Below are 55,805 nucleotides of genomic sequence, written 5' to 3'. Positions count from 1 at the left end.
CTGAAGTTGCAGGCGTAGAGCTGACCCGCGTCGCATGCAGCGACAAACACCATCCGCTTTTGCACAAGGCTGCGGCAGGGTGTCGCGGCCGGGGTTTCGCTTGAGACGCAGGAGCAGCCAGTTCATTGGCCCGTTGCTTAGGTTTGCTCAGCCTGTGCTTCTATGGGCTTTTTTAGAATAAGCCTATGGCGAACGTAATCCTGCTCGAAGACGAACCTATCCTGCTCGAGGAGCTGACAGAGTTCCTCGTCGACCAGGGCCATTCGGTCACAGCAACCTCGTCACTCGAGGCATTCACCGCGGCCTTTCGGCCGTCGATCCACCAGGTCGCCGTACTTGATCGTGGCCTGCCAGACGGCGATGGCATGGACCTTGTTCTGCGCATGCGCCGCGATGGCCTGGAGCTAGGCGTCATTGTGTTGACAGCACGTGGCGGGACCCTGGACAAGGTCCACGGACTGCATAGCGGTGCCGACTACTACATACCCAAGACATCCGATCTGGCGGAACTTGCGGCCACGATTGAGGCCCTGGCACGACGCATGCACTTCGATGAACCGCCGCGCTGGATTCTGCAAAGTGCGCCTCGTCAGCTGACGCCTCCGGGGGCCTATCCCATACAGCTTTCGGCCCAGGACTTCACGGTGTTGAAGACCTTGGCTCAGGGCGGCGAGGTGGTGCACCGCGAGGCCATCGTCAAAGCACTTGGCGCGAATTGGCTGGACTACGATCAACGCCGACTCGATACCCAAATGACCCGGTTACGGCGCAAAGTACAGGAAGCCTGCGGCCAGGAACTGCCCGTCAGCACCATCCGAAGTGTGGGGTTCAGCTTTCGGGCCCCGGTGGATGTGCGGCTCTAGAACCCTGGATGGTTCTTGCGCCCTGCCGACGCTGGCGGCTCATAAGTCTGGTTGATCGAACCATTCCACTGAAGCTTGGGCAGGTCGATCACAAACAAAGTGCCTAGCTTTGGCTCGCTTTTAACGGTGATGGTGCCGCCATGCAATTCGATGACGCGCTTGACCAGATAAAGACCCAAGCCCGCCCCCGGCGCGCCTTGCGCAGCCCGGCCCCGGAAAAACTTCTGAAAGAGCTTGGGCAGCTCGTCAGCGGGGATGCCGCAACCGTGGTCCTCCACCTCGATATGCAGCGCCCCTTTGGCCGTGCCGCTGACGCGCAGATCGATTCTGGCCTGTGGCGGCGAGTGCCGAATCCCATTGGCCAGGAGATTTCTCAACACGATGCGCATGAGCTTGTGGTCACAGACAAACGGCGTAGGCAAATCCTTGATCTGGATGTTGATCTTGTCTATGTCCCAGTCTGCGGCCACTTCCTCTATCACTTCGTAGAAATCGGCCGAGCGAAGCGTGAGGGCTTGATGGGCGGTGTCAAGGCGCTCCAGGGAAAGGTATTCATCCAACAACTGGCTCAATCGAAGCGTCGCGCTGCGGATATTTTGCGCGCGCCGCTGGACCTTGCTCATGGGTGCAAACGGGTTGGATGCGAGCTGTTGCGCCGAGGTGCTGATGATGGCCAGGGGCGTTCGAAACTCATGCGACACCATGCTCACAAAGTCGCGCTGCTCTTCGCGGGCGCGCTGCTCGACACGCAAGGCCTCGCGCAAGGAGCTGTAGGTGTAGATGAAGAACAAACTCATGGCCGTCATATGCAAGGCGACGCCAATAAAAATGGCGTAATCGGTCAGCACGGTTGAGGGCAGCAGTCCGATATTGCGCGCAAAACGAACCGAGATTCCGACATCCACAAACAGGAAAACCAGCAGGTACTGCCAGCCCTTGGCTTGTTTGCGTACAAGCCAGATGTATGTGCCAAGCGCCAGCGAGATCAGGATCCAGGCCAGCGCCCCGATCTGATTGAGCTGCAAGCCCAGCGTGTAACGCCCGGAGAGAACCAGCAGGGCCGTGGCTGCGCAAATGGTGTAGGCCACAGCTTGATAAATCTTGCAAAGCAAAGGCAGCTGCGGCTCCAGCTCCAGCCAGACCACCGTCATTCTGACCATGACCGCGGGAGCCAGACACACATAGGCGCCCATCAGCGCAAACGAGGTCGGAGCCCCCCAGTCGAACAGGTTCTGTGGGTATCCTGTGTTCAGCAAGTTGGCAAAAAAGATCACCATTGAATAAAGGATGTACCAACCAAAACACGGCTCCTTGCCAACCACCCAGAAAAAGAACTGCAACAGCAGTGCACAAAAAAGGCGCCAAAGTAAGCCCCAAAACCAAAGGATTCGGAGATCGCGAAGTCGGCGAAATTGCGCGGACTCCACAGGCTGATCGCGCCGCTCAAGGTATGCCCGCCTTGGATGCGCAACAGCACCTGGTAAGTGCCTGGCTCGAGTGACATCGTGAACACCGGAGCCCGGGTCTTGATTGGCCAAACGTCATGCGGGTAGTTGCGCCCGGCCCTCTGTTCGAGCCAAGTTCCGTCTGGGCTTCTCAGGTAGAACCGAATGTCGTTGACCTGGACGTTGTCGACCAGCAGGCGCCAATCGCTGCCTGCCGCGTTGACGGGCTGGTTCAGGCTCAGGCGTAACCAGATGACTGACTTGGTATACCCCGTCGTCAGGCTATCTCCCGGCATGGCTTGCATCACCGCATCGGCGACCTCCTGGAAAGTCTTCTCTCCTGTGGGATCCAGCAATAGCTGCATCTTGTCGGTGAGTGGAACGCGGCCTGCGACGTCACTCAAGTGAACCATCGCTGGAGGCTCTTGGCTTGCACCCAATGGAGCGGCCAAAACACCCATGCCCAGGGCCAAGACCAAGCTGGCCAAAAGCAGTCTTAAAAAGTGTTGCAGCATTTGCTCAAGAGGCCATCAGCAGGCTGCTTCTTGCCGTTTCCATCACCATCTCCAGCGGTTCGGGTTTGCCAACGCCATAACCCTGCACAAAGTCCACATCCATGTCGCAGAGGCGCTCCAGGATGGCGTCGTTCTCGACAAACTCGGCAATCGTCTTGATACCCATGACATGACCAATCTTGTTGATGGCTTCGACCATTGCGCAATCTATGGGGTCTTCCAGCATGTCCTTGACGAAGGAACCATCGATCTTCAGATAGTCTATGGGCAGTTGTTTGAGATAACCGAACGAGGCCATACCTGAGCCAAAGTCATCGAGTGCAAAGCTGTAGCCCAGGCCGCGCAGTTCGTCGATGAGCTTGGACGCCTTGGCCAGGTTGGAAATAGCGGCCGTTTCGGTGATCTCGAAGCAAATCATGGCCGGTGTTATCCCATAACGCGCTTGCTCGGTCTTGATGAATTCCAGAAAGCGGTCGTCGCAGACACTGATACCCGACAGGTTGATGGCACACAGGGCGACAGTGCCGGCTGCGTGTCGCGCCAATGTCTCAAAGGTGCTGCGCACCACCCAGTGATCGATCGCCGACATCAGATTGAAGCGCTCGGCGGCCGGCAGGAAGGCCATGGGCGGAACCAGCCGGCCGTCGCGCTCAACCATGCGCAGCAAAACCTCCAGATGCAGGCGATCACCGTCGGCGGCGCGCGCCGGCGCAATACGCTGCGCGAACAGGCGCAGGCGCCCTTCGTCTATCGCCTCCTGGATGCGCGTGACCCATTGCATCATGCCGTGGCGCAGCGCTAGTTCCCTGTCCGAAGGATGGTAGACCTGCACCCGGTTGCGACCGTTCTCCTTGGCCACATAACAGGCGCTGTCTGCGGCACTGAGAACCGACTCAAGGTCTGCATCATCGGCATCTAGGTTCACCAGGCCTATGCTCACACCAATCGGGAAGGATCGATCTCCACTGACAAATCGGCATTCCACCACGGCCTGGCGTAGCTGTTCCGCGATCCGCAGCGCATGCTCCAGGGGGCAATGCTCAAGCAAGAGTCCGAACTCATCACCGCCCAATCGCGCCAAGGCGTCCCCGGCGCGAAGGCGGGTCTTCAACAAGCTGGCAACCTGACGCAACAAATCATCGCCGGCGGCGTGGCCGCAGGTGTCGTTGACGATCTTGAACTGGTCAAGATCCAGGTACAGCAGCACATGTTCCTGCTGTGCATCCCGTGCGCTTTCTAGCGCAAGGCTCAGGCGACGCTCGAACTCGCGCCGGTTGATCAGCCCAGTCACGGAATCGTGCGTGGCCTGGTAGGACAATTTCGCGGCGATGGCGCGTTCACGGCTGACATCGCGCAAGACCAGGACCATGCCCAGAACCGCGCCGTTGCGCCCGCAGATCGGGGCCGCCGAAGCGTCGAGTGCCACCTCTCCGCCGTCCTGGCGGACCAGCACGGCCCCCGCACCGAGACGGGCGCTCTTCCCCTCGCGCAGGGCGGTCTCTATGGGATGGGGCAAGGCGAGCCGGGAGTTCTCGTCGATAAAGCGGCAGACCTCGGCAATTGCGCTGCTGCATGCCGCACCTGTGCTGAGTCCGAGCAGCGTTTCGGCGGCCGGGTTGAGGTAATCGACAAAGCCATTCGCATCGGTGGTAACGACGGCGTCGCCTATCGATTGGAGCGTCACCTGCGCGCGCTCCTTCTGTTCGAACAGCTGATCCTGGGACGCCTTGCGCTCCGTGATGTCGGACAGCGCCCCGGCGAGGCGTGTGAGCTGGCCCTCGGCGTTGTGAACGGCACTGCCGTTGGCCCGCACCCAACGATGGCCGTGGGAGGATGAAAGCACGCGGAACTCAACATCCAGGCTGTAGTCCGTGCTGCGCAGGGCGCGCATGGTCTGAGCCAGCAGTTCGCGGTCTTCCTGCGGCAGCAGCGCCAGGAAATTCGACACGCTGGTTTCCGCCGGCCAGTCCTTGTGGCCCAAGGCCGCCATGAAATGCGGCGATACGTGGATCACGTCGTTGATCCGGTCCAGGTCCCATATGCCATGATCACTGGCGGCAATCGCCAGCTTCAGGCGCTGCTCGCTGAATTCGAGCGAAGCCGCCATGCTGTGCTTGCTGAGCACCAGCCGGCGCGTCTGTATCATGCCGGCCGTGGTCAAGATGGCCGCGGTCAACAAGGTCGCCAGCAGCAGCAAACCCTTGGCCTGGCGTGACGCTTCGCCCAGCGCGAAGGAGAATTGCTCTTCATAGGGCGTCAGCTGCGCGTCAATGGCATACAGCTTTTCCAGCAAGGCCAGCGCCCGGCCTCGGTCACCGGATTGCACGGGTTCACGCAGTTGCTGCGCAAGGCCGACAAAATCCTGCACCAGCACATCGGCATCGGTCCAGATGCCGATGGCGCGCTCCACTGGTCCGTAGTGCCTGAAGTTGCGAAACAAGCGCGCCATCCCAGGGACATCGCGCGGGTCATTGCCACCCCGCACCAAACCCGAGGTCACGACCAGCGGGTCCGGCTTGGGGCTCTCCAGCGCCAGGCGGGCATCGCGGTGCCCCAGCGGCACGGCCACGGCCCGCTCGTAGAGCAGATAGTCCTCTTCTGCACCGCTACGGGCATAGCGTTCAAGGGATTGAAGCGCCTGCTTCTGGCCCTTGGACCAGAGGCTTTCCGCGCCAACGAAGGCGCGGGCGGCCGACAACACGTCCATGCTGGCAATGTTCAGCACCAGCAGCAAACCCACGACGCCAAGGAATGGCCACGAGATGGCCATCGTTCCTTTAGTCACCGGTGAAGCTGCGAACTTGACTGCCATAGGGGCTCACTTCTCTAGACCGTACGGATCGCGCATGCAGTTTACCCACCGCTTGGGCATGCGCAAGCACTCTTCATCGGAACGACTGGACCACATCCGCCCCCGCTTTTACGCGGCAAGTAGCCGATGGCGGCTACGCCCGATCGCAGAAACGAATGGATTGCAGGCCTCGTCGATGGACTGGATACAGCCGGGCTGGAGCCAGTGATGCCATCGCGCTCAAAAGCTCTCCCAACCCTCACCCGCAGCGGCCGTCGCGGTGGTCAGTTTCGGGGCGGCTGAAGCCAGCGGCTTGGCCACGGCAGGCCGCTTGGCGAGCGGCAGTGATCCGGCTGCGGCTTGAGATGGCCGCGTGACGGGCGCTTGGCGCGTGTCCAGGGCGACCGTCAGCGAGCGCTGCTCGATCTTGAAGACGGCGACGGAACGCACCAGATCCTGGGCCTGGCCGCTGAGGCTGGTGGCCGCAGCCGCCATCTCTTCCACCAGGGCCGCATTTTGCTGTGTGCCCCTGTCAATCTCTGCGACAGCAGCGCCCACCTGGCCAACGCTGGAACTCTGCTCCGTGCTGGCGGCGCTGATCTCCCCCATGATGTCGGTCACACGCAGGATGCTGCTGACGATTTCGTTCATCGTCCGCCCCGCTTGGTCGACCAGGGTGGTGCCCTGCTCGACGCGCTCGACGCTGTCCGTGATGAGGGCTTTGATTTCCTTGGCGGCTTGGGCGCTGCGCTGAGCCAGGTTGCGCACCTCACTGGCGACCACCGCAAAGCCGCGGCCTTGTTCGCCCGCGCGGGCCGCTTCTACCGCGGCGTTGAGCGCGAGAATATTGGTTTGAAAGGCAATGCTGTCTATCGTGCCTATGATGTCGGCGATCTTCTTCGAGCTTTCGCTGATGCCACGCATCGTGCCCACCACCTGTGACACCACATGGCCACCCTGCTCCGCCACAGTCGAGGCACTTTTTGCGAGTTGGTTGGCCTGCCTGGCGTTGTCCGCGTTTTGTGTGACGGTGGAGCCCAACTGCTCCATTGAAGCTGCGGTTTGTTGCAGCGCACTCGCCTGCTCTTCTGTGCGCTGGCTCAAATCCGAGTTTCCGGTGGCGATCTGCGTAGAACCGGTTGCAATGCTGTCGCTGCTTTGGCGCACCTGGCTGACCACGTTGCGCAGGCTCTGGCTCATGCGGCTGAGCGCGACCAGCAACTGCGACACCTCGTCGCGCCCCTTGCTGTGGATCTGAAGCGTCAGATCACCGTCGGCCACGGACTCGGCGACCCGCACGGCCTGTGTGATAGGGCCGGCAATCGAACGTGTGAGCAACACTCCGGCGGAGCCCGCAGCAACAACTGCGATCAGGCACGCAATAAACAGCAGGTTGCGTTGCGTGGCGTAGCTCTCTTGGGCGTCTGAGGTGAGACCTCTTGCGCGTGTCACCGTGAAACTGGCGTACTCGGTAGTCGCCTTGATCAGCGCCGCCAGCAGTGGGCGGCACTCATCATTCATCTTGGAGATGGCAACATCTTTCTGTCCGTTAAGCGCGAGATTCACAATGGCCAGTGCCACCGGCCCGTAGGATTGCTCGATCTTGTCTATATCCGCCACCAGGCTGCGCGCCTTGTCACTGGCATCGGGGGCGGTCACCATCTCTTTGAGCTTGGAGAGATGGGCCACCACATCCTGGTGTGCCTGGGTGACCAGCGTTTTTTCATTCTCTAGATCGGCTGACTTGGAAACCAGAACCAGGTTGCGCGCGGCGATGGCGCGCCGGTCCACGGCGGTACGCACCTCTTCGGCCATCTTTGCGCGGGCTTCAATGCCATTGATGTAATGGACGAATCTATCGTTGGCGTCGTTGAGAGACCTCAGTGACAGACCTGCGACGGCGAGAACCATGATCGCAAGACCGCTGAAGGCGATGGAAAGCTTGGCACGAATTGTCAGATTGCTGAGCATATGAGATTGAAATCGCTATGAAATCGTCGTACTACTGCAGTTGGCTCTAATGGGCTTCGTTACCCAATACATGCGAGTTTTTCAGTTATCACATGTAATAAAGAGTAACTATAGAGGGACAAAATCCATTGAAACTGAGCAAGTCTGAGCAGTTCCGTGCGAACCCGCGAGCCTTCTTACAAGCGGCTCTCAGGCGCTCGGGTTTGCCATCTCGCTCAGGCTGCGAACACATACCAATCTCGGCGTATGGCGCTTCAGCCCTTCATGGGTCGGCTTGCCGCCGCCTCCGGCGACAGCAACATCGAACCCCACAACCCTTGCCTCGGGCACAAAAAAAGCGCCTTACGGCGCTTTTTTTTCATGTGCTGGGCCAAGTCTTAGAGCAAGCCCGCATCCATCATCAACTGCGTGGTCTTGCCGGTGTTGAGCTTGGCAATCTCCACACGTGGCGCCTGCAGGTCGGCCAAGGGCACCAGGTTGCGGTTGGACGCAGCCCCCACACCCACGGCATATTCAAACGAGCGGCCGTTGCGCAAGATGTCCTGGCCACCAGGGCCGGTCAGCCACTTGATGAAGGTCTGGGCCTGCGCCTGGCGCTTGCTCGACGCCATAACGCCACCGCCCGAGACACTCACAAATGCACCCGGATCCTGGTTGCGGAAGTAATGCAGGCCCAACTTGTCGCTGCTGGTGGTTTTCTGCTGCGCGGCGTCGCCATAGTAGTAATAGTGGTAGATCAGCGCGCCTTCGACCACACCGTCGTTGGCGGCCTTCATGGCCGCACCGTTGCTGCGGAACACCACCACGTTTTCCTTCAGCCCCTTGAGCCACTCTGCCGTGGCAGCCTCGCCCTTGAGTTGCAGGATCGCGCTCACGATGGCCTGGAAATCGGCGCCCGCAGGCGCAGCACCCCAGCGGCCCTTCCACTCGGGCTTGGCCAGGTCCATGATGGACTTAGGCAGCGCGTCACGCGAGAGCTTGGTCTTGCGGTAGACGAACAAAGTGCTGCGCGCCGCGATGCCCGTCCAATGGCCGTTGGCCGGACGGAATTCGGCTGGCACCTGGGTCAGCGTGGCCTGATCCAGCGGCGCCAACAAACCGGCGTTGTCTACCAGCACCATGCCGGGCGAGTTCTCGGTCAGGAAAATGTCGGCTGGCGAACGGCCTCCCTCTTGCACGATCTGGTTGGCGATCTCCGAGTCACCGCCGTCACGCACCGTCACCTTGATGCCGGTTTCACGGGTGAACGCGTCCACCCAGGCAGCCGTCAGAGTGGCGTGTTGCGCGTTATAGATCAACAAGCCGCTGTCGCCACTTTGTGCACGCGCACCTAGCGAAGCCAGACCCAAACCAGCCCCCAGACCCAAAACCACCGATCGACGCGAAGCGCCTGCGCGTACCTGCATAACTATTGACCTCATATCTAAGAAACCATCCCGCCGCAGCCTGCCGACGGAGCAAAATTTGCAAGCATCTCGCCCACCTACTAGAACGCAAACAAGAATGCTTGTCATTTGAATTATAGAAACCCCAAATGGCCGCGTCACGCCGAGGGCGATCAAGCGCGCCAGCCGCCTTGTGCGCGCTCGGGTCATGGGTCACAACAAGGGCCGCAGTTCACGTGCGGCCTCCTGCAGCAGCGGCAGCAACTCGCGCCGCATCACCTCCTGCTGCAGCCGCTGCGGCGATGTCACCACGTTTAATGCCGCCATGGTGCGGCCCTGCAGATTGCGCAGTGGCACGGCCAGCGCATGCACGCCGATTTCGTGCTCTTCGCTGGTAACGCAGAAATCGTCGGCCCGCGCCTGCGCCACCACGGCACGAATCGCCTTGGCTTCGGTGAGGGTGTGGGCGGTCAGCCGGTGGAAGCCCCGGCCTTTCATCCAGGCGGCAAATTCCGTGCGGTTGAGCGAAGCCAGCAACACCCGTCCGGTAGAAGTGGCAAACGCCGGCAAACGCGCGCCCAGATGCAGACCATAGGCCAGGATGCGCGCGCGGCGCCCTTCTCCGACCATACCCCCCTGTCCGTCCAATAGGTTGATGGCTTCGGCGCGGTCATTGCCACTGCGCGCCACGATCACCACCTCGTCGCTGTCGCGCACCACCACCGAAAACGATTCCTGGGTTTGCGCCGCCAGCCGGTTCAGCGTCGGCTGCGACAAACGCGGCAAGCGCGCCGAACCCAGGTAACTGCCAGAAAAACGCAAGACCTTGGGCGCCAGCCAGAAGTAACTGCCATCGGTTTCCAGGTAACCCAGGTGCGCCAGGGTCAACAGGTGCCGGCGCGCCGCAGCGCGGGTCAGCCCGGCACGCTGGGCGGCCAAGGTAGCGTTGAGCCGTTGGCGCTCGGTATCAAAACTCTCCAGCACGGCCATGCCTTTGGCCATGCCTTCAATCAGATCTGCTTTCGCAATGGCCATCACGTCAGTTACTCCGTCGCGCAAGAAATAAACCAATGCGCGATCATCGCACAACAAATCCGATCATCGCGCAAACAGTGCAGTCACCGGCTGGCTTAGGCTTGGCTGGCGTTCTAAGCTTTAGACAGATTTCAAACATCGCCATTCCAGGAGACATTCACATGCGCACCCAAGTTGCCATCATTGGCGCCGGCCCGTCCGGTCTGTTGCTCGCCCAGTTGCTGTACAAGGCCGGCATAGACGCCGTGGTGGTCGAACGCCAGAGCCCCGACTACGTGCTCGGCCGCATCCGTGCCGGGGTGCTGGAACAAATCACCATGGACTTGCTGGACCAGGCCGGCGTGGGCCAGCGCATGCATGCCGAAGGCCTGCCGCACCATGGCATAGAGTTGCTGTTCAAGGGCGCACGCCATCGCATCGACTTGCAAGGTTTGAGCGGCGGCAAGCAGGTAATGGTTTATGGCCAGACCGAAGTCACACGCGACCTGATGCAGGCACGCGCCGCAGAAGGCCTGACCACCATCTACGAAGCGCGCGACGTGACGCTGCACGACTTCGACAGCACCAACCCCAAGGTGCGCTACACCAAGGACGGCCAGACCCACGAGATCAGTTGCGACTTCATTGCCGGTTGCGACGGCTACCACGGTGTCAGCCGCGCCAGCGTGCCGCAGGACAAGCTGCACACCTATGAAAAGGTCTACCCCTTCGGCTGGCTCGGCGTGCTGGCCGATGTGCCACCGGTGTCGCACGAACTGATCTACGCCAACACGCCGCGCGGCTTTGCCTTGTGCAGCATGCGCAGCGCCACGCGCAGCCGCTACTACGTGCAGGTGCCGATGGAAGAAAAGGTCGAGAACTGGAGCGACGACGCCTTCTGGAACGAGCTGCGCAGCCGCCTCGACCCCGAAGCCGCCGCCAACCTGGTCACCGGCCCGTCACTCGAGAAAAGCATAGCCCCGCTGCGTAGTTTTGTCGCCGAACCCATGCGCTTCGGCCGCTTGTTCCTGGCCGGCGACGCCGCCCACATCGTGCCACCCACCGGCGCCAAGGGCCTGAACCTGGCGGCCAGCGATGTCGGCTATCTGTCGAGCGCACTCGCGGAGTTCTACCGTGAAAAATCCGATGTTGGCATAGACAGCTATTCCGAACGCTGCCTGCGCCGCGTCTGGAAGGCCGAGCGTTTTTCGTGGTGGTTCACCTCGCTGATGCACCGCTTCCCCGACACCGGCGAATTTGGCCAGAAGATACAGGAAGCCGAACTCGACTACCTGGTGAACTCCACCGCCGCGTCCACCTCGCTGGCTGAAAACTACGTAGGTCTGCCGCTGGTCTAGGCAACGCCGAACAAGTCCCTCTGGGCGCCCGCATCCCTCCCATCCCAGGGCGCGGCCATCCAAGGGAACTTATTCAGCGTCGCCTGAAGACGTTCTTTGTCAGGTATGCAGCGTGCTATCGTGCTACAACATTTACTTGGAGCACACATGAAGTTCATGCATCTGTTCGCGGCCGCGGCCCTGCTCTGCGGCGCCTCCACGGCCTTTGCCCAAGCCCAACTCGATGCGCCGTGCCAGGCCAAGTTTGACGCCATCAGCAGCGAGATCGAAGCCGCCCGGGCCGGTGGCCACAAGCAGAAAGTGCGCGGCCTGGAGCGTGCCCAGAAAGAGCTCAGCAGCGGCTGCACCGAAGCCAAACTGCAGGCCGCCCACGACGGCAAAGTACGCAGCCAGGAGAAGAAAGTGGCCGAACGCGAGCGCGACCTCGAAAAAGCCAAGAGCCAGAGCAGCGCCAGCAAAGTGGCCAGCCGCCAAAAGAAGCTGGACGAAGAAAAGGCCGAGCTGCAACGCCTGAAAGACGCGCCGCTTTGAGGTGCTGCCGGGCCCGCGGCTGCTAGTCGAGAAAGCAGGCGCTGGAATGCACAGGCGGCATCAAACAGACATCTGAGCGGCCAACCAGCGGTAGCGGTTGCGCGCCAGCCAACGGTACAAGCTGTCGCGCAGCGGCGCTGGGGCACCAGCCAAGCCACCCAGACCAAGCGCCAGGGCCAGCCCACGGCATGCAGCAGCCGCAGAATCGCGGCCAAATGTTGCCAACGGCGTGCGGCGCTCCCGTGATCAGCGCCCACCCCATCATCCACCAGCCGCAGCTACCCCAGCGCGCCCTGCATGGCAGCAAAACGGATCACGCCCTTTTGATCGTGCCGTAACAGAAATTGCACCCAGCCATTGCACAACAAACACTGGGCATCAAACACCGCAATCACTTGGCTTGCCCCAGGTTCAGATGCCCCCGATAACGGGCCACCACGCCGACCCAGGGCAGTGCAGCCTGCTCCTCAAAATGCAGTTGGCCATGAGATCCCGACTCGCGTGTAATCAAGCTGGGGCGCAGCCATGCCGGGCATGGAATACCGCAGAAGTGCATGCGCTGCAGCCGTAGCGCCAAGTGGTCTTGCGCCCGTTGCAGCAGCGATGTCAGGCACGCAGCGCCGAGATACTCCACTACACGGCCAGGCTGCAAGCGCATCTGCGAGCTCATGCTCCGGCCGGGAAAATGGCGCGTCCAGGTTTCTACATCTGGCCGCGCATCCAGCTCGAACCGGATGGCACCACGGCTGGCCACCTGCGGCGTCCCCGTGCACCACGCCAAAAACTTGGCGATCCAAGACGCAGGCGCAGCGGTCTCCACCCAGCCATGCAAGGTGTGCTGCCCGTTCAAACGGTGAAAGCGCTGCACGGCGGCGGGTAATTGCTCAAACGCCGGCCCCATGGCCTGTTGAACCAGTGAGCGCTGTTGATTCTTTGGCATGCCCCGAGTTTAAGCAGCACCTCGCGCTTGCGAGCGGCCCAATATTTGCTTGGTGAGTTCCTTTTACGGCTTTGTACGGGTCGACCCGGTCACTCCCATAGGAATCCCATGAACACCTTACGCCCCACGCGTCGCGGCGCGCTGCAACTTCTCAGTGCTGGTGCAGCCTTGGCCGCTTTGCCCGCATTTGCCCAGTGGCCCGACAAGCCCGTCAAGATCATCGTCACCTTCCCGCCCGGCGGCTCCAGCGACGTTTTGGCGCGCCTGATGGCCGAGCAGTTGAGCCTCAAGCTCGGCCAGCCGGTGGTGGTGGACAACAAGCCCGGCGGTGGCGGCACCATAGGCGGTGCGCAGGTGGCGGCAGCCGTGGCGGACGGCTACACCTTTATGCTGTCCAACACAACGCCGATTGCGCTGGGGCCGTTCACCCTCGACAAACTGCCCTACGACCCGGTAGCCGCTTTCACCCACGTGGCCTACCTGGGAGCTGCACCGCTGGTGATCATGGCGAGCAAAGCGTCGGGCATCAAAAGTTATGCCGAGTTTGAAGCGCAGGCACGCAAGGACGGCAGCATCAACTTTGGATCGGGCGGCCCAGGCTCCATTGGCCACATCCATGGTGAGCTGCTGAAAAAGCAAACAGGCATCAACATGGTGCATGTGCCCTACCGTGGTGGCGCGCCCATGACCACCGACCTGATCGCCAACACCATTCCGCTAGGCATTGATGTGATCACGTCGTATGTGCCCTTCTTCAAAACCGGCCAACTGGTGCCACTGGCCGTCACCAGCACCCAGCGTTCTCCTTTGATGCCCGATGTGCCCAGCATCGTCGAGCTGGGCCAGCCCAAGCTGGTGCTGGAAAACTTCTTTGGCATGTCGGGCCCGGCCAAACTGCCGGCCGACGTGGTGGCACGCATACACACGGCCTGCAACGAGGTCCTGCAGATGGGCGAGATCCAGAAGAAACTGACCGACCTGGGCATCGTTGCCAAACCCGAAAGCGTGGCCATGTTCAACGGCTTCGTCAAAGACCAGGTGGCCGTGCTCGGTCCTACCGTCAAGGGCGCTGGCATCAAGCTGTGATGCCCGTACCGTGATGCCCTAGAGTCCGCACCATGTTTACCTCATCTGCCAATCTGTTCCGCCTGCGCTTCATCCTGAACACCTTTTACTCGGGCCCGCAGGCCTGGTTCTTTCTGGCGGACGACAGGGGTTATTTCCGCGACGAAGGCCTGGCCATAGATTTCACCGAAGGCGACACCCTGGCCAACGCCGTGCCCAAGCTGGCCGACGGTTTGTTCGACGCCGGTTACGGCGACATGAACGCCTTGGTGGAATGGGCCACGGCGCGGCCCGACGATGCGCCGATTGCGGTCTATGCCATGCACAACCGCTCGCCCTACACCATTGCCGTGCCGGCAACCGGCCCGGTGCGCAGCCCCAGGGATTTGCTTGGCCGCACCCTGGTCACACACCCCAACGATGCCGCCTGGCGCATGTTCCCGGAGTTCTGCATGGCCTGCGGCATAGAACCGGCGGCGGTGAAAGTCGAAGTATCCGACCTGCCGCACCGCGAGCTGGTGGCGCTGATGCTGCAGGGCCAGTGGGACGGCCTGTTTGGCTTTGTGAACACCATCAATGCGCAGGCCATAGAAGCCGGCATAGCCCCGACCAGCGCCTTGCGCCATTTTGAATGGCGCCACCACGTGCCTTCGCTCTACGGCGCTGCACTGATGGTCACCCCTACCTTGCGGCGCAACCACCCCGGCATGGTGGCCGGCCTGGTGCGCGCGGTGAACCGCGGTGTGGCCGACACCGTGGCCGATATCGATGCGGCCATCGATGCCGTGGCCCAGCGCAACCCGGCGATTGACCGCGTCGCCAACCGCGCCCGCCTGGCCGGCACCCTGGCGCTGGAGATGGCACACACCGAAGGTGCCACACTGGGCATTGGCGCGGCCGACCCGGCACGCCTGGCGCAAACCATTACCTTGATGCACAAGGCCAAACGGCTGGCCCGTGCCCCCGCACCCGAGCGCCTGTTCGACGCCAGTTTTCTGCCGCCAACAGCGCAACGTGTGCGATCACTGGCGGCCCAGCATGAGCTTCAGCAGCCTGGAAATTGATAAGCAAACGTTTGATTTGCGAGGCTTTCGGCACGTAAGTTGCTGCGTTGCGCGGGGCCACATGCTTCAGCATGTGGCCTGGCCCGATTCCTTTATCAACATCATCCAATGAAAAAATCCCTAGCGCTCTCAGCCGTACTCGCCCTGTTGGTTCTGGCCGCCTGCGGCAAAAAGGAAGAAGCACCGGCGGCTCCAGCCCCGGTTGCAGCCCCGGTCGCAGCCCCCGCGCCTGCTGCGGCTCCTGCGGCCGAAACGGCCAGCACCGCCGCTCCGGCCGCAGCGGCCAACAACACCGCGCCACCCCCGGCAGCCGACGCGGTTGCAGCCGCATTGGCGGCGGCCGCAGCAGCCAACGCTGCGGCGGCCAGCGCCGCGAAGTAACAGCCAGTTCACCGCATGGGCTCGGCGTAAACCACAAGAGAAAAACGCCTCTCATGCTTGCAGAATATGCGCAAACAGCTACCAAACTAATAGCGCATGAGTCCTTCTGCAAGCACCCCATCAGCCCGCCCACAAAAGCCCTTGAAACCACTCAAGGGCCTGCGCATTCTGAGCCTGGCGCTCAACCTGCCGGGCCCCGCCGCCCTGTTGCGTTGCCGCGCCCTGGGTGCGAGCTGCGTGAAGATCGAGCCACCCGGACCGGATACGCCGGGCCAAACAAAAGCCAGCGGCGACCCCATGGCCCACTACAACCCGGTGGTTTATGCCGCGCTGCACGAAGGCATTCGTGTGCAAACAGCCAACCTCAAAACACCCGCCGGGCAAAAGGCGTTGCACCGCGCGCTGGCCAAAACCGATGTGCTGTTGACCTCGTTTCGCCCCTCGGCCCTGCCCAAGCTCGGGCTCGACTGGCGAGCATTGCACAAGCAGTATCCGGCGCTGTCGCAAGTCTGCATCGTCGGTGCGCTGGGCACGCGTGCCGAAGAGCCCGGCCATGACCTGACCTACCAGGCCGAGCACGGCCTGCTGCCCGGACTGGACCTGCCCGCTTCACTGTTTGCCGACATGGGCGGCGCGCTGCAAGCCACAGAAGCCGTCTTGCAACTGGCGCTGCTGCGTCACACGGGTGCTCCCGGCGCCTATCTGGAAGTCGCGCTGGCCGATGCGGCCGCCTATCTGGCGCTGCCGCGCCTATGGGGTCTTACCGCGCCCGGCGCCCTGCTCGGCGGCCAACACGCGGGCTACCGCATCTACCCCTGCAAGGACGGCCGTGTGGCCGTGGCCGCGCTGGAGCCACACTTTGCGGCCGCCTTGTGCAGTGTCGCCGGATTGGCGGCGACAAGCGACATGCAGGCCCGCGCCACACACCGGGCCATCACGGCATTTCTGGCGGGCAAGAGCCGAAAACAGCTGGAGCACATCGCCATTCACAACGATGTGCCGCTGCACACGCTGCCGAAGTAAACACTAAGCGAAGTCGGGCAGCGCTTCGGCGCAAGTCACGCGGTTGCGACCCGATTGTTTGGCCTGGTACAGCGCCCCATCGGCACGCGCCACCAGGCTGACCACATCGTCGTCTTCGCGCGCCACGGCCACACCGGCGGAAATGGTCACGGTCATGATGACCTCTTGTGTGGCGCGGTTGCGGATCTTCATGGCCTTGGTGCGTTCGCGCACACGCTCGGCCAGTTGCAGGCTTTCTTCAAGCGAGGTACGCGGCAGCAGAATCGCAAACTCTTCTCCGCCGTAACGCGCCACGGCATGTGACTTGTGTGTCACCGAGGTGCGCAGAATCTCGCCCAGCAACTCGATCACCTTGTCGCCCATGACGTGGCCATGGGTGTCGTTGACTTTCTTGAAGTGGTCGATGTCTAACATCACCAGGCAGTTCGGTGGCGCCTCTTCCACGGCGGGCCGCAGCAGGTCCTGCACCCTGGACTCGAAACCCTTGCGGTTCAAGGTGCCGGTGAGGGTGTCGACCAAGGACTCATCACGCACCCGCGTCAACTCCCCCTGCAGCCGCTCGATTTCGCGCTGGCTCGAGGCCACACGCTGCTGCAGCGCTTCGGCGGAGCTTTTCATCTCGGCCGTACCCTGCAGTGCCTCGGACAACCAAGGCCCCAATGCCGGCGCATCACTGTCCTGCAGGGCCTGCGTCAGATTGAACAGTTGTGCGCCAAATGCGCCCGCCTGCGCACCGGTATTGGAGGCCGACTCGGCCATGCCATGCATGGTGCGTTTGAAGTCGTTGCCAATACGCTCCATGGTGGCCACGTCTATGCTGGCAATGTGTTCGCGGTACAGCCGCTCTATGGTCGCGTCGCCAAACCGTGGCTCTTCCAGCAAGCGCCGTGCAATGGCTTCGTTGAGCCGTAGATTCAGGCCCGCCGCATATTCATACCAGACCGTAAAACTCAGAGGATTGAGCGCCGCATCATGGTGGCCCATGTGGCCAATGGCGGCGCGCAGCAGTTCGGCGCTGCGTTCTCTGGATTCTTTGTAGTGCATTGTTCTAGTCCATCAAATTGACGACAAACCTGCGGCCCGGAAGATCGGGCGAGCGCGAGTCTATCGTTGCAGTGAACGAATGCCTACCACTTCGAGGTGACAACTACCTGCAGGCCACAGGGATGTGGCATTGAAGCCACGAAACCCAGGTGCACACACATAAGCTCATGCGAAATCCACACCACGCGGCACCTCAAACATGGTGCGTTTGGTGTTGGTGAAATGCGGCCGCGCCACGTCGCTCCACGCGGTGGCGCGCACCGCCAGCCAGGGTGCCGAGCCCAAGGCCTCGGCATACGTGAGGTCGTAACAGGCCAGCGACAGCGGGCCGTGGCCATGGTTCAGAAAGCGTGTGGCGCGTACACAGCCGGGCACGGCGGCCAGGCCTGGCATGTGTTCGGTGTCGTACCAGCGGCTGATCTCTGGCATCCAGCCGGCCTCCGGGTCCATCTCCACCACGTAATGGAAGCGGGCCTCGGCACCATGCGAGATGCCGGGTGTGTCGAACACCTGCTCGAGCCGCGAAAGACCCACCTCCAACGCCCAGGGGCAATGTGTCTTGAAGGCGGCAACCGAGGGCTCTGCAGACTCCAGGTAGACATAGATTTCGTGCAGCGTGGACGACCAGGCGAGGCGGCGCAACGGCAGTTGGCCTGCGGCGCAGAACGCCCGTACACCGGCTTCCACCGCCGCCACGCCCACGGACGCGGGCAGACGCGCCTGCAGCAGCTGCAATTCAGTAAGGCTTGCCATGCTCAATGCCCAATCTGCAGCGCCACCAACAGGCGCGACACCATGTTGTAGGCGGCCACGGTGGCCGTCAGGTCGAGCAAGGCCTGGTCGTCAAAGTGCGCCCGCACACGCGCAAACAAGGCCTCGGCCACATGGATGTCGCGTGTCATGGCATCGGTGTATTCGAGTACCAGGCGCTGCAGATCGGTCATACCGGGGTGTGCGCTCAGCGACGGTGCCCGCATGGCCTCTATGGTGGCCGGCAACACACCCGCGGCCAGCGCATGTGGTACGTGGGCATCGAACTCATACGGCGCTCGGTTGAGCACCGCCACACGCAGTATCACCAGTTCGCGCAGGCTGGCGGGCAGGCTGTTGTGGTTGCGTATGGCCGAAAGCATTTGCTCCCAGCCATGCGCCACGGGCGGGCTGTTCAGCAGCACCTGGTACAGCGGCGAGATGCGGCCGCGCGCCGCCAGGATTTGCGCCTCTTGGGCGGCCAGTTCCGGGCGTGTGCCCGGGGTGATGGGGTTTAAACGCATGGCTGAAGATGTCTCCAAAAGCCTTAGAACAGCTTCAATCGGGTTTGATGTTTTTGCTGCGCACCACCGCCGCCCATTTGGCGCTGTCGGTCGCCAGCAGTTTCGCCAGGTCGGCCGGTGTCGATGGCGCAGGCTCGGCACCCGAGGCCAAAAGTTTGCTCTTCACCGCCTCGTTGTCCAGCGCGCGGCGCACGGCCTGGTTCATGCTCTCCACCGCTGCGGGCGGCGTGCCCTTGGCGGCAAACAAGGCGTACCAGTTGTCCGAATCCACACCCGGCACGCCCATCTCGGCAAAGGTTTTCACGTCGGGCAGCAGCGGATGCCGCTTGGTGGCGGCAAGGCCAATCGGCTTGAGTTTGCCGCCTTTGATGAAGCCTATGAGCCCCGGAATATCGCCAAAGAAGCCGTTCACATGGCCGGCCATCACGTCGTTGATGGCCGGCGCCGCACCCTTGTACGGCACGTGCATCAGCGGCACCTTGGCCGCGTCCGACAACTGCTCCATCGCCAGGTGCGGCACGCTGCCGGTGCCGGACGAAGCCAAGGTCATTGGCTGCGCACTCTTGCGCGCGGCGGCCACAAATTCGGCTCCGGTGTTGTAGGGCGCGCTCGCCGGCACCACCAGCACCTCAACATTGCGCACGGCCAACGACACCGGCGTGAGATCCCGCACCGGATCGTAGGGCAGCTTGTCGTACAGCGCGGGGTTGATGGCCACCGCGCCCACGCTGGTGAGCCACAGCGTGTGGGCATCGGGTGCGGCACGCGACACATACTCAGCCGCAATTGCGCCGTTGGCCCCAGCCTTGTTTTCGATGATCACCTGCTGGCCACCGAGTTCCTTGCCCAACTGGTCGGCCATGGCGCGGGCCACAAAGTCCACCGGGCCACCGGGTGGGAAGGCGACCACGATGCGGGTGATCTTGTCTTGTGCAAATGCACCTGGCGCGGCCAGCAGCGTGACCGCAGCGAGGGCGGCCAAGCGCAGCGTCCAGCGTCGGAAAGTTGAAGGTTTGAACATGGTTTTGTCTCCTGTTGAATATTTTTTAATCGCAGCGCACCGACATGCCGCCGTCAACCACAATTTCCGTGCCCGTGACGAAGCGCGCCTCGTCGGATGCGAGATACAGCGCTGCCGCAGCGGTATCGCGGCCGTCGCCCATGAAGGGCAGCGGAATACGCGCCTGGCGCTGTGCCAGCAGGGCTTGCACATCGCCGCCGGCGCGTTGCCCGGCCAAGCGTGTTTCCACCATGGGGGTATGCAACTGCCCCGGCACCACGGTGTTGACGCGCACGCCCCGGTCGGCGTACTGCACGGCCAACACGCGGCTGAACTGGATCACGGCGGCCTTGGTGGCCGCGTAGGCAATCTGGGCCGAGCCGGTCCAGCGCAGGCCGGAAGTCGAAGACAGGTTGACGATGGCACCCGCGCCCTGCGCCACCATCAGCGGCAACACATGCTTGCAGCTGAGGAACACACTCTTGAGGTTGTGGTCGACCTGGGTGTCCCACACCTCTTCACTCATTTCTTCGGGGCCGCCCTTGGCCGAACCACCAACGTTGTTGACCAGAATGTCGATACGGCCAAACCGCGCCAGACATTGCGCCACCGCCTCGGCCACCGCCGCGCTATGGGTCACGTCACAGGCCACGCCCTCGAATTCGCCCTGGGCCGCGACGATGCGCGCCCGCGTCTCATCCATGGCTTGTACGGCGCGGTCCACACCAAACACGCGTGCACCCTCCTGCGCAAAACGCACGGCGATGGCCCGGCCATTGCCCCAGCCGGGGCCTACCGATCCCGCGCCTGTGACCAGCACGACCTTGCCGTCCAGACGGCGTGAAGCGGGTTGAAAAAGAGAGACGGTTTCAGTCATGGCGCAGCAACGGTTAAAACGGTTCAAGAGGGAAAACGGTAAAACGCCAGCGGGTTGTCGACCAGCAGCCGCTGGCGCTGCGCTGCATCCGGGGCGATATCGGCCAGCAGGTCGACCAGCACACCGTCATCCGGCACGTGGTGGTGGTTGGGGTGCGGCCAATCACTGCCCCAGAAGCAGCGATCCGGCGCGTCCTGCACCAGCAGGCGTGCCAAGGCCACGCCCTGGGCGTAGTACGCGGGGCCGGCGGCCACACGGTCCACCCCGCTGACCTTGATGCGGAACAGCGGGTTCTGCAGCAAGCGGCGCAGAGCCACGAAGTCGGCGTGGTCCGGGCCCAGCGCGGCATCGACGCGGCCCATGTGGTCTATCACCACCGGCACAGCGCTGCGTACCAGGCGCTCGCCCAGCACATGCACAAGAGCACTTTCAAAATGCACCTGCAAGTGCATGCCCAGTGGCGCCAGGCGCTGGCTGAAGGCCAGCACTTCGTCTATGCCGGCGCTGGCCTGCAAATGGCGCATGAAGTTGAAACGCACACCGCGAAAGCCTGCGGCCGCCAGGCGCTGCAGCTCGGCATCGCTGACGGACAAGGGCAGCAATGCCACGCCCAGGTAGCGCCCGCCGCCGGAGGCGATGGCGTCTTCCACGGCGCGGTTGTCAAAACCATGCACGGCCGATTGCACGATCACACAACGCCTGATGCCCAGCATACGGTGCAAGGCAAACAGCGCCTCCTTGGGTGCATCCACCGGCGTGAAGCTGCGCGCCTCGGCGTAGGGGAATTTTTCAGCCGGGCCAAACACGTGCACATGGGCATCACAGGCCCCCGGCGGCAAGGCCAGATGTGGCGTGGAAGGTGTGGCGAGATAAGTTTGAATATGGGTCATGGTGCTGGGCGGTTTCCCGAATTGTGCGGTGACGCAAGGCCACCTAGACTGGCTTTTTCCGAATACCAGCTATCCGCAAATACGATGGATTCATCCGTGAAAACCCGCAAAATGCATCCCACACACCACCGGCAATGGACCTGACGCGCCTGCACTACTTTGTGGCCGTGGTCGAGGCCGGAAGCTTCAGCCGTGGCGCTGCCGCATTACACATGTCGCAGCCCGCGTTGAGCCGCCAGGTACTGCTGCTGGAGCAGGAGGTTGGCCAGCCGCTGCTGGTGCGCACCGGCCGCGGCGCAGAGCCCACCGAGTCGGGCCTGGCCTTGTTGGCCCACGCGCGCAACATCTTCGAGTTGGCCGAGCGCGCGCGCACCGACATGCACGAACGCCGCGCCAGCCCACACGGGCGTGTGACCGTGGGCTTGCCGCCACGCGTGGCCCAGGTGCTCACCGCCGACCTGATAGAACGCTTTCGCGCCCAGTACCCGGACGCGGTGATTTGTGTGGTGGAGGCCTTGAGCATCCGGCTGCGCGAATGGCTGGTGGCCGGCAAGCTCGATGCCGCCATCCTGTTCGATCCGCCGCATTCGGCCCAGGTGCAAGAGGAAACCCTGGCGCGTGAACCACTGGTGCTGTTTGGCCCCAAGCCCCTGCCCGCGCGCATCAAGCTGGCCGACGTCGCCGCCCTGCCCCTGGTCATGCCCAGCGGGCCGAACGCGCTGCGCCAGTTGCTGGAAAAGGAAACCCGGCCGCGCGGCCTGCCCTTGTCCATCGTGGCCGAGGTCGACTCGGTGCAGACCGTGCTGTCGCTGGTGGCACGTGGTGTGTCGCACACCGTGCTGCCGGCCAGCGCCGTGCGCTTGTGGAACTACCCGCAAGTGCTGCACGTGGCCGCCATCGTCAGCCCCGCCATCCGCAACCGCGTGGTACTGGCCGTGCCCAAGGCCCGGCCCGCCACACGCCCCAGCCGCCTGGCCACGGAGCTTCTGCGCACCCTGGCCCTGGCCTACTACGGCCAGCATGAAAAGCCGCGTGGAACGGCCACACGGCAGCGCAAAACCGGCTGACCCAGGGCGGTGGCCGCAAATTGCTTCAAACCGCTGAGCGCGCTTTTTGCAGCCTGTCCGAGCCACGCCGCCGAGCAGCTGCGGCGCCGTGACCCTGCCTGCCCTTGTGGCATCACAGCGGGTTCCGGCGTCAGTTGCGCCGGCGCGGCCTGCAACCGCAATCGGTTCTGCGGGCTTTTTTTCTGGAATACCTCGCAGAAAAGCGACGCCGATGCCTGTGTTTGCCGATTGCTGCGGCACTCGCCCGGGTGGTTGCGCAAGATCCCCCCGCGCTGCCACTACAATCAGCGCTCCACCGTCACGCGGTGGCCGCCCGAGTTATGACTATTGCAGGGGCGTTAACAACTGCTAAAACGTTGAGCCGCGACTCCTCCCCGCACGCAGCAGACGTTCTCATCGTCTGCGGGGCAAGGAGAATCAAATGCAGGTATTTCAATCCACCACTGGTTGGCAAATCGACGCGCGTGTGACGCCTACCGACACCGGCCACCATTTGTTGATCAGCCGCTTCATCGCCACGGCCAAACGGCCCGAACACCAGGTGAAGTTTTCTGGCACGTTTTCGACCGATGAATTGCAGCTTTTGCGCGATGCGCTGAACCATGCACTGGGCGCCAAGGAATAACACCACCGCAACATGCAAAAAAAGGGGGCTTGCATCGCTGCAAGCCCCCTTTTCTTCGCTCTGAAGCTTAGCGCTTCTTGCCCGTGCCGGGCCGCTTGGCGGCCCCGGTTTCACGCGGTGGCAGGCCGGTGTGCTGGGTCAGGATACGCCCGCGCTGCGGCTTGCCGCTGATCACCTTGCCGGCCCCCGCAGCAGCCTTGGCCGCACCTGGCGCCTTGCCGGCCACAGGCGTGGAGTTGGAACGCCGCGCACTTTGGTAGGTGCCGTCGGTCAGCGGCTGCCAGCTGGGGATCAGATGCTGCTTGCCATTGCCAATCAGGTCGGCACGGCCCATGGCCTTCAAGGCTTCGCGCAGCAGCGGCCAGTTGTTCGAGTCGTGGTAACGCAAAAACGCCTTGTGCAGGCGCCGGCGCTTGTCGCCACGCACAATGTCTACCGGCTCACTGGTGCGCGTGATCTTGCGCAGCGGGTTGCGGTTGCTGTGGTACATGGCGGTGGCCGTGGCCATGGGGCTGGGGTAGAAGGTTTGCACCTGGTCGGCGCGGAAACCGTTCTTCTTCAGCCAGATGGCCAGGTTCATCATGTCTTCGTCGGTCGTGCCCGGGTGCGCGGCAATGAAGTACGGAATCAGGTACTGCTTCTTGCCCGCTTCGGCCGAGTACTTCTCGAACATCTGCTTGAACTTGTCATAGCTGCCAATGCCGGGCTTCATCATCTTGGACAAAGGGCCTTGCTCGGTGTGCTCGGGGGCGATCTTCAGGTAGCCGCCGACGTGGTGCTGCACCAGCTCTTTGACGTATTCGGGCGACTGCACGGCCAGGTCGTAACGCAGGCCGGAGCCGATCAGAATCTTCTTTACGCCCTTGAGCGCGCGCGCGCGGCGGTAGATCTTGATCAGCGGATCGTGGTTGGTGTTCAGGTTCTGGCAGATGCCAGGGTAGACACAACTCGGCTTGCGGCACGCGGCTTCGATCTCGGGTGTCTTGCAACCAATGCGGTACATGTTGGCCGTGGGGCCGCCCAGGTCGGAAATGGTGCCGGTAAAACCCTGCACCGAATCACGAATGGCCTCCACCTCTTTGATGATGGAGTCTTCCGAACGGCTTTGGATGATGCGGCCTTCGTGCTCGGTGATGGAGCAGAAGGTGCAGCCGCCAAAACAGCCACGCATGATGTTGACCGAGAAACGGATCATCTCCCACGCCGGGATTTTGGTGGCGCCATCATGGCTGCCATTTTCATCGGCGTAGCGTGGGTGTGGGCTGCGCGCATACGGCAGGTCGAACACGTGGTCCATCTCGGCCGTGGTCAGCGGAATCGGCGGCGGGTTGATCCACACGTCGCGCGCGGTGTGGCCTTCGCCGTGCGCCTGCACCAGCGCACGGGCGTTGCCGGGGTTGGTTTCCAGGTGCAGCACACGGTTGGCGTGGGCGTAGAGCACCGGGTCGGCGCGCACCTGTTCGTAGGACGGCAGACGCAACACACTGCGTTCACGCGGCGGCACCTTGTGTGAACCCAGGCCACGCAGCGCCGGGTTGGGCACAAAGGTCAGGGGCTTGACGTTGGGGTTGCGCGCCAATGCAGCGGGCAAGGTGATGGCGCTGCCAGCCGCGCCACGCGCGGCCGCCTCGGCCTGTGCGGCCACGGCATTGGCTTCGTCTTCCTTGGCGCAGGTTTCACCGTTGGCCTTGGCTTGGTCGGACACCATCAAATACGGGTTGACATGTGCTTCGACACGGCCGGGTTCGTCCACCGTGGTGGAATCGATCTCGAACCAGCCCTCTGGTGTGCTGCGGCGTACAAAGGCCGTGCCACGCACGTCCAGAATGTCCTGCACCGGCTCCTTGGCGGCCAGGCGGTGGGCAATTTCGACGATGGCGCGTTCGGCGTTGCCATACAGCAGCAGGTCGCATTTCGCATCGACCACAATGGAACGGCGCACCTTGTCCTGCCAGTAGTCGTAGTGCGCAATACGGCGCAGGCTGCCTTCAATGCCGCCCAGGATGATGGGCACGTCGCTCCAGGCTTCACGGCAGCGCTGCGAGTAGACGATGGCCGCGCGGTCGGGGCGTGCACCGCCCACGTCGCCGGGGGTGTAGGCGTCGTCGCTACGGATTTTGCGGTCAGCCGTGTAGCGGTTGATCATCGAATCCATGTTGCCAGCGGTCACGCCGAAGAACAGGTTCGGTTTGCCCAGGACCTTGAAGGGTTCGGCGCTCTGCCAGTCGGGCTGGGCGATGATGCCGACGCGGAAGCCCTGCGCTTCCAGCATGCGGCCTATGACCGACATGCCAAAGCTCGGGTGGTCCACATAGGCATCACCCGTGACCACGATGATGTCGCAACTGTCCCAGCCCAGGGCTTCCATCTCCTTGCGCGAGGTCGGCAGGAATTTGGCCGTGCCAAAACGGGCGGCCCAGTACTTGCGGTAACTGGTCAGCGGCTTGGCGGCGCGCGCAAAAAAGGAAACGTCAACAGGGGCGTTCATCGGGGTCTTCTTAGGGGGATAACCCTGAATTGTAGTGGTTAGCCCCCGAAAACGCCCGTTGTAGGGCTACTTCGCGGAACGCGCTCAGCCGTTGCGCAGATCGGAGGTGTCGACGCGGTGGCCCTTGTCGGCGCTGTGGCGGCCGCGCTCCAGCAGCGCCATCACCTGGTGCACCTCGGCCGGGGTGACCGGTGGCTGTGCAGCCGCCCCCTGCAAAAAGGCCGCGAGCTGGCCGTAGTAGGCCAGATAGTTGCCCGGCAGATCCGGCCCCGGCCGGCGTTCGGCCGCACCATCCCGTGGAAACACCAGCGTGCCCACATCGGGGTCGCGCCCCCAGGCCGCCAGATCGCCCCACTGTGGACGCGCGCCGGCCTTCAGCGCCTCTTCCTGGGTGTCCAGTCCGTATTTGATGAACGAACCCTTGCTGCCATGTAATGCGTAGCGTGGCCCCAGAGACGGCACCAGCGCGCTGCCATGCAGCACCACGCGCAGGCCGGGCTGCTGCTGGTCATAGCGCAATTGGGCGTGGAAGTAGTCGTTGGTACGCGCGCCGTCGCGTTGCTGCGCCAGGTCTAGCGTGATGTCGTCGGGCACACCAAACAACTGCAGCGCCTGGTCGACCAGGTGCGCGCCCAGGTCCACCCACAGGCCGGAGCCGGGAATGTCGTCGTCGCGCCAACGGTTCAGCACCTCGGGCCGGTAGCGGTCGTAATGCGATTCGAAATGCACGATGCGGCCCAGGGCGCCACTGGCCAGCACCTCGCGCAGCGCCAGAAAGTCGGCATCAAAACGCCGGTTCTGGAACACCGCCAACATACGTTCGCCGGTGCGTGCCAGGCCCAGCAGGTCTTCGGTCTCGGCCAGGGTGACGGTGCAGGGCTTGTCGACCACCACATGTTTGCCCGCCAGCAACGCGGCACGCGCCAGCGGGTGGTGGCTTTGGTTGCTGGTGGCGATGACCACCAGGTCGATATCGGGGTTGGCAAAGGCCTCGTCTGCCGTGGCCACAACCGGTATGTTCGGCCAGTCCTGGCGCACCGCATCGGGCTTGCTGCTGACGATGCAGGCCAGTTCTATGTCCGGCGCGCCGGACAGCAGCGGCGCATGGAAAATGCGCCCCGCAGAGCCATAACCCACCAGCGCCGCGCGCACCGGACGGTCTGCGGGAAGGCGTTGAACGGTAGTAGGAGAATAAAAGAGAGCAGGTTTTGTTTGCAGCATGCCCCTATGATCCGCGAAAACGCGCTGACTTCCCCGGTGTTCACAGCTTCAGCCCTGTTTCACTGTGATACAAACTTACCCCATGCCCGAACGCGCAGCAGACTCCCCTCACTTCAATAAAGCCGTGGCCCAGATGGGCGAGCAACGGCCACTGGTCGCCACCAACGCGATCTTCACCACCCAGGGCATCAAACTCATAGACCGCGGCACCACCATGACCGCCAAGCTGTATGAGCGCTTGATGCAGCACCAGTCGGCCGAACCATGGCAGAACGCACTCGACGTCGAAGGCCCGGTGCGCGGACGCGATCTGCGCGCCATGGCCGAAACCCTCTTCACCGAACTGCCGCTGTTCGCCCGCATGACACCCAAGCCCCAAGACAGGCTGGTGCTGCTGGATTTGCTGGAATCCTTGCCGCTGCCCAAACCAATCGCATTTCAGCTCACCGTGGCACGCGACGTACACCCCGAGCAGTTCAAGTATTTTGTGGCCACGGCCTTGATCGCTGGCTGGCTGGGCCGCCGCCCGCAGGTGCTGCGCTCCGACCTGGTGATGATCATGTCGGCTGGCTTGCTGCACGACCTTGGCATGCTGCACGTAGACCCGGTGCTGCTGCAGCCCAAGCAGCAGATCAGCCGCAACGAAAGGCGCCAGCTGTATTCACACCCGCTGGTGTCGGCCCTGCTGCTGCAGGAACACAAGGAATATTCGCGCGACATGGTGCGTGCGGTGCGCGAGCACCACGAAATGCTCGATGGTTCGGGCTACCCCAGCGGCCTCTCGGGCGCGGCCATCAGTCCCTGGGGCTCGCTGCTGGCCATGGCCCAGTTGGTGGCCGCCATGATCAAGCCCAACCGCAGCCACGCCGAGTTGCGCCTTTCCGTGCTGTTGCGCACCAACCGCCAGCGTTACCAGCCCGAGCTGGTCACACGCATACTCGGGCTGCTGAACCCGCCGCCCGAAGAAGACGCGATAGTCGAGCCCTTTGACGAAGAGGTTGCCGATCCGGTCGTCGCCCTCACCGCCATCGACAACACCCTGGCCGACTGGCCGGCTTCGCTGGCGGGAGACGCCCGCGTCACCCAGGCGCGGCGTAGCGCCCTGCTGCATGTGGCCGCGCGTTGTGCTCGCATGCGCCGCACCTTGGTCGAAACCGGCACCTCGCCCGAGCTGCTGAGCCAGATCGACACCAGTGCCATCACCGGCTTGACCGCGATTGAACTGTCGCTGATCACCCGCGAAATGGCCTGGCAGTTACGCGCGCTGCAGCGCCAGGTGCGGCTCAACTGGGTCGAATCCGCCGAGGAAAGCTACCCGCCGCCGTTGCAGAACTGGTTCAACCAGGGTGATGCCGCGGTGTCGCAAATCCTTTCACGCTGACGCCCATCAGCGCCACTGCACATTCAAAAACCCAACAAGAGACAAACGCCATGCTGCGCTACCGCCCGACCGACCTGCTCGCCTATGGCGAATCCCTGCTCACCCATGCCGGGCTGGACGCCGAAAAGGCCCGCGCAGTGGCCGAAATCCTGCTCGAAGGTGATTTGCTGGGCCACAACACCCATGGTTTTGCGCAACTCGCGGGCTACCTGGGCGAACTCAAGTCTGGCGCCATGGCCCGGGACGGCGGCCCCACGGTATTGGCCGACCACCCCGCAGCCATCACCTGGGACGGCCGCCGCCTGCCCGGCCCTTGGCTGATTCTCAAGGCCATGGACATCGCCATGGAGCGCGCCGCGCGATTGGGCACCTGCACCGTGGTGATCCGCCGCAGCCACCACATCGCCTGCCTGGCCGCATTCCTGAAGCGCGCCACCGACCAGGGCCTGCTGATGATCCTGACCTGCTCCGACCCCAACGGCGAAAGCGTGGCACCGTTCGGCGGACTGGATCCGGTGTTCACGCCCAACCCCATTTCGGCCGGCATTCCAACATCCACCCTGCCGGTGTTGATGGACGTATCGACCTCGGCCACCACCAACGGGCTCACCGGCCGCCTGCACAAGGAAGGCCGCCACCTGCCCGCGCAATGGGTGATGGACGGCCATGGCGAGCCCAGCGCCGACCCGGCGGTGTTGTTCAACGAACCCAAGGGCACCATCCTGCCGCTGGGCGGCAAAGACTCGGGCCACAAAGGTTATGGCCTGACGCTGCTGGTCGAAGCCTTGACCGGCGGCCTCGCCGGCCACGGCCGCGCCGACCCCAAAGAAGGCTGGGGCGCCACGGTGTTCTTGCAGATCATCGACCCGCGCGCCTTTGCCGGACTCGACGCGTTCACGCGCCAGACCGACAAGGTCACCCAAAGCTGCCGCGCCTCGCGCCCGGCCAAGGCCGGCCATGCGGTGCGCACACCGGGCGAAGGCGGCTTGAAGTTGCTGCAACAGCAGTTACTCGATGGCGTGGGGCTCTACCCGTCCATCATGCCTTCGCTGGCCAGTTGGAGCGAGGCCTATCAGGTCAAGGCGCCCGAGCCTATTCCTGAAGCATGATCGCCTGTAGCGCCTCCAGCGCATCATCGCGCCAGTAATTGGCCGCGTCGTAAAAGCCTTCCCAGACACAGCCGTTGCAGCCGCGCCCACAACAGCTGGTGGGTACGGGCGGCGGTGCGCGCAGCACGGCGCCAGCCTTGGCCAGCCGCAATTGCAGTTCGTCGAACACGGCCAGGGTCGTGGCTTGGTCGGCTAGAAGCTGCGTCAGATCGGGCATGGTGTTTGGCGGGATGGCAAAGGCCCGCATTTTGCCGTAACCGGATTGAAAAGTAGGCTGAGATGATTCCCTCATATGGTTATGCACATATTGGTCAAACAAAAATGTAGTTTGTCTCCATAAGCGCCGCTTTTATAGTCCGGCCCTATGCACGATATTGCGTTCGTTTTTGCAGGCTTTTTTGTCGGGTTCATCGTCGGTTTGACCGGTGTGGGCGGCGGCTCGCTGATGACGCCGCTGCTGATCTTTTTCTTCGGTGTGAAGCCGCATCTGGCGATTGGCACCGATCTGCTGTTTGCCGCCTTCACCAAGATGGGCGGCTCGGTGGCCCTGGCGCGCGCCAAGGTGATCGACTGGGCTATCGTGTTGCGCATGGCCGCTGGCAGCGTGCCGGCATCGCTGGTCACACTCGCCGTGTTGAACTACGTCGGCCCAGCCGACCCAGCGGTGCAGCGTGTGATGACAAGCACGCTGGGCGCGGCCCTGCTGCTCACGGCAGTCGCCACCCTCTACAAAGCCATTCGCGGCAAGACCGCTGGCACACCCGCGGCTACGGCGATTGCCAGCCACCATCCAACGCTGCGCAGCAAGGTGCTGCCGGTGGTGTTTGGCGCGGTGATTGGCGCCCTGGTCACCCTCACCTCGGTGGGTGCAGGCGCCATTGGCGTCCTGGTGCTGATGCTGCTGTACCCGGCACTGTCGCTGCCGCGTATTGTGGCTGTGGACATTGCCCACGCCGTGCCGCTGACCCTGGTCGCGGGCCTGGGCCATGCCTCGATTGGCTCGGTTGAATGGGCGCTGCTGGCCAAGTTGCTGGCGGGCTCCTTGCCCGGCATTTGGCTAGGTTCACAACTCATGCGCAAGACGCCTGAGCGCCTGATCCGCTCCCTTTTATCGCTGCTGTTGGCCTATGCCGGCGCAAAGTTGATTGCTTTGTAGAACAATCGCGGGTTTGCCGCAAAACCAGCCGACTTGACCCGGTTCCGCGCAACCCCTCCACCTTCGATGACGTTGACCTAAAAGATGTACCAATACACCCCATTCGACAAGCAGTTCGTTCAGTTGCGCGCCGCCCAGTTCCGCGACCAATTGGAACGCTGGCAAGCCGGCACACTGGCCGAAGACGAGTTTCGCCCGCTGCGCCTGCAAAACGGCTGGTACGTGCAACGCTTCGCGCCCATGCTGCGCATCGCCGTGCCTTATGGTGAGATCAACAGCGCCCAGGTGCGTGTGCTCGGCACCATTGCACGCGACTACGACCGCAAGGACGAAAACGACCTCAGCAAGGCCAACCCCGGCCTGAGCGACCTCACCAGCCTGCCCAGCGCCGTGGCCCACTTCACCACACGCCAGAACGTGCAGTTCAACTGGATTCCACTGGCCAAGAGCGCCGATGTGATGGACCTGCTGGCCAGCGTGCACCTGCACGGCATCCAGACCAGCGGCAACTGCATACGCAACACCACCAGTGACGAACGCGCCGGTGTGGCCGTGGACGAAATCGCCGACCCACGCCCGATCGCCGAAATCATCCGCCAGTGGAGCACGCTGCACCCCGAGTTCGCCTTCCTGCCACGCAAGTTCAAGATTGCCATCACCGGCGCCACCGACGACCGCGCGGCCACGGCCTGGCACGACGTGGGCCTGCACGTGTTGAAGAACGAAGCCGGCGAAGTCGGCTTGCGCGTGATGGTGGGCGGCGGCATGGGCCGCACCCCCGTGGTGGGCACGGTGATACGCGAATTCCTGCCATGGAACCAGTTGCTCAACTACCTGGAAGCCGTGATCCGCGTCTACAACCGCTGGGGCCGCCGCGACAACATCTACAAGGCACGCATCAAGATCCTGGTGAAGGCCGAAGGCCAACGTTATATCGACGAGGTCGAAGCCGAATACCAGGAAATCATTGCGCACGACGGTGGCCCGCACACCATCACACAAACCGAGCTGGACCGCGTCTCCGCCAGCTTTGAAGTGCCGGCCAGCCGCCAAGGCGCACTGCCCGCGTCGACCATTACGGCCCCCGCCAACTTTGACACCAGCACTACGGAATACCAACGCTGGCTCAAGCAAAACGTGTCGGCGCACAAGAACCCGGCGCTGCGCGTGGTCACGCTGTCGTTCAAGCGCCCCGGCTACTCGCCGGGTGACGCCACGGCCGACCAACTGGCCGGTGCCGCCGACCTGATGGACCGTTACAGCGCCGGTGAAGCCCGCGTCACGCACGACCAGAACCTGGTGCTGCCCTGGGTGCGCGAAGACGAGTTGACCGCGCTCTACACCGAGGCCCGCGCCGCCGGCCTGGCCCTGAGCAACATCCGCCTGCTGACCGACATGATCGCCTGCCCCGGCGGCGACTTCTGCGCACTGGCCAACGCCCGTTCCTTGCCCATCGCCGAAGCCATCACCGCGCGTTACCAGGACATGGACGAGCTGCACGACCTGGGCGAAATCGACCTGCACATGAGCGGCTGCATCAACTCCTGCGGCCACCACCACAGTGCACACATCGGCATTCTGGGCGTGGACAAAGACGGCCAGGAGTGGTACCAGGTGACGCTGGCCGGTTCGGACGGCTCGGACCTGTCGGGCCATGCGGCTGCCGGCAAGGTGGTGGGCCCATCGTTCAGCGCCGCCGAAGTGCCTGAAGTGATCGAAGCCCTGCTCGACACCTACCGCGCCAACCGCCAAAACGCCGAAGGCAAAGCAGAAACCTTTATCGACACGCTGCGCCGCGTCGGCCAGGACCCGTTCAAAGCCGCCGCCAACGCCGCCCGTATCAGCACCGGCCGCCCCGCAGCTGTGGCCGCCTAAGCAGAACGACGAAAGATCAACATAATGAAAATCATAGCTGCCACCGCACACACACCGGGCCCAGAAGTTGGATCTGCTGCCCAAAATGGCATCCTCACCGTGGCCAACGACGTAGACCCGCGCAGCCTGGCGCTCGACGGTGTGACGCGTATCGACCTGGTGTTCCCCAAGTTCACCGATGGCCGCGCCTACAGCCAGGCTTTCCTGCTGCGCCGCCGCCTTGAATTCAAGGGCGAGATCCGCGCCACCGGCGACGTGCTGATCGACCAACTGGTGCAGATGCAACGCAGCGGTTTCGACGTGGCCGTGCTGCGCGCAGGTGTGGACGCCAGCGCCGCCCAGCGCCAGTTCGACCGCTTCAAGGCCTTCTACCAAGGTGACGCGGTGCACGTGAAGCCGCTGTTTGTCGAGCCCGAACTGCGCGATCAAGCGGTTACCGCAGCCTGAACGCCGCCTGAGCAAAGTAGACACATGAGCACCCTAGACCTCGCACACATCAACGCCGAACTGGGCCGCAACGCCCAGGGGCTGGTGGACTGGGCCCTTGGCCTGGACCAACCGTCCATAGTCACCACCAACTTCCGCCCGTTCGAGGCGGTGATCCTGCACATGGTCACTAGCGTGCGGCCCGATGTGCCCGTGGTCTGGATGGACAACGGCTACAACACCGAAGCCACCTACCGTTTCGTCGACGAGGTGACCAAGCAACTCAAGCTCAACCTGCAGATCTACCTGCCACGCCGCTCGCGTGCACACCGTGAAGCCGTGGAAGGCCCAACACCCGCACTCGACGACCCACGCCATGCGGCCTTTACCCAGGAAGTGAAGCTGGAGCCATTTGCGCGCGCCCTGCGCGAAACGGCACCCAAGGTGTGGTTCACCGCGCTGCGCGCCACCGACACCGCTGTGCGTGCCCAGATGGATCCGGTGAGCATCAATCCTGATGGCCTGATCAAGGTTGCGCCGCTGCTGCACTGGTCGTCCAAAGAGCTTTACGAGTATTGCGAAGCCCACGGCCTGCCGAACAACTTCGACTATGTGGACCCCACCAAGGGTGAAGACAACCGCGAATGCGGCTTGCACCTTGCCCACTGAGACTCACTCAAGTCCGCTGAAAAGTGCCCCGCCTATGAACGCCCGTGCCCCTTTAGAAAACACAGCCCCCATGACCCAAGCTGCCGCCCACCTCAGCAACGCCCATCTGGACGCGCTGGAAGAAGAAACCATTTTTATCCTGCGCGAAGTGGCCGCCGTGTTCGAACGCCCGACGCTGCTGTTCTCGGGCGGCAAAGACTCGCTGGTGCTGCTGAAGTGCGCCGAAAAAGCCTTTGGCGTGGGCCGCATCCCCTATCCGCTGTTGATGATAGACACCGGCCACAACTTCCATGAAGTGACCGACTTCCGCGATTTCCGCGCCAAGGAACTCGGCGCCGAACTCATTGTGCGCAACGTCGAAGACTCGATGAAGCGCGGCACCGTGCGCCTGGCCCACCCCGGCGAGTCGCGCAATGTGCACCAGTCGGTCACGCTGCTCGAAGCGATTGAAGAATTCCGCTTCGACGCACTCATAGGCGGTGCGCGCCGCGACGAAGAAAAGGCGCGCGCCAAGGAACGCATCTTTTCGCACCGCGACAGCTTCGGCCAATGGCAGCCCAAGGCCCAGCGCCCCGAGTTGTGGACGCTGTTCAACACCCGCCTGCAGCCCGGTGAACACTTCCGCGTGTTCCCCATCAGCAACTGGACCGAGCTCGACGTGTGGCAATACATCGAACGCGAAAACATCGCCCTGCCCTCGCTTTATTACACACACCAACGCGAAGTGGTGGAACGCAAGGGCCTGCTGGTGCCGGTCACCGAACTCACGCCACTCAAGGCCGGTGAAACCGCCGAGATGCGCCAGGTGCGCTTCCGCACCGTGGGCGACATCACCTGCACCTGCCCGGTGGAAAGCGATGCCGCCACCGCCGCCGACATCGTGATCGAAACCTTGGCCGCCGACGTCAGTGAACGCGGCGCCACACGTATGGACGACAAGACTTCTGAGGCATCCATGGAAAAACGTAAGAAAGACGGGTACTTCTGATGACCGCAACCACAACCCAAGCCCTGTCGGCCCTGAAATTCATCACCTGCGGCTCCGTCGACGACGGCAAAAGCACCTTGATCGGCCGCCTGCTGGTCGACACCAAGGCCGTGTTGCAAGACCACCTGGCCGGTGTGCAACGCCAGGGTGAAACCGACCTCGCGCTGCTGACCGATGGCTTGTCGGCCGAGCGCGAACAAGGCATCACCATCGACGTGGCCTACCGCTACTTCAACACCGAAGACCGCAAGTTCATCATCGGCGATGCGCCCGGCCACGAGCAATACACACGCAACATGGTCACGGCCGCGAGCAGCGCCGACGCCGCCGTGGTGCTGATCGACGCCACCAAGCTCGACTGGAAAAACGCCGCGCTGGAACTGCTGCCACAAACCCGCCGCCACTCGCTGCTGTGCCACCTGCTGCGTGTGCCCAGCATCGTGTTCGCCATCAACAAACTCGACGCCGTGGCCGACTCGGCGCTGGCCTTTGCCCACATCAGCGCCGCCCTGAACCAGTTTGCCGCGGCGGCCGAAATCCCCGTCAAAGCCATAGTGCCGATCTCGGCACTAAAGGGCTGGAACGTGGTCGAAGCCGGTCACAGCGACACGCCCGACTGGTGTGGCTACACCGGCCCCACGCTGCTGCAAATCCTGGAACAGTTGCCCAGCACGCCTGCCGAAACGGACCAGGCCTTCGCCTTCCCGGTGCAGTGGGTGGAGAAGTTCCACTCCAGCAGCGACACCAGCCAAGGGCGCCGCGTGTTCTGGGGCCGTGTGGCCACGGGCAGCGTGCAAGTGGGCCAGGAAATCCGCATCCTGCCAAGCGGCCAAACCGCCATCGTGGCACAGGTGCTGGACCATACACGCACACCCAAGAGCGTGCTCGCGGGCAGTAGCGCCGGCATCACACTTGACCGCGAAGTCGATGTGTCGCGTGGTGACTGGCTGTTGGCCCCGGGCCAGTTTGAAGCCAGCCGCGAGATCTCGGCCACCGTCGCCTGGATGGACGACGAACCGCTGGTCGCCGGCCGCGTCTATTGGGCGCTGCATGGCCACCGCTGGGTCAAGGCCAAGGTCAAGCGCATCGTGCACAAGCTGGACATCAACACCCTGGCCGAGGAAGACGCCAGCGAGTTGGCGCCCAACGCCATTGGCCACATTGAACTGGCCTTGCAAGAGGCCATTGCCACGCGGCCGTTTGTGTTGTCACGCGCACTCGGTTCACTGGTTTTGGTCGACACCGCGTCGCACAAAACCTCCGGCGCGGTGCTGGTTCGCGGAAACCCTTAAAATGCCGGGTTGCGCAAAAAGCGTAAGGGCCCGCACCGCTGCGGGTGCCCAGCCAAAACGCCAGACGCTCGCCCCACAAGACCAACTTACGCTGTAAACACATGACTCACGTCGTCTCTGAAAACTGCATCCAGTGCAAATACACCGACTGTGTCGATGTTTGCCCCGTGGACTGCTTCCGCGAAGGCCCCAACATGCTGGTGATCGATCCAGATGAGTGCATCGACTGCGCCGTCTGCATCCCGGAATGCCCGGCCAACGCCATCTTTGCTGAAGAAGACTTGCCGCCAGAGCAACTCGCCTTCATCAAGATCAACGCCGACCTGGCGCGCGCCGATGGCTGGAAGAGCATCACCAAACGCAAACCCGCCCTGCCCGACGCCGACGAGTGGAAAGACAAGCCGAACAAGATCGAGAACTTGATTCGCTAATTCCCTTTGGGCATCAAGCTCAACGAATACGGGGCCGCGCAAATTGCCGGCCCCGTTTTACATTTCAGGTCGTGACTTCATCTAAATCTCTTCCATTGATAGAAGCCGATGCCGTGGTCATCGGCGCCGGCCCGGTCGGCCTGTTCCAGGTGTTCCAGCTCGGCTTGCTGGAAATCAGCGCCCACGTTATCGACTCGCTGCCCTATGTCGGCGGCCAATGTATTGAGCTCTACCCCGACAAACCGATCTACGACATTCCGGCCGTGGTGGCCTGCACCGGCCGTGAACTGGTGGCGCAGCTGGAGAAACAAGCCGCGCCGTTCCAGCCGACCTACCACCTGGGCCAATCGGTGCGCGAACTCAAGCGCGAGGCCGATGGTCGCTTCGCGCTGGAGACCACGCGTGGCCAGCGCTTCCTGGCCAAGGCGGTGTTGATCGCGGCAGGTGTGGGCGCATTTGAGCCACGCAAGCTCAAGGTCGATGGCATCGAGACATTGGAAGGCCGCCACCTGCACTACCACGCAGCGCCTGCCGCAGCACTGGTAGGCCAAGACGTATGGGTGATGGGCGGCGACGAAAGCGCAGTCCAGGCCGTGCTCGACCTGGCGGCCCTGGACTATGGTCAGCGTCCACACAGCATCACCCTGCTGCACCGTCGCGAAGTGCTGCAAGCGCCGACCATGATGGTGGCCGAGTTGCTGGCCTTGCGTGAAGCCGGCCAACTGAACTTCAAGGTGGGGCAGATCACCGGCTTTGCGCAAAACGCCGACCAAAGCCTGAGCGGGCTGAACATCATCGATGTGGACGGCGCCACAAGCCTGCACCCCGCGCAACAGCTGATCGTCTACCTGGGCTTGTCACCCAAGCTGGGTCCGGTGGCGGACTGGGGCCTGGCCATGGAACGCAAGCAATTGCAGGTGGACACCGAAGCCTTTGCCACCAGCGCGCCCGGCATCTTTGCCGTGGGCGACATCAACACCTACCCCGGTAAAAAGAAGCTCATCGTTTGTGGCTTCCACGAATGTGTGCTGGCGGCCTTTGGCACGGCGGCGATGGTCTTCCCCGAGCGCAAAACGCTGCTGCAATACACCACCACCTCGCCGCGCCTGCACCAATTGCTGGGCGTCGCCACGCCATCCAAGGCAGAGTAAACGCTCAGAAATTCGAGCGGTAGTAAAGCATGGGCCCGCCGCGCTTGGCGCGCAGCACCACCTTGCCGCCGCCATTCATCTGCATGCCAATGGCGCCAAACTCTGGGGCCAGGCCGCCGTATTTGGCGCTGGGGAACTGCACTTCCACACGCGCGGCATACAAAGCGCCATCACTGGTTTGTGTCAAGGTATAAGCGTCTGGCGAGTTGTTCGTGACCCGGCGCCAGGCGCCCAGGTCGAGCCGCCGCTGGTCCGCCAGGCTGCTGCGCCAGCGCAAACCCAGCTCCACGTTCGAGCCATTGGCAGACGCATCCCGCACCTCGGCCGGACCGTTCAGGGCAGCCGAGCCGGTTCCCGTTTGCACCACCCCCAAAGCCACCCCGGCACCACCACGCTCATGGGCCCAATGGCTGAACTCCAGGCGCGACGCAGGCATGTCGGTATTGCCATTGAGACTGCCATTCAGCGCGCGTGCCGCAGTGCCTGGCACCGCCCTGTCCCATGTGGGTAAAACCGTGGAACTGATTTCGGTGTAACCCCGGCGTCGCGCGCGTGGGGCATCGGCATCAGAGGCCTCCACCCGGTCCACCGAAATGCCGGAGATATAGGGCAGGCTGTTGGCTACGGCAAACATCTCGGCTCGGGCAACAGTTTCATCCGCCCACACGTTGCACGCGCTGAACACAAAACTGCCAGCACCGAGCAGCCAGGCCCAATGGGCTGAGCGAGCCCCGGGCCTCAAGCCCCTCAAGCCACTCAAGCCCCTCAAGTCCCTCACCCCGCCTGCGCCCCGAACACCCCAGCTCGCATTGCCGGCATCTGCTTTGTGCATGGTGGCCCCTTGTACTGCGGCCGTTCATGGCCGTTTGCATACACAAAACGGCGCCATCAACGGCTCCCCAATAACAAAGTGTCCGCTTAGGGCCCCCTGGCCACATATCGGACACAACGGATTGCGTTGTCAGCTCAGTCTGATGCGACTCTACGCTTACTTTTGAGCCAATTCAATCCATTCATCAGTGCGAAATGCGAGCGAATAAACGCTCTTTTGCTGCTGGCAGCAGCAGGTCGGTGCCAGTATTTACGCTAGCTTTTTAATAATTTCACCCGGGTGTAATTGCAAAATAATTTAAACCGGGTAAAAATACGGAAACCTCAAGACTACAGCCCCAAACCACATGCCCGATATTCCCTCGCCCCTTTTGTTCACGGCCTTCGCCGACAGCCGCTGCATTGCACAGGGCGAACTGGCGCATGTGGCCACCCTGGTCAAAGCGGCCAGCGAGACCTCTACTGACGCCACCCTTTTGCTTTTCCACGACGCCGATGGCACGCAGGTGGAACTGGACCTGCGCGGCACATTGGCCGAGGTGCTGCAAAGACTGCCCGCCCATCCCTGCATGGTCGCCGCCGCTCCCTTGATGCGTCAGGCTCCGGTCGCGCCAGCTGACACCAAGCCCACTGAAGCAGCCGAGGCGCCACGCCGCCCGGGCCGGCCACGCTTGGGCGTGGTGCCACGCGAAGTCACACTGCTGCCTCGCCACTGGGATTGGCTCAATGCCCAGCCCGGCGGCGCCTCCGTTGTCCTGCGTAAATTGGTCGAGGAAGCGCGTCGCCAAAGCCGTGACGCCGACGCCGCCAGGCAGGCCATTGAAGCCAGTTACCGTTTCATGCAAGCCATGGCCGGGAATGCGCCAAACTTCGAGCAAGCCAGCCGTGCCTTGTTTGCCGCCGACACGGCCGCCCTGCTGCAGCACTGTGCGGGCTGGCCTGCCGATGTGCGCAGCTACATGTTGCGTTTGGCCGCCCCTGCGCTCAGCCCCGAGATCAACACCGTCACCCCCCCCAGCAAAGCCGCAACATGACCCAGCCTCAGCAGCCTTCCGTCAGCAGCACCGAGACCGGCACACCCGCCAAGCCGCCGCGCATGTGGCGCACCTTCGTGACCTTCCTCATCCCTATGATGATCAGCAACATCCTGCAGGCGTTGTCGGGCACGTTCAACAACATCTACCTCGGGCAGATGCTGGGTGTGCAGGCCTTGGCGGCGGTGTCGGCCTTTTTCCCGGTGGTGTTTTTCTTCATTGCCTTTTCCATAGGCCTGGGCGCCGGGGCCTCGGTGCTGATAGGCCAGGCCTGGGGCGCCAAGGAGTTGCTGCGTGTCAAGGCGATTGCCGGCACCACACTCGCCGTGGGGCTGATCGCCGGCGCCGTGGTGGCGGTGTTTGGCGGCAGCTTCACGCAGTTGTTCATGGCCGGCCTGGGCACGCCGGTGGACATTCTGCCCAGCACCATTGCCTATGCACGTGTGATGTTCTGGGCCATGCCGGGTCTGTTCCTGTTCCTGCTCAGCACCTCGATGCTACGGGGCGTCGGTGACTCGGTCACACCGCTGTGGACACTTTGCATCTCCACCGCCGTAGGCCTGCTGGTGACGCCAGCGTTGATCCGCGGCTGGTGGGGCCTGCCGCAAATGGGCGTGGTCAGTGGCGCATGGGGTGCGGTGATTTCTTACGTGGTGGCCATGGGCTGGCTGGCGGTTTATCTGCTGTGGCGCAAACATCCCTTGGCACCCGACGCGGCGTTTCTGCGCAGCATGCGCATACAGCCGGCGCTGCTGGCCAAGGTGCTGCGCATAGGCCTGCCCACAGGTTTGCAAATGGTGGTGATTGCGCTCTCCGAGGTGGCGGTGCTGTTCCTGGTGAACCGTTTTGGCTCGGACGCCACCGCCGCCTATGGCGCGGTCAACCAGGTCGTGGCGTATGTGCAGTTTCCGGCCTTGTCGATTGCCATCACCGCATCCATCCTGGGCGCACAAGCGATTGGTGCGGGGCGCGGCGACAGCCTGGGCAAGATCGCGCGCACCGGCATACACCTCAACCTGGCACTCACCGGCACCCTGGTACTGCTGGCCTATCTGTTCTCGCGCCACATCCTGGCGCTGTTCATCACCGCGCCACCGGTGATAGAACTGGCGCAGACGCTGCTGCACATCATGCTGTGGAGCACCATCATTTTTGGCATGCAAGCCGTGTTGTCCGGGCTGATGCGCGCCAGCGGCAGCGTGCTGGTGCCCACCGGCATTTCAATCTTCTGCATCCTGGGCATAGAGGTGCCGACGGCCTGGCTGCTGAGCCAGCACATGGGCCTCAACGGCATCTGGATCGCCTACCCCATCACCTTCATTTGTATGCTGTCACTGCAAACCGCCTATTACCGACTGGTATGGAAGAAGAAGCCGCTGCGCAGGTTATGAGGCGCTAGAACTCTTTCACGAGAGAAAAGGTCAAGGCTGCAGCACCCAGCACATTCATCTGTGTGTTCCACCCGCCATCAAAACGCCAGCCCACCGCCGGCACGATGGCGGGCGAAAAGCCGTGGTAGTTCAACGGCACTTTGTCTTCGTAAGGCTCCTTGTAGCCATACAAGATGCCGGCCGACCACTTGAGGTAGACACGCGGCAGGCTGTCAAAAACCTTGTAATAGCTGCGGCCCACGTAAACATAGCCGCTATCTTGTCCAAACGAGTTGCTGAAGTACGCCCCACCCACAAACCAGCGCTCAGGGGTTTCACGCTCCAGGCCTATCAAGTGCACCGGCCTGTGGTCCGGGTTGTACGAATAGTGATAGGTGTAGGGGCTGATTTCCACGCGCCACAGATTGGGCGTATAGGCAGGCTCCTGCGGCTGGTTTTGAGCCATGACCTGGCCGCCAAAGCCCATCAGGGCCGCCGCGACCAAGCGCTGACGAAAAAGTGTCATTTGCATCGTATAGGGCTCACTGGCGCAACGGCAGAACCGCAGGCCCCAAGTGTTTTGGCTGTCGATCGAATGAGCGCAAATTTTAGCGGGCGCCCCCCTGCTGGAGCCCGGGCGAACCCTTGCGGCCCGCAGGCTAGAATCCGCTCGTGCCGCCCGCTCGACAAGCTGCGGCGCATTTGCTGGGGGTGTTGCCGCAGATCCGTGTGGCGACTGAGAAAGTCCCTTTGAACCTGATTGAGGTAATCCTCGCGCAGGGAAGCTGGTTTGCCACACCAAGTACCGGCCGTGCGCCGTGTCTCTGTTTTCGGTGTTGGCGCCCCATGTTCTCAGCCGTGGTTTGCCTGCCCTGCCGATAGGAGCGCAAACGTGACCGAGCCGACTTCATCTTTTCAAAACCAGGCCTTGAGCCCGCTGCCCAGCGATGCGCGTGTCTTCGGCTGGGGCGACCAGGCCGCGTTGTGGTTCAGCCTGGGCGTTGGATTGCTGGTGATGCAGATCGGCGCCTACCTGGTGCCGGCCGTGGGCACACAAGACGCGGTGCTGGCCATTGTGCTCGGCTCGCTGATTGGCGCCGGTTTGCTGGCCTGGACGGCGCGGGTCGGCTGCCGCACGGGTCTTTCCAGCGCCGGGCTGATGCATGCCACCTACGGCAGCCTGTTTGCACGCCTGCCCGTGGGGCTGAACATCGTGCAGCTCATAGGCTGGACCACGTTTGAGCTGGTGGTGATGCGTGAAGGCACGGCGGCCATAGGCCAGCAAATGTTCGGCCTGCCGCTGGATGGCCCCATGGGCATTCTCGCCACCACACTGCTCTGGGGCGCGGTGCTGACCGCGCTGCTTGCGGGTTCCATGCTCAAGCTGGTGCGCGGTTTTGTCAGCCGCTTTGGTTTGCCGCTGGTGCTGGTGTCGCTGCTGTGGTTGACCTGGCAGTTCGCGCATGCACTCGCGGCCAAGGGTTTTGCTGCGTTCTGGCAGCGCCCCGGTGACGGCAGCATGGGCATGTTGTCGGCGCTAGACCTGGTGATCGCCATGCCGGTTTCGTGGTTGCCGCTGGTGGCCGACTACGCGCGCCACGGCCGTAGCCCGCGCGGCAGCATGGGCGGCACCTGGCTGGGTTATGTGCTGGCCAACATCTGGTGTTATGCGCTGGGCGTGATGGTGGTGTCGGTGGCCGAGCCGGGTGTGTCACTCGTCACCGCCCTGCTGCTGGCCCAAGGTGGTTTGTTGGCGCTGGGGCTGATCTTGATCGACGAGTTGGACAACGCTTACGGCGATGTGTATTCGGCCTCGGTCAGCGCCCACAGCCTGCAGCCGCGCTGGAGCGTGCGCCGCTGGGGCTTGTGGCTGGCGGTGCTGTGCACAGGCCTGGCGCTGGTGCTGCCCATGCACAGCCTGGAGCCGTTTTTGCTGCTGCTGAGTTCGGTGTTTGTGCCGCTGTTTGGCGTGATCCTGGGACGGCTGGGTGCGACGGCCGAAACACCGTCGCTGACGGCCCGCCGCATCGATGTGCTGGCGGCTGGCTTGTGGCTTGCAGGCATTGTGCTGTACCACCTGCTTGCGCAGTGGGCGCCGCAGTTCGGTTCGGCATTGCCCACGCTGGCCGCCACCTTTGTGCTGGCCTGGTTGACACGCAGCAGCCAGGCCAAAGCGCTTTCTGTCGCCTAAAAACCGTTCAGAGTGATGTCACTCCTGCAATGGCCGGGTCTGCATGACCACCGGGCTGAAACCGTGGTTCAGCGGCCCAGCGCCCCGCCCGGTGCGCACCTTGGCCCCCGCGGCAATGGCGTTCAGGATGTATTCACGCGCGCGCCCCACGGCCAATGGCAGCGGCATGCGCTGCGCCAGATAACAGGCGACGGCCGACGACAAGGTGCAGCCCGTGCCATGGCCATTCGGCGTGGCAATGCGCTGCGCGTGCAAGTGTTGGCGTGTGCCGTCGGGCAAGGCCAAGACGTCGACCACTTCGTCACCGGGCAAGTGGCCGCCCTTGAGCAACACCGCCGGCGCACCCAGCGCCAGCAGCGCGGACGCTGCATCGTCCAAGGCATCCACCGTGGCCAGTTCACGCACATCCCGGCCCAGCAGCAGCGCGGCCTCGTCCAGATTCGGCGTGATCAGCGTGGCACGCGGAAACAGTTCGCGCACCAATACCTGCACGGTTTCGCTGGCCATGAGGCGGTCGCCGCTGGTGGCCACCATCACGGGGTCGAGCACCACCTGGCGCAGCTGATAGTGGTCTATGGCCCAGGCCACCACCTCCACCACCTCGGGCGCATGCAGCATGCCGATCTTCACGGCATCGGTGCCAATGTCGTCCAGCACCGCCTGCAACTGCGCCTTCAAAAAAGCCGGCGGCACAGCATGGATGCCACTCACACCCTGGGTGTTTTGCGCAGTGAGTGCGCTGATGGCGGTCATGCCGTAGCAACCCAGGGCCGAGAAGGTTTTCAGGTCGGCCTGTATGCCGGCGCCACCACCGCTGTCGGAGCCGGCGATCGACAACACACGCAGGTAACGTTGCAAAGATGGTTGAGCAGAAGAGATGGTGGACGAGAGGGTCATAGGCAAATTATCGGGGCTCGCGGCAGATGCTGTGCTGTAATTGCAGCCTCGGATGAAACAGGGGTGTCTTGCTGCGATGGCAGGGCTGAGAAAAACCCTAAGCGTACATCTTGCCTCTTCAACAGCCGGCAAAGCAAACGCTTGCGACCCGATCCAGATCATGCTGGCGTGGGGAGTTTCAAATGCCTGGCGCCCGCGACTGCGCGCCCCGTTTTGTCCAACTGAACCCACTGTTGGACGCATGAACCTCCTCACCCCTTCCAGCCACGTCGCCATCCTGGGCGCCGGCCTCATGGGCCGCCTGCTGGCGTTTGCGCTGGCACGCCAGGGCTGCCGCGTGTCGATCTTCGATGCCGCCGGCCCGGGTGCCGAAAACGCCGCCGCACGCGTGGCCGCCGCCATGCTGGCGCCGCTGGCCGAGTCGGCCGTTACCGAGCCCAGCGTGGTGCAAATGGGCCGCTACGCGCTGGGCCGCTGGCCCGAACTGGTGGCCGAGCTTGCAGCTTACGCCCCACCCGTTTTCTTGCAGCAAGCCGGCACCTTGATCGTCTGGCACCGGCAAGACGCCGCCGAGGCCACGCGCCTGGGCCAGCAACTGGTGAGCAACCAGCGCAACATGCCCGCGTTGCCTGCACCGCAGCGGTTGGATGCTGCAGGCATTGCCGCGCTGGAGCCCACGTTGGGCGATCGTTTTGCCCAAGGCATCTACCTGCCCGAAGAAGGCCAGCTCGACAACCGCGCACTGCTGGCCGCGCTGGGCCAGGCCTTGGTCGCGTTGGGCGTAGACATCCACTGGAACAGCCCACGCGCGCCGGAGGATTTAAAAGACGGTTTCGATTGGCTGTTCGACTGCCGTGGCCTGGGCGCGCGTCCGCAGTGGAGCGCCCTGCGTGGCGTGCGGGGCGAGGTGGTGCGCGTGCACGCACCCGACGTGCAGTTGAGCCGCCCCACACGCCTGGTGCACCCGCGCTACCCGCTGTACATCGCCCCCAAACCCGAAGGTGTGTTTGTGATTGGTGCCACCGAGATTGAAAGCGACGACCTCTCGCCCGCCAGCGTGCGCTCCACACTCGAACTGCTGAGCGCCGCCTACGCCGTGCACAGCGGTTTTGCCGAAGCACGCATTCTGGAGATCGCCACCCAATGCCGCCCGGCCCTGCCGGACAACCTGCCCGCGCTACGAGAGCTTGGCCCCCAGACGCTGCAGATCAACGGCCTGTACCGCCACGGTTTCATGATCGCACCCGCCATGCTGGACGCGGCGCTGGAACTGGTGTCGACCGGCCACAGCACACTCGCCGAAAGCTTTGGGCTCAACCCCATGGCACTGCCCGCCACACCATGAACGTCCTGATCAACCAACAACCCCACCAGTTGCCCGATGGCGCCACGCTGGCCCAAGCCGCCGAGGCCATAGGCGCGCGCCCGCCGTTTGCCACAGCCGTCAACCTGCAGTTTGTGCCCGGCGCCAAACTCGCGCAGACGCTGCTGCAAGACGGCGACAAGATTGAAATCATCCACCCGGTGACCGGAGGCTGAACATGTCCACACCAACCAAACCCGACACCCTTTCGCTCTACGGCGAAACCTTCACCAGCCGCCTGCTGCTGGGCACGGCGCGCTACCCGTCACCGGCCGTGATGGAAGCCGCCATTCGCCGCGCCAAGCCCGCCATGGTGACGGCCTCGCTGCGCCGGCAAAACCTCAAGCCCGGCCACCATGAAGGCACGGGCGCCGCTGACACTGGCAACGGTTTCTGGGCCTTGCTGCGCCAGTTGGGCGTGCCGGTGCTGCCCAACACCGCCGGTTGCCACAGCCCGCAAGAGGCCATCACCACGGCCCACATGGCGCGCGAAGTGTTTGCCACCGACTGGATCAAGCTCGAACTGATTGGCGACGACTACACCCTGCAACCTGACACCTTGAACCTGGTGCAAACCGCCGGCACGCTGATCAAAGACGGCTTCAAGGTGCTGCCCTACTGCACCGAAGATCTGGTGTTGTGCCAACGCCTGGTCGACGTGGGCTGCCAGGCCGTCATGCCCTGGGCCGCGCCCATAGGCACAGGCAAAGGCCCGGTCAACCCCTATGCGCTGCAGGTGCTGCGCGAGCGGCTCAGCGTGCCCTTGATTGTGGACGCCGGCCTGGGCCGTCCCTCACATGCCTGCCAGGTGATGGAGTGGGGTTTCGACGCCGTGCTACTCAACACCGCCGTGGCCTTGTCGCAAGACCCGGTGCGTATGGCCGGCGCGTTTGCCGATGCGGTGGACGCAGGCCGCGCCGCCTACCAGAGCGGCGCCATGGCCGAACAACACGCCGCCCAGCCCAGCACCCCCGTGCTCGGCACACCCTTCTGGCATCAATCCTGAGCGCCCCATGCCCACCATAGAAACACAGGCGCAAGCCATCTTCGACGCGCACCGCGCCACCTTCCTGCCCACGGCAGAAGCGCTGGACAGCGCTCCAGAATTCAGCCGCGCCGACGTCAATTACCAAGCCGCCAAACTCGGCTGCCTGCGCCTTGGCTTCATACCAATCGATGCCGAATGCCTGGCGCTGGCCTGGCAGGCGCAGAGTGTGCGCACGGGGCAGTTTGATGCCACGGCCTGGCCCGATACGCGCGCCGATTTTGGCCTGGCGCCACGCCCGCGCGCCAATACCTTCGCGCCCTGCCCCGATCGCCTGGGCCTGTACGCCGTGTTGCCCGATGCCGCCTGGGTAGGCCGCATGGCGCGCGCCGGCGTGCCCACGGTGCAGTTGCGCTTCAAGTCGGATGACCAGGCCGCCATCGTGCGCGAGGTGCATGCGGCCGTTGCCGCCGTGCAGGACACCGGCAGCCTGCTGTTCATCAACGACCACTGGCGCGCCGCCATCAACGCCGGAGCCTATGGCGTGCACCTGGGCCAGGAAGATCTGGATGCGCTGCAACCGGCCGAGCTGGAGACGATTCGCGCCTCCGGCATTCGCCTGGGCGTCAGCACCCATGGTTACGCCGAGATGCTGCGCGCCGATGCCGTGAGCCCGAGCTATATCGCCATGGGCGCGGTGTTCCCCACCACGCTGAAAAAGATGGCCACCGCGCCACAAGGCCTGGGCCGTCTTTACGCTTATGCCCGCTTGCTGCGCGGCATGCCGCTGGTGGCCATTGGCGGCATAGACGCGGCGCAGATGCCTGCCGTGGCGGCCAGCGGCGTGGGCTCGGTGGCCGTGGTGCGCGCCTTGGTGCAGGCGCCGAATCCGGAATTGGCTGTGGCTGAACTCAAGCAGATCCTGGCTGGCGGTTGACCGCTGATGGATAGCCGGTAAACGAATGCAAAGGCCGCGTAAAATCGGCCGCAACTTCGCTCCAGGGCGAAGCACCGCTAGGGGTGTTGGACCGGCCAGGGCCGGACGACTGAGAAAGTCCCTTCGAACCTGATTGAGGTAATCCTCGCGCAGGGAAGCATGCAAGAAGTCTCGCCGCGCGCACATCGCCAAACAGCTGTGCGCCCTCTCACACGGCAGATCCAGACCCTTGAGGCTCCCGCGAAGCTGCTGTTTTCACCATGGCACATCGCAAACATAGTTGCACATCATCTTTCAAGCCAAACTGGCCCCTCAAGCGCTCCAGCATTGCGGCAGCCGCTTCTGTATTCGTAGCATTCACGGCGCACGCCCAGACCCCTGAGAACGCCACGCTCAGCACCATCACCGTCAACGAGCAAACCGCTGCCCCCATGGCCGACGTCACCGGCTTTGGCGACGTGCCGCTGCGTGAAGTGCCGCTGTCCGTCACCGTGGTCGACCACACCGCGTTGCAGAACGTGGGCGCACGCCGCCTCGCCGACCTGACGCAGTTCGACGCCTCGGTGGCCGATGCCTACAACTCGCCCGGCTACTGGGACTTCCTGAGCGTGCGCGGCTTCACGCTCGACAACCGCTTCAACTACCGCCGTGAGGGCTTGTCCATCAGCGCCGAAACCTCCATCCCGCTGGAGAACAAGGAGCGCATCGAAATCCTGAAGGGCACCAGCGGCATACAGGCCAGCACCAGCGCACCCGGCGGCCTGGTGAACTACGTGGTCAAACGCCCGACCGAACACAACCTGCGTGAAATCAATGTCGAATGGACCGGCCGCGGCAGCCTGCTCACCGCCATCGACCTGGGCGGCCGCTTCGGCGCCGAACGCCAGTTTGGCTACCGCCTCAACGTGGCCGCTGAAAAGCTGCGCCCCGAAACCTACCACGTCGACGGCAGCCGCAACCTCTTCGCCCTGGCCGCAGACTGGCGCCTGACACGCGACACGGTGCTCGAAGTGGAGCTGGAAAACAGCCACAAGTCACAACCCAGCGTGGCCGGCACCAGCGTCATCGGCAACCAGTTGCCGCCGCAGCCCAACCCGCGCCTGAACCTGAACAACCAGCCGTGGTCACAACCCTCGGTGTTCGACGCGTTCACCGGCAGCGTGCGCCTGCAGCAAGCCATCAACACCGACTGGCGCTGGTCGGCACAAGTGGGCCAGCAAAAACTGAAGACCGACGACCGCCTGGCCTACCCCTTTGGCTGCAGCGCCGAGGGCGTGTACGACCGCTTCTGCAGCGATGGCACCTTCGACATGTACGACTTCCGCAGCGAAAACGAGCGCCGCACCCAGACCGGCGCCAACCTGCGCCTGCAAGGCAATGTGGCGACGGGCAGCGTGAAGCACGATCTGGGCATAGGCCTGACCAGCAGCCGCGTGCGCAACCGCTTTGAGGAGTACGCCTACAACTGGGTTGGCATCGGCAGCATAGACGGCCAAACCATGTTGCCCGCAGACCCGTCACTGTTTGTAGGCAACACCAACCGCGACGAACGCAGCCTGGAGTTTGCGTTGCAGGACGCCATCCACTGGACGCCCGAGTTCACCACCTGGGTCGGCCTGCGCCACACGCGCCTGCAACGCGACAGCGCACTCACCGATGGCAGCAACCCCACCAGCTACAGCGACAGCCTGAACACACCGTGGCTGGCGGCCAGCTACAAGCTGCCAAACGCGGCCGTGGTTTATGCCAGTTACGGCGAAGGTCTGGAATCGAGTGTGATGCCGAACAATCCCGCCATTGGATTCAGCAACGCAGGTCAAGCTTTGCCAGCAGCCAAGTCCAAGCAGTTTGAGGTGGGCGTCAAGGGCGGCAGCGAGAACCTGGGTTGGCAACTGGCCGCTTTCCAGATCAAGCGCCCGATCTCGAACGTTGACGCTTGCACACGTCTCTTCATCGTGGATTGCCTTGTTGGTTATGACGGTGATGCCGTGCACCGCGGCCTCGAAGCCAGCAGCCAATGGCGCAACGGCCCCTGGGCCATAGACGGCAGCGCCACACTGCTGCACGCGCGCCGCGAAGGCAGCACGCTAGAGCCGCAGAACAACGGCAAGCGCCCCACCAACGTGCCCGACTGGGCCCTGCGCGCCCGTGTGGCCTATAACCTGAGCACAGTGCCCGGCATGCAGATCGAAGGCCTGCTGTCGCACGAAGGCCAACGCGCGGTGACGGCCGACGAGTCCATCATGCTCGGCGCCTGGACCCGCGTCGACGCCACGCTGCGCTACAACACCAAGCTGGGCGCCAGCAACACCACCTGGACGCTGGGCGTGGACAACCTGTTCGACAAGAACTACTTCCAGGAGTCGCCGACCCAGTTCGGCCACATTTATCTTTTTTCTGGGGCTCCACGAACTTTTCGCATCGGATTTCGCGTGAGTTTGTAAAAACACCAAAAATGTGCCTATAATACGAGGCTGTGACGAACGATGTTCCTCAATAGCTCAGTTGGTAGAGCGCCGGACTGTTAATCCGTAGGTCCCTGGTTCGAGCCCAGGTTGAGGAGCCACCTAACACCACTGTGAACCGTGGCATTAGGTGCTCTAAGAAGAGCATCTTCTCTGTATGCCACCGTCACAGTACCATTGCTAACGGCTATGTGATCAACGAAGGTTGAGAGCATGGCCTTTAGTTTTTTGGGCTCTTCGCAACTGCGAATGACTTCCCGAATGGTCTCCACCGCTTGCTGCGGGTCCACGTCGACCAGGTCGTAGTTTGGAGCCTCTTTTACTTCCAGCGCTTCTAGCGCTCGCTCGACGTTGCGAATGGTCTCAACTAAGCCACTCAAACGCGTCTTCACATCGGCAAGGTCGGGCGTATTCGTCCCCATCGTTTCCAACACGTCGTACAGGTTGCCGCGTCGCGACTCCGCTTCCCGCAGTTCTTTTACCAAAGCGCGCCGGCGGATAACGCGTTCCTCTGCCCACTTCCCGCCGCTGGCACGAATGTCGGCCACGATTTTTTCGACAACCGAAGTGGTCAAGACGCGCTCTAACAACTGGTCGACCATCCAAGTATCAAACACCTCGGCACGCACTGCGTGCAAGCAGCATCTAGGCTTACCCTTCTTGTGCGCAAGGCAGGCGTAATAGCTATACAACGCACCACTGCGCCCAGTCCCGTTTCTAATCTGCAGGTTGTTGTCGCAGATGCCACAGCGCAACAGGCCGCTAAATGCGAAGCTGCTGCGCGGTACGCCGCCAACGTCATGCGGTACGCGCTGTTTCATCATCGCTTGAACCCTTTCAAAATCTTCTCTAGTCACGATCGCAGGGTGACTTGCAACCCGCACCACCTCGTTCTCGGGCTTGGCGCCACGGCTTTTGTGATGGACCTGGTTAAACAGACGCTCCCCCATATAGCTGGGGCTCTTCAGGATCAAAGCCACAGAATTTTTCCCCCAGGCTTTGCCGTTGCGAGTCATGCCCGCTGCATTCATGCGCAAGGCAATCGCCTGGGCGCCAAGTCCGTCATTCAAGGCAAGGGCAAACATGCCCTTGACGATCAACGCGTTGTCTTCATGCACAGCCAACTTTGACCGCTTGCCCACCTTTTCAACTTGATAGCCAAAGGGCACGTGCCCGCCGACAAAAAATCCATCACGCGAAGCTGTCACCATCGAGCGCAGGGTGTCGCGTGCGACGTTGCGAGAATAGATCTCGTCCATCATCCCGGTCATCACGCCGACCATCCAACCGGTGTCGGTTTCCAGATCCACGTCCTGGTGCACATATGCCGGCCGCGTGCCGTAATCCCGCAGCAGAGCCGTGTTTCGCAAGGCGTCTTCTAGGTTGCGTCCGAATCGAGATGAACTCCAACACACCATGAAATTCACCCGGTGCGCAGCGCAATAGGCCAAAGCAGCTTGGAACCCTGGCCGGTTGTCAGTCCGACCGCTGACACCGTCGTCACGAAACACCTGCACCACCTCGGCATCTAGCGCCTTTGCCTTCACCCGGCACTGCTCGATTTGGCTTTCCATTGAAACGCCATCGTCGGCTTGCTTCTGCGTGCTCACCCGGGCATAAATCACTGCTCTCTTCATCTTGAGATTCTCTTGCGACGACTGGCCATCAAGCGCCTGGTGTGACGATCGCTGATTTTTTCACCCAACTGCTCGCTCACTTTCTTCTGAACCTCGCGCTGCGAGTACCCCATGGCGGCCATGGTCTCCACCAAGCGGTTGCGCTGAAAGCGCTGATAGGCCCGCAGCCGTGGCATACGCACAATCAATGTGTAGCCGTTGTCGGAGAGCAGCTCGGGCGCGCTATCCAGCACCCGCCACACGCGCATGAAGGCCTCGAATCCCAACTCTTCAGCCACGGCCAGCACAACGCGCGACAACCCCATGGCAGCCAGCTCGTCCAGCAGCAGGTGCTCAGAGGGAGACGCGCCAGAATTTTTCGCGAAATTTTTTTTAACCCGCCGTGGGCGATGTTCAGAGGGGCTCCCGCTATCTAGGTACCCTCCCCCCCCGGGGGTGCACTGGGTTGGTGCATGCCGGGCCCCCACCCCCTCGGAATGCGACTGACTCTCACTGTCACTGCCGAGCATGTCCAGCTGCTGCCAGGCGCGTGCAGGGTTCTCACTGCGCCTTTGCCGCATGTTGCCCCCCCTGCGTAGCTATGGCGAGGGGTGTCACCACTGCGTGGTTCAACAGATGACGCACTGCACCCCACTGCCGAGTTAGCCCGTTATGAGGGAAAGTTGCGAGATGGCACGAGATCGGACATTGCCGTCGGGGCCCTTCAATTTTCTGGGTGACAGAATGGTATTTGTGTAACGCTGTTGCGTGGATGGACATGTGTTTGCCTTGTGGTGGAAAAACTCAGCGCGGCAGGCGCTTGAGCAGTTCGCTGATAGGGGTGTTCATGCGAGAGAGCGGGCTGTTGGCGTCGACCACGCGGGTCTTCATCTCCACGGCCAGCGCGGTGTAGATCGCAGTGCTGCGGATGTTGTCGTGGCCCATCAGCTCCTGCACCACCAGAGACGAGGCGCCGCCCTCAGTCAACCTGGTGCCGTACAGGTGGCGCATGGCATGCGGGTGCAGCTGCGCGTCCGGTATGCCTAAGGGCTGGCCGTAACGCTGCAGCATGCGATGCACGGTCTGGCGCGTCATGCGGCGTTCTTCACCTCTGAAGCGGTCCGCTGTCACCGTTGAATTGCGTGTGCCAATGAACAGCACGCGGTCTGGTCGACCGTCGCGCCCCTTCACATCACGATCGATCTTGGCCAGGTCTTCGTGCGCCAGGTACACCCGCAGGATGGCGGCCGCCTCGCGTGGCACGGGCACCAGGCGCTCCTTGTCGCCCTTCTCCAGGGTGATCAACGCCATGCGCACCTCGCCGTCGATCTGCTGTTGCTGCAGGTCGCCCTCGTTCAGGTTCACTAGCCCGCTGATACGCAGGCCACAACCCACCAGCACGTGCAGGATCGCTGCATCACGCATGCCCCGGAAGGTGGCCAGGTTGGGCGCACACAGCAGCCGCTCAGCGTTGGCCAGGGTGATGGTGTTGGGCAGGCGCTTGCCGGTCTTGGGGTATTCCACCTGCAGCGACGGGTTCAGCTCGATCACCCCCTTGGCCTGGGCCCAACGGTAGAAGCCACGCACCGCGCTCACGTACGGCTTGCGACTCAGGGCCAGCACATCGCGCTGATTCAGCCACATGCCACAGAAGGCCTCCAGCTCGGCCGGCGAGGCGCCCAGGATGGACGCCGGCTCCATGAACTCCTGCAGCCGGCGCATGGCCAGCAAATAGGCCTCCCGCGTGCGGTCGCTGCGGTTCTTCGCCACATCCAGATATTCCAGCCACGCATCAATGGCCAGTTGATCGGTCCAGCCTTTAAACGCCATGGACACCTCCAACACACGGGTTCACAGCAGGGGTGGACGCATTTCCGGCAAAAAACCCGGGGAAGGTGTGAACCACCGCGCTAAGTGCCTGTCGCCATTGGCAAATGCCTCTTTTTTCATCCCCGGAAAACCCGTGGATCGCAAACCCAACCCGTGGATACATTTCGTCACCACTTTTCAAACCCGTGGAAGCCGTTTTCCCTCTGTTGGGCTCTCTTTCTCTCCTCTCTCTCTCTGAAATTTGAAAGAGAGAGATAGAGAACGGCGCAAAACCGCAAAAGCAAAAGCGTGGAGAAAAACGGCCAACCCGTGGAATAAAACGGCCAACCCGTGGAGATTTAGAAAAACCCGTGAGATGGTTTTGCTTACAACCATGCGGGTGTCCAGGGTGTTGGGGGGTGGAATCCCCGGGTTTTGCGCGGTGTCTCCAACCCCCGGCATAGAAATTAGCTATCGCGGCGCCCCCTCCCCCTTCCAGGCCGCTCCCGGCGGGCCGGTTTAACTCGGTCGGGGGGTGCGGGGGGAAAGGGGAAAGCGGCGCGGCATTGATGCCGCTTGCGCATGAATGCACATCAGCCGCTGCGCGGTGAATGGAGCGCGCCTGGCGGCGCGTGGTGGCTTGGTAGAGCCAGGGGGCAAGGCACGGCTGCAGCATCAAAACGCCCCCTCTGGTTCAGCACGCGAAACCGGCACCACCGGGTGCAGCCCATACCGGCTCAGCGCGTCAATGCTCAGCGCCACCATGTGGCCCACACGGCGGCCGCCCACGGTGCGCTCTACCGCCTGGGGCTCGCCGTCATCGTCCAGCACCAGCACGCCGGCCAGTGCCAGCTGCTTCTTCAGCGCCCGGTCGCTCTTAATCGGCAGCTCGTCCCAAAACGCGCGCAGGCCATTGCTCTGGCTGATGTGGTCCATGATGTGCCCGGTGCGAATGCACAGCACCTCCACCTCGTCGATATCGCTGAACAGGAACGGGTGCCGAAACTCCCCGCGCGAGATCTCGCTGAAAAGCTTCTCCAGGATCCACACCCACGGGTGCCGCGTGGCAGTGGTCTCGCTGATGTGCCGGTTCATCTCGGCCGTCAGGTCGCCCAAAAATCCGCCCTGATCGGTGGCAATGCCCGCAAAGTCGCACATCAGCAACCAGGCCGTGGCCATCGCCGCATAGTTGTTCACGATGCGCTCGGCGCCGGCGTCGTCGGCCTTGGCCAGGCTGGCCTTGTTTAGCGCCTGTACCTGCTCAGTGTGCAGGTTCAGCACCGCTTTCTTGTCGCTGCTGGCCAGGTACTGCAGCCACTGCCGCATGGGGAACGCAGGGCAATCGTCGGGCACCATGGGCCCGCGCTTTTCCTTCGTCATGCTGGTCTGGATCAGCTTGCCCTGCAGCCCGTCCACCGGCACGTCTTCGCCGCTCAGTAGCACAGGGGCACTCAGCAAAAACTTGCTCTTCAACCCAATGCCGCGCGACGTGCTCTCGTATTGGTAGCACTCTTGCAACGTTCCAATTGCCTTGGTGCGCAATTCTTGCTTGTTCGTGCTGAACTCTCCCCAAGCGATCGGCTGGCTGGTGTAGCTCACCGAACCGATGATCCGGTACTCGCTGCCCAGCGACTGCCGGCTGAACTGCTTCATCCCCACCGCCTTGCCCACCGCCTTCACCTGAAACGACTTACCCACGCCCTTCTCGGCCTGCAGCACAAAGTGCGGCCAAAAGCCCAGAAACGCCTTCAGGTGCGCCCCCAGCGCCCACACCAGCATCACCGCGCTGGCGTTGTTCTCAAACGTGGCCTGAAAGGCGCGCACCACCTGCGCCGCGTCAGCCACGCCGCCGCTGGGAAACGCCAGGTTGTGATACGGGCACTGCTCGGTCGGGTTCGTGAAAAAGCAGTCGCTGCCCTCGTTCACGGCCAACTTGCCTTCGCGCCAGGCCAGCCCCACAAAGTTCACCGCGTCGCGCGCGCCAATGTTGGCCGCGCGCTCCCACACGTTCACCATGCGGCTGAAAGGCGTGGGGGCATACACCGGGCCCAGCTTCTTCCACACCTCGATGTTGTGCAGCCGCTCATCGTCCACCACCACGCGCTGCAGCTCGGCGCCGTGGCGGGCCACCTGCACGCTCAGCGCAAACATCGTGGTCGGCGCATTGTCTTTGGCGCCCGTCATCGTGCTGTCGTCACTGGCAATCTTCACCCGGCTGATGGCCGCAATGCGAAAGCCGCACACATCGGCCATCGCAATTTTTTCATTGCCGTCGTTGTCTTTTTCCGTCTTGGTCACGAACTTGGTGAAGTCCGGCTGCACCCGGTATTTCCAATACGTCAGGTAGTCGTGGTGCGGCAAAAACAGCCGCGGCTTGCCCAGGCGCTCGGCATCCCCCACCATGCCCGGAATCATCCAATCCTGCAGCTTCACCAGCGCCTTAGCCGTCTCGTCCACCCCCTTGGCCTTCAGGTAGTCGTTGATGTCGTTGATCGGCTTGTCGTCCTCGTCCACCCACCCGGCCTGGTCGACCATCAGACAGCTGATGTCCAGCCCCGTCAGCACCTCATGCAGCCGCCAAAACGCCGATAGGCCCGGGCAATAGCCGTTCTTCGGGTTCTTGTCGTTGTTCGCGTCGTAGAAAGGCGGATCGTTGTCAAAGCAGCCAATCACCTGTTTGCCGCGCAAAAACGTCCAGTCAATGTTGTCCACGTTGGCAGTGCCGCGAATGCTCAGCGCCGCCACACCTGGCAGCGCACAGCTCTCAATGCTCAGCACGTTGATGCTGCTCTCGCACACATACACCGTGCGCGCCGCCTCCAGCCTGCGCCAGTCGCTCACCCAGGGCGAGCCCGCCTTATCCCCCTGGCTGCCGGTTTTCACCTTGCCGTTGTGCTCGGGCTCCAAGTAGCGCATGTCCACCGCCACCACCTGGCCAGAGCGCTGCGCCCGCACGATGAACGCCACGGCCGGACCGCCCCACAGCGGCTCGCCCTT

The 55,805-nt window shown here is 63.0% G+C and carries 51 protein-coding genes, 1 tRNA gene, 1 pseudogene and 2 riboswitches (1 of these 55 running past the window's edge); of the genes and pseudogenes, 29 read left to right on the top strand and 24 right to left on the bottom strand.

The window, feature by feature from the left end:
- On the top strand, positions 1-18 hold the 3' end of the coding sequence (locus ACFQ95_RS04430) for a hypothetical protein (protein ID WP_422829607.1). 471 nt of this gene lie to the left of the window's left edge; 18 of the gene's 489 nt are visible here — the last part of the coding sequence; its start codon lies beyond the left edge, outside the window; it ends in the stop codon at positions 16-18.
- Positions 19-185: 167 nt separating this feature from the next.
- The gene (locus ACFQ95_RS04425; RefSeq protein ID WP_422829606.1) at positions 186-863 is read left to right on the top strand and encodes a response regulator transcription factor; all 678 of its coding nucleotides are present in this window, start codon (positions 186-188) and stop codon (positions 861-863) included.
- Here the strand turns inward: ACFQ95_RS04425 and ACFQ95_RS04420 are convergent.
- The 6 genes from ACFQ95_RS04420 to ACFQ95_RS04395 form a co-directional block, all read right to left on the bottom strand.
- Entirely contained in the window at positions 860-2,209 is a 1,350-nt protein-coding gene (locus ACFQ95_RS04420; protein ID WP_422829836.1) for an ATP-binding protein, read from the bottom strand. The genes ACFQ95_RS04425 and ACFQ95_RS04420 overlap by 4 nt on opposite strands.
- On the bottom strand, positions 2,134-2,673 hold the full coding sequence (locus ACFQ95_RS04415) for a 7TMR-DISMED2 domain-containing protein (protein WP_422829835.1): 540 nt from the start codon (positions 2,671-2,673) through the stop codon (positions 2,134-2,136). Before ACFQ95_RS04415 ends, ACFQ95_RS04420 begins: the two co-directional genes overlap by 76 nt.
- 154 nt (positions 2,674-2,827) lie before the next feature.
- The gene (locus ACFQ95_RS04410; RefSeq protein ID WP_422829605.1) at positions 2,828-5,635 is read right to left on the bottom strand and encodes an EAL domain-containing protein; all 2,808 of its coding nucleotides are present in this window, start codon (positions 5,633-5,635) and stop codon (positions 2,828-2,830) included.
- Positions 5,636-5,854: 219 nt separating this feature from the next.
- Positions 5,855-7,585, bottom strand: coding sequence for a methyl-accepting chemotaxis protein (locus tag ACFQ95_RS04405; protein WP_422829604.1), 1,731 nt, complete (start codon positions 7,583-7,585; stop codon positions 5,855-5,857).
- A 377-nt stretch (positions 7,586-7,962) separates the two neighbouring features.
- Entirely contained in the window at positions 7,963-8,991 is a 1,029-nt protein-coding gene (locus ACFQ95_RS04400; RefSeq protein WP_422829603.1) for an iron ABC transporter substrate-binding protein, read from the bottom strand.
- A gap of 192 nt (positions 8,992-9,183) precedes the next feature.
- Complete coding sequence (locus ACFQ95_RS04395; RefSeq protein ID WP_422829602.1) at positions 9,184-10,005, bottom strand: IclR family transcriptional regulator domain-containing protein; 822 nt, start codon at positions 10,003-10,005, stop codon at positions 9,184-9,186.
- Positions 10,006-10,166: 161 nt separating this feature from the next.
- On the opposite strand from ACFQ95_RS04395, the gene pobA reads away from it, so the two are divergent.
- Both pobA and ACFQ95_RS04385 read left to right on the top strand, forming a co-directional pair.
- On the top strand, positions 10,167-11,342 hold the full coding sequence (pobA, locus tag ACFQ95_RS04390; protein ID WP_422829601.1) for a 4-hydroxybenzoate 3-monooxygenase: 1,176 nt from the start codon (positions 10,167-10,169) through the stop codon (positions 11,340-11,342).
- A gap of 147 nt (positions 11,343-11,489) precedes the next feature.
- On the top strand, positions 11,490-11,873 hold the full coding sequence (locus ACFQ95_RS04385) for a DUF1090 domain-containing protein (RefSeq protein WP_422829600.1): 384 nt from the start codon (positions 11,490-11,492) through the stop codon (positions 11,871-11,873).
- A 22-nt stretch (positions 11,874-11,895) separates the two neighbouring features.
- Here ACFQ95_RS04385 and ACFQ95_RS04380 read toward each other — a convergent pair.
- Positions 11,896-12,268 (bottom strand): annotated as a pseudogene (locus ACFQ95_RS04380) (thiol-disulfide oxidoreductase DCC family protein).
- On the bottom strand, positions 12,265-12,813 hold the full coding sequence (locus tag ACFQ95_RS04375; RefSeq protein WP_422829599.1) for a DUF4166 domain-containing protein: 549 nt from the start codon (positions 12,811-12,813) through the stop codon (positions 12,265-12,267). The pseudogene ACFQ95_RS04380 and the gene ACFQ95_RS04375 overlap by 4 nt, the downstream one beginning before the upstream one ends.
- 108 nt (positions 12,814-12,921) lie before the next feature.
- Here ACFQ95_RS04375 and ACFQ95_RS04370 point away from each other — a divergent pair, with 108 nt between their 5' ends.
- From ACFQ95_RS04370 to ACFQ95_RS04355, 4 genes are all read left to right on the top strand, one after another.
- Positions 12,922-13,899, top strand: coding sequence for a Bug family tripartite tricarboxylate transporter substrate binding protein (locus ACFQ95_RS04370; protein ID WP_422829598.1), 978 nt, complete (start codon positions 12,922-12,924; stop codon positions 13,897-13,899).
- 32 nt (positions 13,900-13,931) lie between these two features.
- On the top strand, positions 13,932-14,942 hold the full coding sequence (locus tag ACFQ95_RS04365; RefSeq protein WP_422829597.1) for an ABC transporter substrate-binding protein: 1,011 nt from the start codon (positions 13,932-13,934) through the stop codon (positions 14,940-14,942).
- 108 nt (positions 14,943-15,050) lie between these two features.
- Positions 15,051-15,323: a hypothetical protein gene (locus tag ACFQ95_RS04360; protein ID WP_422829596.1), complete on the top strand. Its 273-nt coding sequence runs from the start codon at positions 15,051-15,053 to the stop codon at positions 15,321-15,323.
- Positions 15,324-15,419: 96 nt separating this feature from the next.
- Positions 15,420-16,346: a CoA transferase gene (locus ACFQ95_RS04355; RefSeq protein ID WP_422829595.1), complete on the top strand. Its 927-nt coding sequence runs from the start codon at positions 15,420-15,422 to the stop codon at positions 16,344-16,346.
- 3 nt (positions 16,347-16,349) lie between these two features.
- On the opposite strand, the gene ACFQ95_RS04350 is transcribed toward ACFQ95_RS04355, so the two are convergent.
- From ACFQ95_RS04350 to ACFQ95_RS04325, 6 genes are all read right to left on the bottom strand, one after another.
- Complete coding sequence (locus tag ACFQ95_RS04350) at positions 16,350-17,390, bottom strand: diguanylate cyclase (protein WP_422829594.1); 1,041 nt, start codon at positions 17,388-17,390, stop codon at positions 16,350-16,352.
- 165 nt (positions 17,391-17,555) lie between these two features.
- Positions 17,556-18,143, bottom strand: coding sequence for a hypothetical protein (locus ACFQ95_RS04345; RefSeq protein WP_422829593.1), 588 nt, complete (start codon positions 18,141-18,143; stop codon positions 17,556-17,558).
- A 2-nt stretch (positions 18,144-18,145) separates the two neighbouring features.
- Positions 18,146-18,664, bottom strand: coding sequence for a carboxymuconolactone decarboxylase family protein (locus ACFQ95_RS04340; RefSeq protein WP_422829592.1), 519 nt, complete (start codon positions 18,662-18,664; stop codon positions 18,146-18,148).
- Between the two features lie 34 nt (positions 18,665-18,698).
- Positions 18,699-19,685 carry a Bug family tripartite tricarboxylate transporter substrate binding protein gene (locus ACFQ95_RS04335; protein WP_422829591.1) on the bottom strand — a complete coding sequence of 329 codons (987 nt, stop codon included), beginning with the start codon at positions 19,683-19,685 and terminating at the stop codon, positions 18,699-18,701.
- Between the two features lie 25 nt (positions 19,686-19,710).
- Positions 19,711-20,541: an SDR family NAD(P)-dependent oxidoreductase gene (locus ACFQ95_RS04330; RefSeq protein ID WP_422829590.1), complete on the bottom strand. Its 831-nt coding sequence runs from the start codon at positions 20,539-20,541 to the stop codon at positions 19,711-19,713.
- 23 nt (positions 20,542-20,564) lie between these two features.
- Positions 20,565-21,431 carry an amidohydrolase family protein gene (locus tag ACFQ95_RS04325; RefSeq protein WP_422829589.1) on the bottom strand — a complete coding sequence of 289 codons (867 nt, stop codon included), beginning with the start codon at positions 21,429-21,431 and terminating at the stop codon, positions 20,565-20,567.
- A gap of 134 nt (positions 21,432-21,565) precedes the next feature.
- Here ACFQ95_RS04325 and ACFQ95_RS04320 point away from each other — a divergent pair, with 134 nt between their 5' ends.
- Entirely contained in the window at positions 21,566-22,498 is a 933-nt protein-coding gene (locus ACFQ95_RS04320) for a LysR family transcriptional regulator (RefSeq protein WP_422829588.1), read from the top strand.
- A 421-nt stretch (positions 22,499-22,919) separates the two neighbouring features.
- Complete coding sequence (locus ACFQ95_RS04315) at positions 22,920-23,123, top strand: hypothetical protein (RefSeq protein ID WP_422829587.1); 204 nt, start codon at positions 22,920-22,922, stop codon at positions 23,121-23,123.
- A gap of 67 nt (positions 23,124-23,190) precedes the next feature.
- On the opposite strand, the gene ACFQ95_RS04310 is transcribed toward ACFQ95_RS04315, so the two are convergent.
- Together ACFQ95_RS04310 and ACFQ95_RS04305 are read right to left on the bottom strand one after the other, a co-directional pair.
- Positions 23,191-25,611 (bottom strand): YgiQ family radical SAM protein, encoded by a 2,421-nt coding sequence (locus ACFQ95_RS04310; RefSeq protein WP_422829586.1) that lies wholly within the window; start codon positions 25,609-25,611, stop codon positions 23,191-23,193.
- A gap of 84 nt (positions 25,612-25,695) precedes the next feature.
- Complete coding sequence (locus ACFQ95_RS04305; protein ID WP_422829585.1) at positions 25,696-26,832, bottom strand: oxidoreductase; 1,137 nt, start codon at positions 26,830-26,832, stop codon at positions 25,696-25,698.
- A gap of 82 nt (positions 26,833-26,914) precedes the next feature.
- Here ACFQ95_RS04305 and ACFQ95_RS04300 point away from each other — a divergent pair, with 82 nt between their 5' ends.
- Together ACFQ95_RS04300 and ACFQ95_RS04295 are read left to right on the top strand one after the other, a co-directional pair.
- Positions 26,915-28,213 carry an HD-GYP domain-containing protein gene (locus ACFQ95_RS04300; protein WP_422829584.1) on the top strand — a complete coding sequence of 433 codons (1,299 nt, stop codon included), beginning with the start codon at positions 26,915-26,917 and terminating at the stop codon, positions 28,211-28,213.
- Between the two features lie 50 nt (positions 28,214-28,263).
- On the top strand, positions 28,264-29,322 hold the full coding sequence (locus tag ACFQ95_RS04295) for an Ldh family oxidoreductase (protein ID WP_422829583.1): 1,059 nt from the start codon (positions 28,264-28,266) through the stop codon (positions 29,320-29,322).
- Here the strand turns inward: ACFQ95_RS04295 and ACFQ95_RS04290 are convergent.
- Positions 29,306-29,539, bottom strand: a complete 234-nt coding sequence (locus tag ACFQ95_RS04290; RefSeq protein ID WP_422829582.1) for an oxidoreductase-like domain-containing protein — start codon at positions 29,537-29,539, stop codon at positions 29,306-29,308. The genes ACFQ95_RS04295 and ACFQ95_RS04290 overlap by 17 nt on opposite strands.
- Positions 29,540-29,686: 147 nt before the next feature.
- On the opposite strand from ACFQ95_RS04290, the gene ACFQ95_RS04285 reads away from it, so the two are divergent.
- From ACFQ95_RS04285 to ACFQ95_RS04250, 8 genes are all read left to right on the top strand, one after another.
- Positions 29,687-30,478 carry a sulfite exporter TauE/SafE family protein gene (locus ACFQ95_RS04285; protein ID WP_422829581.1) on the top strand — a complete coding sequence of 264 codons (792 nt, stop codon included), beginning with the start codon at positions 29,687-29,689 and terminating at the stop codon, positions 30,476-30,478.
- An 84-nt stretch (positions 30,479-30,562) separates the two neighbouring features.
- Entirely contained in the window at positions 30,563-32,353 is a 1,791-nt protein-coding gene (locus ACFQ95_RS04280) for a nitrite/sulfite reductase (RefSeq protein ID WP_422829580.1), read from the top strand.
- 24 nt (positions 32,354-32,377) lie between these two features.
- The gene (locus ACFQ95_RS04275; protein WP_422829579.1) at positions 32,378-32,800 is read left to right on the top strand and encodes a DUF934 domain-containing protein; all 423 of its coding nucleotides are present in this window, start codon (positions 32,378-32,380) and stop codon (positions 32,798-32,800) included.
- Between the two features lie 24 nt (positions 32,801-32,824).
- Positions 32,825-33,448 (top strand): phosphoadenosine phosphosulfate reductase family protein, encoded by a 624-nt coding sequence (locus ACFQ95_RS04270; RefSeq protein WP_422829578.1) that lies wholly within the window; start codon positions 32,825-32,827, stop codon positions 33,446-33,448.
- 34 nt (positions 33,449-33,482) lie between these two features.
- Positions 33,483-34,436 (top strand): sulfate adenylyltransferase subunit CysD, encoded by a 954-nt coding sequence (gene cysD, locus ACFQ95_RS04265; RefSeq protein WP_422829577.1) that lies wholly within the window; start codon positions 33,483-33,485, stop codon positions 34,434-34,436.
- Complete coding sequence (locus ACFQ95_RS04260; RefSeq protein ID WP_422829576.1) at positions 34,436-35,728, top strand: sulfate adenylyltransferase subunit 1; 1,293 nt, start codon at positions 34,436-34,438, stop codon at positions 35,726-35,728. The genes cysD and ACFQ95_RS04260 overlap by 1 nt, the downstream gene beginning before the upstream one ends.
- 101 nt (positions 35,729-35,829) lie before the next feature.
- Entirely contained in the window at positions 35,830-36,159 is a 330-nt protein-coding gene (gene fdxA / locus ACFQ95_RS04255) for a ferredoxin FdxA (RefSeq protein WP_422829575.1), read from the top strand.
- Between the two features lie 71 nt (positions 36,160-36,230).
- Positions 36,231-37,310: an NAD(P)/FAD-dependent oxidoreductase gene (locus ACFQ95_RS04250; protein WP_422829574.1), complete on the top strand. Its 1,080-nt coding sequence runs from the start codon at positions 36,231-36,233 to the stop codon at positions 37,308-37,310.
- A 4-nt stretch (positions 37,311-37,314) separates the two neighbouring features.
- On the opposite strand, the gene ACFQ95_RS04245 is transcribed toward ACFQ95_RS04250, so the two are convergent.
- Positions 37,315-37,944, bottom strand: coding sequence for a hypothetical protein (locus ACFQ95_RS04245; RefSeq protein WP_422829573.1), 630 nt, complete (start codon positions 37,942-37,944; stop codon positions 37,315-37,317).
- 553 nt (positions 37,945-38,497) lie between these two features.
- On the opposite strand from ACFQ95_RS04245, the gene ACFQ95_RS04240 reads away from it, so the two are divergent.
- Positions 38,498-39,175, top strand: coding sequence for a DUF2239 family protein (locus ACFQ95_RS04240; protein ID WP_422829834.1), 678 nt, complete (start codon positions 38,498-38,500; stop codon positions 39,173-39,175).
- Positions 39,172-40,566, top strand: a complete 1,395-nt coding sequence (locus ACFQ95_RS04235; RefSeq protein ID WP_422829572.1) for an MATE family efflux transporter — start codon at positions 39,172-39,174, stop codon at positions 40,564-40,566. Before ACFQ95_RS04240 ends, ACFQ95_RS04235 begins: the two co-directional genes overlap by 4 nt.
- Before the next feature lie 4 nt (positions 40,567-40,570).
- Here ACFQ95_RS04235 and ACFQ95_RS04230 read toward each other — a convergent pair whose 3' ends face one another.
- Positions 40,571-41,071, bottom strand: a complete 501-nt coding sequence (locus tag ACFQ95_RS04230; protein WP_422829571.1) for a hypothetical protein — start codon at positions 41,069-41,071, stop codon at positions 40,571-40,573.
- Between the two features lie 171 nt (positions 41,072-41,242).
- Positions 41,243-41,345, top strand: a riboswitch (TPP riboswitch).
- A gap of 92 nt (positions 41,346-41,437) precedes the next feature.
- Here ACFQ95_RS04230 and ACFQ95_RS04225 point away from each other — a divergent pair.
- On the top strand, positions 41,438-42,736 hold the full coding sequence (locus ACFQ95_RS04225; protein ID WP_422829570.1) for a purine-cytosine permease family protein: 1,299 nt from the start codon (positions 41,438-41,440) through the stop codon (positions 42,734-42,736).
- Between the two features lie 18 nt (positions 42,737-42,754).
- Here ACFQ95_RS04225 and thiD read toward each other — a convergent pair whose 3' ends face one another.
- Positions 42,755-43,633, bottom strand: a complete 879-nt coding sequence (thiD, locus tag ACFQ95_RS04220; RefSeq protein ID WP_422829569.1) for a bifunctional hydroxymethylpyrimidine kinase/phosphomethylpyrimidine kinase — start codon at positions 43,631-43,633, stop codon at positions 42,755-42,757.
- A gap of 241 nt (positions 43,634-43,874) precedes the next feature.
- Here thiD and ACFQ95_RS04215 point away from each other — a divergent pair, with 241 nt between their 5' ends.
- The 6 genes from ACFQ95_RS04215 (at position 43,875) to ACFQ95_RS04190 (ending at position 49,484) form a co-directional block, all read left to right on the top strand.
- A complete protein-coding gene (locus tag ACFQ95_RS04215; RefSeq protein WP_422829568.1) occupies positions 43,875-44,978 on the top strand; it encodes an FAD-dependent oxidoreductase in 1,104 nt (367 codons plus the stop codon).
- The gene (gene thiS / locus ACFQ95_RS04210) at positions 44,975-45,172 is read left to right on the top strand and encodes a sulfur carrier protein ThiS (RefSeq protein WP_422829567.1); all 198 of its coding nucleotides are present in this window, start codon (positions 44,975-44,977) and stop codon (positions 45,170-45,172) included. Before ACFQ95_RS04215 ends, thiS begins: the two co-directional genes overlap by 4 nt.
- Positions 45,173-45,174: 2 nt before the next feature.
- Positions 45,175-46,002 carry a thiazole synthase gene (locus tag ACFQ95_RS04205; protein WP_422829566.1) on the top strand — a complete coding sequence of 276 codons (828 nt, stop codon included), beginning with the start codon at positions 45,175-45,177 and terminating at the stop codon, positions 46,000-46,002.
- A gap of 7 nt (positions 46,003-46,009) precedes the next feature.
- Positions 46,010-46,918 carry a thiamine phosphate synthase gene (locus ACFQ95_RS04200; protein ID WP_422829565.1) on the top strand — a complete coding sequence of 303 codons (909 nt, stop codon included), beginning with the start codon at positions 46,010-46,012 and terminating at the stop codon, positions 46,916-46,918.
- Between the two features lie 69 nt (positions 46,919-46,987).
- A riboswitch (TPP riboswitch) is annotated at positions 46,988-47,091 on the top strand.
- 87 nt (positions 47,092-47,178) lie between these two features.
- Positions 47,179-49,362, top strand: coding sequence for a TonB-dependent siderophore receptor (locus ACFQ95_RS04195; RefSeq protein WP_422829564.1), 2,184 nt, complete (start codon positions 47,179-47,181; stop codon positions 49,360-49,362).
- 46 nt (positions 49,363-49,408) lie between these two features.
- Positions 49,409-49,484: transfer RNA gene (locus tag ACFQ95_RS04190), tRNA-Asn, on the top strand.
- On the opposite strand, the gene ACFQ95_RS04185 is transcribed toward ACFQ95_RS04190, so the two are convergent.
- From ACFQ95_RS04185 to ACFQ95_RS04170, 4 genes are all read right to left on the bottom strand, one after another.
- A complete protein-coding gene (locus ACFQ95_RS04185; RefSeq protein WP_422829833.1) occupies positions 49,443-51,020 on the bottom strand; it encodes a recombinase family protein in 1,578 nt (525 codons plus the stop codon). The genes ACFQ95_RS04190 and ACFQ95_RS04185 overlap by 42 nt on opposite strands.
- Positions 51,017-51,325: a hypothetical protein gene (locus ACFQ95_RS04180; RefSeq protein ID WP_422829563.1), complete on the bottom strand. Its 309-nt coding sequence runs from the start codon at positions 51,323-51,325 to the stop codon at positions 51,017-51,019. Before ACFQ95_RS04180 ends, ACFQ95_RS04185 begins: the two co-directional genes overlap by 4 nt.
- A 478-nt stretch (positions 51,326-51,803) precedes the next feature.
- Complete coding sequence (locus ACFQ95_RS04175) at positions 51,804-52,829, bottom strand: tyrosine-type recombinase/integrase (protein ID WP_422829562.1); 1,026 nt, start codon at positions 52,827-52,829, stop codon at positions 51,804-51,806.
- Between the two features lie 654 nt (positions 52,830-53,483).
- A partial coding sequence (locus ACFQ95_RS04170; protein ID WP_422829561.1) for a toprim domain-containing protein occupies positions 53,484-55,805 on the bottom strand: 2,322 nt, incomplete at its 5' end.

The organism is Variovorax sp. HJSM1_2 (assembly GCF_049316285.1).
Taxonomy (GTDB): domain Bacteria; phylum Pseudomonadota; class Gammaproteobacteria; order Burkholderiales; family Burkholderiaceae_C; genus Rhodoferax_B.
This window is presented reverse-complemented; position numbering and strand designations above follow the sequence as displayed.

Coding starts and splice junctions, on each gene's coding strand:
- pobA (WP_422829601.1), top strand. CDS start 10,167: ATGCGCACCCAAGTTGCCATCATTGGCGCCGGCCCGTCCGGTCTGTTG.
- ACFQ95_RS04245 (WP_422829573.1), bottom strand. CDS start 37,944: ATGTTTGCCGTAGCCAACAGCCTGCCCTATATCTCCGGCATTTCGGTG.
- thiD (WP_422829569.1), bottom strand. CDS start 43,633: ATGACCCTCTCGTCCACCATCTCTTCTGCTCAACCATCTTTGCAACGT.
- ACFQ95_RS04270 (WP_422829578.1), top strand. CDS start 32,825: ATGAGCACCCTAGACCTCGCACACATCAACGCCGAACTGGGCCGCAAC.
- ACFQ95_RS04400 (WP_422829603.1), bottom strand. CDS start 8,991: ATGCAGGTACGCGCAGGCGCTTCGCGTCGATCGGTGGTTTTGGGTCTG.
- ACFQ95_RS04235 (WP_422829572.1), top strand. CDS start 39,172: ATGACCCAGCCTCAGCAGCCTTCCGTCAGCAGCACCGAGACCGGCACA.
- ACFQ95_RS04290 (WP_422829582.1), bottom strand. CDS start 29,539: ATGCCCGATCTGACGCAGCTTCTAGCCGACCAAGCCACGACCCTGGCC.
- ACFQ95_RS04285 (WP_422829581.1), top strand. CDS start 29,687: ATGCACGATATTGCGTTCGTTTTTGCAGGCTTTTTTGTCGGGTTCATC.
- ACFQ95_RS04355 (WP_422829595.1), top strand. CDS start 15,420: ATGAGTCCTTCTGCAAGCACCCCATCAGCCCGCCCACAAAAGCCCTTG.
- ACFQ95_RS04315 (WP_422829587.1), top strand. CDS start 22,920: ATGCAGGTATTTCAATCCACCACTGGTTGGCAAATCGACGCGCGTGTG.
- ACFQ95_RS04205 (WP_422829566.1), top strand. CDS start 45,175: ATGTCCACACCAACCAAACCCGACACCCTTTCGCTCTACGGCGAAACC.
- ACFQ95_RS04230 (WP_422829571.1), bottom strand. CDS start 41,071: ATGACACTTTTTCGTCAGCGCTTGGTCGCGGCGGCCCTGATGGGCTTT.
- ACFQ95_RS04195 (WP_422829564.1), top strand. CDS start 47,179: ATGGCACATCGCAAACATAGTTGCACATCATCTTTCAAGCCAAACTGG.
- ACFQ95_RS04385 (WP_422829600.1), top strand. CDS start 11,490: ATGAAGTTCATGCATCTGTTCGCGGCCGCGGCCCTGCTCTGCGGCGCC.
- ACFQ95_RS04325 (WP_422829589.1), bottom strand. CDS start 21,431: ATGACCCATATTCAAACTTATCTCGCCACACCTTCCACGCCACATCTG.
- ACFQ95_RS04320 (WP_422829588.1), top strand. CDS start 21,566: ATGGACCTGACGCGCCTGCACTACTTTGTGGCCGTGGTCGAGGCCGGA.
- ACFQ95_RS04215 (WP_422829568.1), top strand. CDS start 43,875: ATGAACCTCCTCACCCCTTCCAGCCACGTCGCCATCCTGGGCGCCGGC.
- fdxA (WP_422829575.1), top strand. CDS start 35,830: ATGACTCACGTCGTCTCTGAAAACTGCATCCAGTGCAAATACACCGAC.
- ACFQ95_RS04405 (WP_422829604.1), bottom strand. CDS start 7,585: ATGCTCAGCAATCTGACAATTCGTGCCAAGCTTTCCATCGCCTTCAGC.
- ACFQ95_RS04425 (WP_422829606.1), top strand. CDS start 186: ATGGCGAACGTAATCCTGCTCGAAGACGAACCTATCCTGCTCGAGGAG.
- ACFQ95_RS04370 (WP_422829598.1), top strand. CDS start 12,922: ATGAACACCTTACGCCCCACGCGTCGCGGCGCGCTGCAACTTCTCAGT.
- ACFQ95_RS04365 (WP_422829597.1), top strand. CDS start 13,932: ATGTTTACCTCATCTGCCAATCTGTTCCGCCTGCGCTTCATCCTGAAC.
- ACFQ95_RS04200 (WP_422829565.1), top strand. CDS start 46,010: ATGCCCACCATAGAAACACAGGCGCAAGCCATCTTCGACGCGCACCGC.
- ACFQ95_RS04395 (WP_422829602.1), bottom strand. CDS start 10,005: ATGGCCATTGCGAAAGCAGATCTGATTGAAGGCATGGCCAAAGGCATG.
- ACFQ95_RS04410 (WP_422829605.1), bottom strand. CDS start 5,635: ATGGCAGTCAAGTTCGCAGCTTCACCGGTGACTAAAGGAACGATGGCC.
- ACFQ95_RS04375 (WP_422829599.1), bottom strand. CDS start 12,813: ATGCCAAAGAATCAACAGCGCTCACTGGTTCAACAGGCCATGGGGCCG.
- ACFQ95_RS04185 (WP_422829833.1), bottom strand. CDS start 51,020: ATGAAGAGAGCAGTGATTTATGCCCGGGTGAGCACGCAGAAGCAAGCC.
- cysD (WP_422829577.1), top strand. CDS start 33,483: ATGAACGCCCGTGCCCCTTTAGAAAACACAGCCCCCATGACCCAAGCT.
- ACFQ95_RS04280 (WP_422829580.1), top strand. CDS start 30,563: ATGTACCAATACACCCCATTCGACAAGCAGTTCGTTCAGTTGCGCGCC.
- ACFQ95_RS04295 (WP_422829583.1), top strand. CDS start 28,264: ATGCTGCGCTACCGCCCGACCGACCTGCTCGCCTATGGCGAATCCCTG.
- ACFQ95_RS04330 (WP_422829590.1), bottom strand. CDS start 20,541: ATGACTGAAACCGTCTCTCTTTTTCAACCCGCTTCACGCCGTCTGGAC.
- ACFQ95_RS04175 (WP_422829562.1), bottom strand. CDS start 52,829: ATGGCGTTTAAAGGCTGGACCGATCAACTGGCCATTGATGCGTGGCTG.
- ACFQ95_RS04335 (WP_422829591.1), bottom strand. CDS start 19,685: ATGTTCAAACCTTCAACTTTCCGACGCTGGACGCTGCGCTTGGCCGCC.
- ACFQ95_RS04310 (WP_422829586.1), bottom strand. CDS start 25,611: ATGAACGCCCCTGTTGACGTTTCCTTTTTTGCGCGCGCCGCCAAGCCG.
- ACFQ95_RS04305 (WP_422829585.1), bottom strand. CDS start 26,832: ATGCTGCAAACAAAACCTGCTCTCTTTTATTCTCCTACTACCGTTCAA.
- ACFQ95_RS04300 (WP_422829584.1), top strand. CDS start 26,915: ATGCCCGAACGCGCAGCAGACTCCCCTCACTTCAATAAAGCCGTGGCC.
- thiS (WP_422829567.1), top strand. CDS start 44,975: ATGAACGTCCTGATCAACCAACAACCCCACCAGTTGCCCGATGGCGCC.
- ACFQ95_RS04275 (WP_422829579.1), top strand. CDS start 32,378: ATGAAAATCATAGCTGCCACCGCACACACACCGGGCCCAGAAGTTGGA.
- ACFQ95_RS04345 (WP_422829593.1), bottom strand. CDS start 18,143: ATGGCAAGCCTTACTGAATTGCAGCTGCTGCAGGCGCGTCTGCCCGCG.
- ACFQ95_RS04340 (WP_422829592.1), bottom strand. CDS start 18,664: ATGCGTTTAAACCCCATCACCCCGGGCACACGCCCGGAACTGGCCGCC.
- ACFQ95_RS04260 (WP_422829576.1), top strand. CDS start 34,436: ATGACCGCAACCACAACCCAAGCCCTGTCGGCCCTGAAATTCATCACC.
- ACFQ95_RS04415 (WP_422829835.1), bottom strand. CDS start 2,673: ATGCAGCTATTGCTGGATCCCACAGGAGAGAAGACTTTCCAGGAGGTC.
- ACFQ95_RS04180 (WP_422829563.1), bottom strand. CDS start 51,325: ATGGGGTTGTCGCGCGTTGTGCTGGCCGTGGCTGAAGAGTTGGGATTC.
- ACFQ95_RS04360 (WP_422829596.1), top strand. CDS start 15,051: ATGAAAAAATCCCTAGCGCTCTCAGCCGTACTCGCCCTGTTGGTTCTG.
- ACFQ95_RS04350 (WP_422829594.1), bottom strand. CDS start 17,390: ATGCACTACAAAGAATCCAGAGAACGCAGCGCCGAACTGCTGCGCGCC.